Annotated in this window: 44 protein-coding genes, 1 tRNA gene, 1 pseudogene and 1 riboswitch (2 of these 47 cut by a window edge); of the genes and pseudogenes, 31 read left to right on the forward strand and 15 right to left on the reverse strand. The window is 71.1% G+C overall.

What is annotated here, in order from left to right:
* Positions 1 to 262, reverse strand: partial view of a YwqJ-related putative deaminase gene (locus tag OG698_RS27260; RefSeq protein ID WP_399977681.1) — the 5' end (the start) only. The gene continues 311 nt to the left of window position 1, outside the view; 262 of the gene's 573 nt are visible here — the first part of the coding sequence; it begins with the start codon at positions 260 to 262; the stop codon falls past the left edge of the window.
* Between the two features lie 221 nt (positions 263 to 483).
* On the opposite strand from OG698_RS27260, the gene OG698_RS27265 reads away from it, so the two are divergent.
* The 3 genes from OG698_RS27265 to OG698_RS27275 all read left to right on the forward strand — a co-directional run bounded on the left by OG698_RS27265 (position 484) and on the right by OG698_RS27275 (position 5,662).
* On the forward strand, positions 484 to 1,509 hold the full coding sequence (locus tag OG698_RS27265) for an SMI1/KNR4 family protein (protein WP_399977891.1): 1,026 nt from the start codon (positions 484 to 486) through the stop codon (positions 1,507 to 1,509).
* Between the two features lie 7 nt (positions 1,510 to 1,516).
* Complete coding sequence (locus OG698_RS27270; RefSeq protein WP_406106038.1) at positions 1,517 to 4,495, forward strand: SUKH-4 family immunity protein; 2,979 nt, start codon at positions 1,517 to 1,519, stop codon at positions 4,493 to 4,495.
* A 267-nt stretch (positions 4,496 to 4,762) separates the two neighbouring features.
* A complete protein-coding gene (locus OG698_RS27275; RefSeq protein ID WP_406106040.1) occupies positions 4,763 to 5,662 on the forward strand; it encodes a cellulose-binding protein in 900 nt (299 codons plus the stop codon).
* 418 nt (positions 5,663 to 6,080) lie between these two features.
* On the opposite strand, the gene OG698_RS27280 is transcribed toward OG698_RS27275, so the two are convergent.
* The 3 genes and pseudogenes from OG698_RS27280 to OG698_RS27290 form a co-directional block, all read right to left on the reverse strand.
* A complete protein-coding gene (locus OG698_RS27280) occupies positions 6,081 to 7,706 on the reverse strand; it encodes a cation acetate symporter (RefSeq protein WP_406106041.1) in 1,626 nt (541 codons plus the stop codon).
* A pseudogene (locus tag OG698_RS27285) lies at positions 7,703 to 8,143 on the reverse strand (DUF485 domain-containing protein); the annotation flags it as partial. The pseudogene OG698_RS27285 and the gene OG698_RS27280, both read right to left, overlap by 4 nt.
* A 276-nt stretch (positions 8,144 to 8,419) precedes the next feature.
* Positions 8,420 to 10,036: an MFS transporter gene (locus tag OG698_RS27290; RefSeq protein WP_406106043.1), complete on the reverse strand. Its 1,617-nt coding sequence runs from the start codon at positions 10,034 to 10,036 to the stop codon at positions 8,420 to 8,422.
* Between the two features lie 343 nt (positions 10,037 to 10,379).
* Between OG698_RS27290 and OG698_RS27295 the strand changes: the two genes are divergently transcribed.
* The 5 genes from OG698_RS27295 (at position 10,380) to OG698_RS27315 (ending at position 19,280) form a co-directional block, all read left to right on the forward strand.
* Complete coding sequence (locus tag OG698_RS27295) at positions 10,380 to 11,168, forward strand: ABC transporter ATP-binding protein (protein ID WP_406106044.1); 789 nt, start codon at positions 10,380 to 10,382, stop codon at positions 11,166 to 11,168.
* Positions 11,165 to 13,735: an ABC transporter permease gene (locus tag OG698_RS27300; protein ID WP_406106046.1), complete on the forward strand. Its 2,571-nt coding sequence runs from the start codon at positions 11,165 to 11,167 to the stop codon at positions 13,733 to 13,735. Before OG698_RS27295 ends, OG698_RS27300 begins: the two co-directional genes overlap by 4 nt.
* Before the next feature lie 225 nt (positions 13,736 to 13,960).
* Positions 13,961 to 17,491 carry a transcription-repair coupling factor gene (gene mfd / locus OG698_RS27305; protein WP_406106048.1) on the forward strand — a complete coding sequence of 1,177 codons (3,531 nt, stop codon included), beginning with the start codon at positions 13,961 to 13,963 and terminating at the stop codon, positions 17,489 to 17,491.
* Between the two features lie 65 nt (positions 17,492 to 17,556).
* Positions 17,557 to 18,435, forward strand: a complete 879-nt coding sequence (locus OG698_RS27310; RefSeq protein ID WP_406106049.1) for an SCO6745 family protein — start codon at positions 17,557 to 17,559, stop codon at positions 18,433 to 18,435.
* A gap of 131 nt (positions 18,436 to 18,566) precedes the next feature.
* Positions 18,567 to 19,280, forward strand: coding sequence for an HNH endonuclease family protein (locus tag OG698_RS27315; RefSeq protein ID WP_406106050.1), 714 nt, complete (start codon positions 18,567 to 18,569; stop codon positions 19,278 to 19,280).
* 14 nt (positions 19,281 to 19,294) lie between these two features.
* Here OG698_RS27315 and OG698_RS27320 read toward each other — a convergent pair whose 3' ends face one another.
* Positions 19,295 to 20,059: a hypothetical protein gene (locus OG698_RS27320; RefSeq protein WP_406106051.1), complete on the reverse strand. Its 765-nt coding sequence runs from the start codon at positions 20,057 to 20,059 to the stop codon at positions 19,295 to 19,297.
* A 56-nt stretch (positions 20,060 to 20,115) separates the two neighbouring features.
* Positions 20,116 to 20,604, reverse strand: coding sequence for a hypothetical protein (locus OG698_RS27325; protein WP_406106052.1), 489 nt, complete (start codon positions 20,602 to 20,604; stop codon positions 20,116 to 20,118).
* Positions 20,605 to 20,800: 196 nt separating this feature from the next.
* Between OG698_RS27325 and OG698_RS27330 the strand changes: the two genes are divergently transcribed.
* The 5 genes from OG698_RS27330 to OG698_RS27350 all read left to right on the forward strand — a co-directional run bounded on the left by OG698_RS27330 (position 20,801) and on the right by OG698_RS27350 (position 27,082).
* Positions 20,801 to 22,894, forward strand: coding sequence for an N-6 DNA methylase (locus tag OG698_RS27330; RefSeq protein WP_406106054.1), 2,094 nt, complete (start codon positions 20,801 to 20,803; stop codon positions 22,892 to 22,894).
* 113 nt (positions 22,895 to 23,007) lie between these two features.
* The gene (locus OG698_RS27335; RefSeq protein WP_406106055.1) at positions 23,008 to 23,667 is read left to right on the forward strand and encodes a hypothetical protein; all 660 of its coding nucleotides are present in this window, start codon (positions 23,008 to 23,010) and stop codon (positions 23,665 to 23,667) included.
* 50 nt (positions 23,668 to 23,717) lie between these two features.
* Positions 23,718 to 25,202, forward strand: a complete 1,485-nt coding sequence (locus OG698_RS27340; protein WP_406111307.1) for a protein kinase domain-containing protein — start codon at positions 23,718 to 23,720, stop codon at positions 25,200 to 25,202.
* A gap of 147 nt (positions 25,203 to 25,349) precedes the next feature.
* Positions 25,350 to 26,036, forward strand: a complete 687-nt coding sequence (locus OG698_RS27345) for a SurA N-terminal domain-containing protein (protein WP_406106057.1) — start codon at positions 25,350 to 25,352, stop codon at positions 26,034 to 26,036.
* A gap of 47 nt (positions 26,037 to 26,083) precedes the next feature.
* Positions 26,084 to 27,082, forward strand: a complete 999-nt coding sequence (locus tag OG698_RS27350; RefSeq protein ID WP_399977712.1) for a nucleoside triphosphate pyrophosphohydrolase — start codon at positions 26,084 to 26,086, stop codon at positions 27,080 to 27,082.
* On the opposite strand, the gene OG698_RS27355 is transcribed toward OG698_RS27350, so the two are convergent.
* Positions 27,076 to 28,314, reverse strand: coding sequence for a cytochrome P450 (locus OG698_RS27355; RefSeq protein WP_399977714.1), 1,239 nt, complete (start codon positions 28,312 to 28,314; stop codon positions 27,076 to 27,078). The genes OG698_RS27350 and OG698_RS27355 overlap by 7 nt on opposite strands.
* A 276-nt stretch (positions 28,315 to 28,590) precedes the next feature.
* Here OG698_RS27355 and OG698_RS27360 point away from each other — a divergent pair, with 276 nt between their 5' ends.
* The 10 genes from OG698_RS27360 to OG698_RS27405 all read left to right on the forward strand — a co-directional run bounded on the left by OG698_RS27360 (position 28,591) and on the right by OG698_RS27405 (position 39,801).
* Positions 28,591 to 30,105, forward strand: coding sequence for a recombinase family protein (locus OG698_RS27360; RefSeq protein ID WP_406106059.1), 1,515 nt, complete (start codon positions 28,591 to 28,593; stop codon positions 30,103 to 30,105).
* A gap of 34 nt (positions 30,106 to 30,139) precedes the next feature.
* Positions 30,140 to 30,445 carry a transposase gene (locus tag OG698_RS27365; protein ID WP_406111309.1) on the forward strand — a complete coding sequence of 102 codons (306 nt, stop codon included), beginning with the start codon at positions 30,140 to 30,142 and terminating at the stop codon, positions 30,443 to 30,445.
* Between the two features lie 233 nt (positions 30,446 to 30,678).
* A complete protein-coding gene (locus OG698_RS27370; RefSeq protein WP_406106061.1) occupies positions 30,679 to 31,644 on the forward strand; it encodes a transglycosylase family protein in 966 nt (321 codons plus the stop codon).
* A 124-nt stretch (positions 31,645 to 31,768) separates the two neighbouring features.
* A riboswitch (cyclic di-AMP (ydaO/yuaA leader) is annotated at positions 31,769 to 31,985 on the forward strand.
* A gap of 4 nt (positions 31,986 to 31,989) precedes the next feature.
* Entirely contained in the window at positions 31,990 to 32,667 is a 678-nt protein-coding gene (locus tag OG698_RS27375; RefSeq protein ID WP_406106063.1) for a transglycosylase family protein, read from the forward strand.
* Between the two features lie 311 nt (positions 32,668 to 32,978).
* Complete coding sequence (gene eno, locus OG698_RS27380; protein WP_116512577.1) at positions 32,979 to 34,265, forward strand: phosphopyruvate hydratase; 1,287 nt, start codon at positions 32,979 to 32,981, stop codon at positions 34,263 to 34,265.
* Positions 34,266 to 34,361: 96 nt separating this feature from the next.
* The gene (locus OG698_RS27385; RefSeq protein ID WP_406106065.1) at positions 34,362 to 34,850 is read left to right on the forward strand and encodes a septum formation initiator family protein; all 489 of its coding nucleotides are present in this window, start codon (positions 34,362 to 34,364) and stop codon (positions 34,848 to 34,850) included.
* A gap of 112 nt (positions 34,851 to 34,962) precedes the next feature.
* Complete coding sequence (locus OG698_RS27390; RefSeq protein WP_406106067.1) at positions 34,963 to 35,493, forward strand: DUF501 domain-containing protein; 531 nt, start codon at positions 34,963 to 34,965, stop codon at positions 35,491 to 35,493.
* The gene (locus OG698_RS27395; protein WP_399977725.1) at positions 35,490 to 36,434 is read left to right on the forward strand and encodes an exopolyphosphatase; all 945 of its coding nucleotides are present in this window, start codon (positions 35,490 to 35,492) and stop codon (positions 36,432 to 36,434) included. The genes OG698_RS27390 and OG698_RS27395 overlap by 4 nt, the downstream gene beginning before the upstream one ends.
* A 434-nt stretch (positions 36,435 to 36,868) precedes the next feature.
* Entirely contained in the window at positions 36,869 to 38,266 is a 1,398-nt protein-coding gene (locus tag OG698_RS27400; RefSeq protein WP_406106068.1) for an NAD(P)/FAD-dependent oxidoreductase, read from the forward strand.
* A gap of 236 nt (positions 38,267 to 38,502) precedes the next feature.
* Positions 38,503 to 39,801, forward strand: coding sequence for a class I SAM-dependent methyltransferase (locus OG698_RS27405; RefSeq protein WP_406106070.1), 1,299 nt, complete (start codon positions 38,503 to 38,505; stop codon positions 39,799 to 39,801).
* A 62-nt stretch (positions 39,802 to 39,863) separates the two neighbouring features.
* On the opposite strand, the gene OG698_RS27410 is transcribed toward OG698_RS27405, so the two are convergent.
* Together OG698_RS27410 and OG698_RS27415 are read right to left on the reverse strand one after the other, a co-directional pair.
* Entirely contained in the window at positions 39,864 to 42,395 is a 2,532-nt protein-coding gene (locus tag OG698_RS27410) for an ABC transporter permease (protein WP_406106071.1), read from the reverse strand.
* Positions 42,396 to 42,489: 94 nt separating this feature from the next.
* Entirely contained in the window at positions 42,490 to 43,260 is a 771-nt protein-coding gene (locus tag OG698_RS27415) for an ABC transporter ATP-binding protein (RefSeq protein ID WP_399977733.1), read from the reverse strand.
* Positions 43,261 to 43,651: 391 nt separating this feature from the next.
* Between OG698_RS27415 and OG698_RS27420 the strand changes: the two genes are divergently transcribed.
* The 4 genes from OG698_RS27420 to OG698_RS27435 all read left to right on the forward strand — a co-directional run bounded on the left by OG698_RS27420 (position 43,652) and on the right by OG698_RS27435 (position 47,513).
* Positions 43,652 to 43,735: transfer RNA gene (locus tag OG698_RS27420), tRNA-Leu, on the forward strand.
* A gap of 211 nt (positions 43,736 to 43,946) precedes the next feature.
* Positions 43,947 to 45,122, forward strand: coding sequence for a 4-hydroxybenzoate 3-monooxygenase (locus OG698_RS27425; RefSeq protein WP_406106073.1), 1,176 nt, complete (start codon positions 43,947 to 43,949; stop codon positions 45,120 to 45,122).
* Between the two features lie 71 nt (positions 45,123 to 45,193).
* Positions 45,194 to 46,558, forward strand: coding sequence for an MFS transporter (locus tag OG698_RS27430; RefSeq protein WP_406106074.1), 1,365 nt, complete (start codon positions 45,194 to 45,196; stop codon positions 46,556 to 46,558).
* Between the two features lie 67 nt (positions 46,559 to 46,625).
* Positions 46,626 to 47,513 carry a Bax inhibitor-1/YccA family protein gene (locus OG698_RS27435; RefSeq protein ID WP_406106076.1) on the forward strand — a complete coding sequence of 296 codons (888 nt, stop codon included), beginning with the start codon at positions 46,626 to 46,628 and terminating at the stop codon, positions 47,511 to 47,513.
* 113 nt (positions 47,514 to 47,626) lie between these two features.
* Here the strand turns inward: OG698_RS27435 and OG698_RS27440 are convergent, their stop codons facing one another.
* Positions 47,627 to 47,857, reverse strand: coding sequence for a DUF4287 domain-containing protein (locus tag OG698_RS27440; RefSeq protein WP_199842040.1), 231 nt, complete (start codon positions 47,855 to 47,857; stop codon positions 47,627 to 47,629).
* Between the two features lie 102 nt (positions 47,858 to 47,959).
* On the opposite strand from OG698_RS27440, the gene OG698_RS27445 reads away from it, so the two are divergent.
* The gene (locus OG698_RS27445; RefSeq protein ID WP_406106078.1) at positions 47,960 to 48,271 is read left to right on the forward strand and encodes a hypothetical protein; all 312 of its coding nucleotides are present in this window, start codon (positions 47,960 to 47,962) and stop codon (positions 48,269 to 48,271) included.
* A gap of 52 nt (positions 48,272 to 48,323) precedes the next feature.
* Here the strand turns inward: OG698_RS27445 and OG698_RS27450 are convergent, their stop codons facing one another.
* The 3 genes from OG698_RS27450 to OG698_RS27460 all read right to left on the reverse strand — a co-directional run bounded on the left by OG698_RS27450 (position 48,324) and on the right by OG698_RS27460 (position 51,819).
* Positions 48,324 to 49,142: a hypothetical protein gene (locus OG698_RS27450; protein WP_406111311.1), complete on the reverse strand. Its 819-nt coding sequence runs from the start codon at positions 49,140 to 49,142 to the stop codon at positions 48,324 to 48,326.
* A 252-nt stretch (positions 49,143 to 49,394) separates the two neighbouring features.
* A complete protein-coding gene (locus OG698_RS27455; protein ID WP_329573047.1) occupies positions 49,395 to 50,615 on the reverse strand; it encodes an acetyl-CoA C-acetyltransferase in 1,221 nt (406 codons plus the stop codon).
* A gap of 172 nt (positions 50,616 to 50,787) precedes the next feature.
* A complete protein-coding gene (locus OG698_RS27460) occupies positions 50,788 to 51,819 on the reverse strand; it encodes an SGNH/GDSL hydrolase family protein (protein WP_406106080.1) in 1,032 nt (343 codons plus the stop codon).
* A 171-nt stretch (positions 51,820 to 51,990) separates the two neighbouring features.
* Between OG698_RS27460 and OG698_RS27465 the strand changes: the two genes are divergently transcribed.
* Entirely contained in the window at positions 51,991 to 53,388 is a 1,398-nt protein-coding gene (locus OG698_RS27465; protein ID WP_406106082.1) for a cystathionine beta-synthase, read from the forward strand.
* A 292-nt stretch (positions 53,389 to 53,680) separates the two neighbouring features.
* Here OG698_RS27465 and OG698_RS27470 read toward each other — a convergent pair whose 3' ends face one another.
* Together OG698_RS27470 and OG698_RS27475 are read right to left on the reverse strand one after the other, a co-directional pair.
* On the reverse strand, positions 53,681 to 54,514 hold the full coding sequence (locus OG698_RS27470; protein WP_399977750.1) for a MurR/RpiR family transcriptional regulator: 834 nt from the start codon (positions 54,512 to 54,514) through the stop codon (positions 53,681 to 53,683).
* Positions 54,511 to 56,094 carry an aromatic amino acid ammonia-lyase gene (locus OG698_RS27475; protein ID WP_406106084.1) on the reverse strand — a complete coding sequence of 528 codons (1,584 nt, stop codon included), beginning with the start codon at positions 56,092 to 56,094 and terminating at the stop codon, positions 54,511 to 54,513. Before OG698_RS27475 ends, OG698_RS27470 begins: the two co-directional genes overlap by 4 nt.
* Positions 56,095 to 56,248: 154 nt before the next feature.
* Between OG698_RS27475 and OG698_RS27480 the strand changes: the two genes are divergently transcribed.
* On the forward strand, positions 56,249 to 57,385 hold the full coding sequence (locus OG698_RS27480; protein WP_406106086.1) for an ABC transporter ATP-binding protein: 1,137 nt from the start codon (positions 56,249 to 56,251) through the stop codon (positions 57,383 to 57,385).
* Positions 57,382 to 57,671 carry the 5' portion of an ABC transporter permease gene (locus tag OG698_RS27485; RefSeq protein WP_326775404.1) on the forward strand. The gene runs 358 nt beyond the window's last position, so only the first 290 of its 648 coding nucleotides appear in the window; the start codon lies at positions 57,382 to 57,384; its stop codon lies off the right edge, out of view. The genes OG698_RS27480 and OG698_RS27485 overlap by 4 nt, the downstream gene beginning before the upstream one ends.

Below are 57,671 nucleotides of genomic sequence, written 5' to 3' on the forward strand. Positions count from 1 at the left end.
CGAGTGGGTGCAGGGCGGGGGCGTGTTCGCCGCGGGCGGCGGTGCTGGTCAGTGTGGTGCCGCGGACGGAGAGGGCGGCGGCGACGGTGGGCAGGATGCCGTCGCGGCGGTGGCGCAGGGCCGGGGCGGGCGCGTCGTCGGCGCTGCTCCAGCCGACGCGTGGGTCGCCGGAGGTGCCGTCGGCGGTGGCCGGGTGCCCGGTGTCGGGCTCCTGGGCCGGTACGACGGCTGTGTCGGATGACGGTGCGGTGCTGCTCTGCATGTGGTGCTTCCCCTCCTGCAATCCCCCGGGTTGCGTGCACAGACTGCCAAATGCGGCCGGTGGTGCGGAAGCTGGGGCGCGGCGACACGCGGGAGCGTGGGCTCATCGTCACGGTGGGGTGACTGCTGGTCATGGAACCGGAGGGCCGGTGACCGGTGTCGTACAACCGCATAGGCTGTCGCTATCCGCGATCCATAACAGTGCCGCAGGGGGCAACCGCCATGACGACAGGTCGGCTCGGGCAGCAAGCCGCGCCGCCGAACGCGGCCTACGCCGGGCAGGTCGTGCACTTCCCGGACCCGGTCCGTGCTGCGCGCCATCCCAGGGGCGTACGGATCGACGGGAACGGCTATCCGGATTTTTCGGCCTACGCGCGTGCCGCGGCGGAGATCGCCGAGCCCCCGGAGGGGTTCGGGGTCGATGAGCTGCGGTTGACGGACTATGTGTCGGCGAACGCGGCGTTGGCCGCGGCCGGGCATGACTTGTGGGACACGATCGTGCCGGTGGCGACGCCGCACGGCTGGACCTGGCATCACGTGCCGGGCAGTCGTCGCATGGAGTTGGTGCCGGTCGAGGTGAAGGCGCTGTTGCGGCATCACGGTGGTCTCGCGACGGCTGCGGTGGATCACGGCAAGCGGGGGACGCGTCCGTTGCAGGAGACGCGGCCGGCGCATTTCGGGCTGCCGAAGTCGTCGGTGGCGGTGACCGAGCAGCAGGTCCTGGGTGTCGAGGAGGACCTGGGGTACCGGTTGCCGGGTGCGTACCGGGCGTTCTTGAAGGCGGCGGGCGGGTGCGCTCCGGTGGGGGCGGCGCTGGACGCCGAGCTGGGGCTTCTGGTGGACCAGCCGTTCTTCACGGTGCGGGACGAGGCCGCGGTCAACGATCTGGTGTACGTGAACAAGTGCCTGCGTGATCACCTGACCAAGGACTATCTGGGTGTCGGGTTCGTGCAGGGCGGCATTCTCGCCGTGAAGGTCAAGGGTGACCGGGCGGGTTCGGTGTGGTTCTGCGCGTATGACGACGCGCGGGACAGCGGGGACACGGCCGGGTGGTCGGTCGCCGAGCGGGTGGAGCGTCTGCTGCTGCCGTGCGGTGACGACTTCGACGCGTTCCTGGCCCGGCTCGCGGGCAATCCGCCGGAGCTGGAGACGGTGGCGAACCTGATGGTGGACGGCGGTTTCGCGAGTGCGGTCGACGCCTCTGGCGCCGCCGTGCCGGCTGCTTCGGCTGTTCCGGACGAGGGGTGAGTGTCCGATGGTGACGTTCGCGCAGGCGCAGGAGCGCGCCGAAGAGTGGATCAACGGGGATGTGCCCGGCTATCAGCACCGTGAGGTGCGGGTGCGGGAGTTCGAGCTGGGGTTCGTGGTGTGGGCGGAGGACCGCGAGGGTGGTCCGGTGTCCGACGGCGGGCGCCAGCGGCTCGTCATCGCGCGTGACAGCGGGGACGCTTCGCTGTGGCCGGGGCTGCCGGTGGGTGAGGTGATCCGGCGGTACGAGGAGGAGTACGGGCTGCCGGAGGCTTCGCCGGAGCCGTCGGACGCGCCGCCGGAGCGGGTGGATCTGAATCAGACGTCGTTCCTGTTGAGCCCTCCGGAGTGGCTCCAGGAGGCGGCGGACAAGCTGGGTATTCCGGATCGGCGGGGGGATGCGTCTTCGGCCGGCGGGTCCGGCGCGTCTTCCGGGGCTGGTGCTGGTGCTGGTGCTGGTTCGGGTTCGGGTGCCGGTTCCGGTGCCGTGTCCGGTACGGGTTCGGGTGCCGTCTCCGGTACGGGTTCGGGTGCCGTCTCCGGTTCGGGTTCGGGTGCGTCCGTGCCTGGGCCGGCCGCCCCGGCGCCGGTGGCCGCCGACGCGGGCAGTGGCGCGACGCCGTGGCCCGCTTCGCCCGGGGCGCCTTCCGGGGCGACTCCGTGGGCCGGTACGGACACGAACGCGGACGAGGAGGAGGACCGCTCGGTCGCGCCTCCGGCGACGGTGTTCGCGCCGCCGCTGGTGGACGAGGGCGACGTGCCTGCGCCGACCGCCTCTCCTGAAGCCAAGACGGCGCTGATGTCGGGCGGCAGCCGGCTCCCGCGCACGTCGGTGGCCCCGGCGTTCGACGGGCAGGCTCCCGCCGCTCCGGGCACCGCGACGCCGGGCGCTCCTGACGCGTACGGCTACCCGCAGGGTCCCGGCGCGCAGCAGACTCCGCCGCCCGGCGCCCCGCCGAACTACGGCTACCCGCAGGGGCCGGGCACTCCGCCTGCGCCCGACGTGCCGCAGGCGCAAGGGAGTTCGCAGGGCGGGCAGACTCCGCCGCCCACGTACGGCTACCCGCAGGGTCCCGGTGTGCAGCAGACACCGCCGCCCGGCGCCGTGCCGAACTACGGCTACCCGCAGGGGCCGGGCCGGCAGCAGACTCCGCCGCCGGGTGCTCCTGACGCGTACGGCTATCCGCAGGGTCCGGGTGCGCAGCAGACTCCGCCGCCGGCGGCCGGGCAGGACGCGGCCGGGCGGCCGCTCGCGCCCGGGGCCGGCGACATCGCCGACGCCGCGACCAGCAAGGCGCAGGGTCCGCCCCGCGGTGCGCGCGGTGGTGGCGTGACAACTCCGCCGCCGCCGGGTGCCCCGGGCACTCCCGGCGCGCGGCCCTCGGGGCCCGGCGCTCCGGGTACCCCGGCGGGCGGCTACGTTCCGACGCAGCTCGTTTCGCAGCTCGGTCCCGACGGGCCCGAGGCCCCGCCCGCTCCGGGTGGTACGCCGCCCGGCGGTGTGCACCACGCCGCGACGATGCTGGCCGACCCGAGCATGGGTGGCCCCGGCGCGCCCAAGCCGCCCGGCGCGCCCGGCACTCCGGGGGCTCCCAAGCCGCCCGGTCCGCCCGGCGTGCCCGGTGCGGGTGCCCCCAAGCCGCCCGGCGCCCCCGGAACTCCCGGTGTGCCGCAGCCTCCCGGTCCGCCCGGCGCCCCCGGGGGTACGCCGCCCGGTGGTGTGCACCATGCCGCGACCATGCTGGCCCAGCCGGGTCCGGCCGGTCCCGGCACGCCGCCCCCGCCGGCGGCGCCCGGCGTGCCCGGTGCACCTGGTGCGCCCGGGGCTCCCGGTGGCGGTGTTCATCACGCCGCGACGATGCTGGCCGGTCCCGGTCAGGTCGGTCCCGGTATGCCTCCTCCCGCGCCGCCGCAGGCGCCGGGCGGCATGCCGATGCCGCCGCCCGTGCCCGGGCAGCAGGTTCCGGGTGGTCCGCCCCCGGCCTCGTACGGGTATCCGCAGCCCACCGGTCAGCCGACCGTCGGGCCCGGCTACCAGGCCGTGCTGCGCTACCGCGCGCCCGACGGTTCCGAGCAGCAGCTGATCCGCCGCTCGGCGCCCGGTACGCCGCACCCGGAGTGGCAGATCTTCCATGAGCTGCGCGGCATGAACGTCCCGCCGGACCAGGTTCTGGAGCTGCACACGGAGCTGGAGTCCTGCGAGCTGCCGGGCGCGTACTGCGCCCGCATGATCCGTGAGCAGTGGCCGCAGGCCAGGATCACGTCCATCGCCCCGTACGGCAGGGACCACGCGTCGCGCCAGCAGGGCATGCAGCAACTGATCGCGCACCAGGGCGAGTTGCACCAGGTGGCGGACGGTCCGGCGCGGCTCGCGCCGGTGCGTGCGCCGCTGCCGCCCGCGCAGCCGATGCCGCCGGTTCCGCCGGAGGCGGTCGGGCAGGAGCTGGCCGCTGCGTTCGGTCCCGGGGTGTTCCGGTTCGACCAGCGGGCCGTCTCCCGTCAGGGCGTGCCGGACCTCGTGGCGCACACCCTTGTCGTGGCGGGGCTGCCGGCCGACTTCGGGCCGTTCTTCTGGGCGCAGGCTCAGCCGGGCCGTCCGGTGCCGACGCTCGCCGAGCTGGCGCAGGAGCGGGGGGTGCAGCCCGCGGCGGACGCGGGTTCGTACCTCGTGATGGGCAGTGACTTCGGGCGGGCGATCTGCGTCCAGTACGGCACGGCGAACATCGTGGCCGTGCCGGTGGAGGCGGGTCCCGGCGGTGCGCCGGTGCCGCCGCAGTTCGTGAACACGGGCCTGCCCGAGTTCGCGCGCAGTCTCGCGGTGCTCGGCCGGATGTGGCCGCTGCGGTTCGGGCTCAACCAGGAGCAGGCGGGCCGCTGGACCGTCGACTTCCAGGCGCAGCTGGCTGCCGTCGACCCGGCGGCGCTCGCGTCGCCGGAGGGCTGGTGGTCGGTGCTGCTCGAGCAGATGTGGGACGGCCTGCTGTAGCCCGTCGGCAGCAGAGAAGTCGAGGAGAGGCGCGCGACCGTATCGGTCGCGCGCCTCTCCTCTTTCTCTGTGGGCCCTCTTTCTCTGTGCGTCTTCACGGACGGGGCAGGGTGTGAGCTGCCTCGCTCCCCGGGCTCCCGATTCCGACTTTCGGCCATATTTGGCGCATCCTTGTCGAGTGGGTTGGGTGGAGTGTCTTGTTTTGAGCGCTTCGGCTCGATCGAGTGCTGGGTAGGAGAGCCGAAGCGGCTAAGAGGGGAATCAAGGATGAGCAGCGGTACGTCGGTGTCGCCCCATGGCTTCGTCTCGGGACGGGGCCGTGGCTACCGTCCCGGGCCGGTGGACGCGCTGGCCGCCGAGCTGTCCGGGGCCCGCGACGACGCCCGCGAGCGCGCCGCCCTCCTGGCCGCCCAGGTCGAGGAGCTGGAGGCCGAGGCGCAGCGGCTGCGCCTGGCCGTGAGCCAGCTCGCCCCCCAGACGTACGAGTCCCTCGGTGACCGCGCCCGCGAGATCCTCGCCCTCGCCGAGGAGGAGGCGGACGGGGTACGGGCGTCTGCCGCCGATTCCGTCCGGCGGATCACGGCGGACGCCGAGGCCGGTGCGCGGGAGACGCGCGAGGCGGCCCGCGCCGCGGCCGACGTCGTACTGGCCGAGGCCGAGCAGTGGGCCGACGAGCGGCTGAGCGCCGACCGGGCCACGGCCGACGGGGCCCGCGCCGCCGCACGTGACGAGGCGAAGGCGTGGCGCGAGGAAGCGCTCGCGGCGCTGGACGAGGTGCGGGAGCGGACCCGGGCGACCCTCGCCGGTCAGGAGAAGGGCCACGCCGAGCGGCGGGACGAGGCCGAGCGGGAGATCGCCGGGCAGGAGGCCGCGGCGGACGCGCGGGACGCGGAGCGCCTGGCGCGGGCCGAGGGGCGTCTTGCCGAGGCGCGGCGGGCGTTCGCCGAGACGGAGGAGTCGGCCCGGCACGGCCAGGAGGACGCCGAGGCCCGCGCCGCGGAGCTCCTCGCGGAGGCGACCCTGCACGAGGAGGGCGTGGGCCGCGAGACGGAGCGGGTGCTGCGCGAGCACGGCGAGAAGTGGGACGAGGTCCGCGCCCACATGGACCACGTCCGCACCACCCTGGCCTCCCTCACGGGCCGGAACCCGGGCGAAGAGGCGCCGTAAGCGCCGAGGTCACGAGCCGCGGCCACGCCGACGAGGCGTCGTACGCGCTGCGGTCACGGGCCGAAACCTGGGCGACGAGGCGTCGTACGCTCCGCGGTCACGAGCCGCGGCCACGCCGACGAGGCGTCGTGCGCGCAATCGCTCCCGAGCCACGCCCGCCGCGACGGGGACGCCGTGAGCGGGCAGGATCCTTGCCGAAGGGACGTCGTGAGCGGGACGCCGTAAACCGGCCGAGCCTCCGCCGCCACGCCCGCCGCGACGGGACGCCGTGAGCGGGACGCCGTAAAACGGCCAAGCCCCCGCCCGCCGCGACGGGGACACCGTGAGCGGGCCGGATCCTCGCCGACAGGACGCCGTAAACCGGCCGAGCCTCCGCCCACGGGGCGCCGTAGGCGGGCGGCGCGGCCCGTATCGCGCCCTACCTGTCCTCCCCCCGCGGCGCCTGCCGTGTCACGCCCGCCAGGATCCACGCCTCCACCGCCTCGTACTGGCGGCGCTGGTCATCGGCTGTGCGGCGGCCGGAGGCCATCGTGCCGAGCCAGCCGAAGAGGAAGCCGAGCGGGATCGAGACGATGCCTGTCGTGGTGAAGGGGAACCAGTTGAAGTCCTGGCCCGGGAACGCCGAGGTGGGCGAGCCCGACACCAGGTTGGTGCCCGTCATCAGGACGAGGCAGGACGCCGTGCCGCCGAGCAGCGTCCACAGCAGGCCCGTACTCGTGTAGCGGCGCCAGAACAGGCTGTAGACGAGCGCGGGCGCGAGCGCCGAGGCGCCCAGGCAGAACGACAGCGTGATCAGCGGCTGGAGGTTGTAGTGCTGGACGAGCGTGGCCAGGAGGATCGCGGGCACACCGACGGACAGCGCCGAGACCCGGGCCAGCGTCATCTCCCTGCGGGCGGTGAGCGGCGCCTTGCGGTGCGCGAAGACGTCGTGCGCAAGGGAGTTGGCGCAGGCCAGGATCATTCCGGCGACCGAGGCGAGCAGCGTGAGGAAGAGCGCCGTGGTGACCGTGGTGAACACCAGTGTCTCCGCCGTGGAGGCGTCCGCGCCGAACGCGGCCCGCGCCCCGAGCAGATACGCGGTGTTGCCCTGCGGGTCGGCCGCCGCGACGGCCGCCCGGCCGAGGAGCGCCGTCGCGCCGAACCCGACGACCGCGATGATCAGTACGAAGAGACCGACCGCTGACACCGCCCAGGACATCGAGCGGCGCACCTCACGCGCGCTGCGCGCCGTATACATGCGCATCGTGACGTGGGGCAGGCACGCGCCGCCGAGGACGACGGTCAGCTCCGAACTGATCATGTCCAGGCGGGGGTTGGCGGTGCCGGCGAACTGGAGGCCCGAGTGCAGGAAGGCGTCTCCCACGCCGCTGGCCTGCGCGGCCTGTGAGGCGAGCGCGCCCGGGTTCCAGTCGAAGCGGTACAGGATGAGGAGGGCGACGGCGAGGCCGGAGCCGAGGAGCATCACGGTCTTCATGATCTGGATGAGAGCGGTGCCCTTCATGCCGCCGATCGCCGCGTAGCTGATCATCAGGGCGCCGAGCGCGATGACGCAGCCCGTCTTGAACCCCTCGCTGGTGAAACCGAGGACGAACGCCAACAGATCGCCCGCGCCCGCAAGTTGGACGAGCATCAGCGGGAGCAGCGCCGCGAGGGTGGAGGCGCACGCGGTGATGCGTACGGCGCGTCCCGGCAGGCGGCGGGCGATCACGTCGCCCATGGTGAACCGGCCCGCGTTGCGCAGGGGTTCGGCCAGCAGGAACATCAGGAGCATCAGGGACAGGGACGTGCTCAGGGCGAGGACGATCCCGTCGTAGCCGGTGAGCGCGATGATGCCGCCGGTGCCGAGTACGGTCCCCGCGGAGATGTAGTCGCCCGCGATGGCGAGGCCGTTGCGCATCGGGGTGAGGGAGCCGAAGCCGGTGTAGAACTCGTCGAGGTTGTCGCGGTCGGGGCCCGTCATCACGCACAGGAGCAGCGTGATGGTGGCGACCGCGGTGAAGGCGACCAGGGACATGCCCTGGGCCGAGTTGCTGAAGTCCGTCATCGGAAGTTCCCCCCGGCCGTTCCGGGAGCCGGATGCTGGTCCAGCTCCGCTTGTCTGCGCAGCCGGTGGGCGAGCGGGTCGACTCGGCGGCGGGCGGTGTACTCGTACAGCCAGAGCGCGAGCGCGGTCACCGGGAGCTGGCACAGGCCGAGGAAGAGGCCGGTGGAGAAGCCGCCGGGGAGCGTGCCCGTCATGAGGGAGGGCGCGAACGCCGACAGGACGAGGAAGAGGGTGAAGTAGCCGAGGGCGGTGAGCGTGGCGACGCGGCGCTGCCAGCGGTAGGCGCTGCGCAGGAGCCGCAGGTCACTGTGGTGGCCGAGCGCGGGGTGGCGGGGGAGCCGGTGCGTGGGCGCGGGCGGTGGGGGAGGGGGCGCCCAGGGGTAGGTGAGGGCGGGGTCGGGCTGCTGTGGGGGGTGCGGTGGTTGTCGGGGGTACGGCTGCTGGTGTTCGCCCGGGTACTGGTTCCCGTACTGGCTCTGGCTCGGGTTGCCGTACTGGTTCCGGTTCTGGTTCCCGTACTGGCTCCGGCCCGTGGGGAAGGGGCCCTGCGATGGCTCGTTCTGGTGGTCGGAATATGAGCGGTGCGGTGTGTCGGACATCCCGGTTCTCCTTGCGCGGCTTGGGTCCGCCGGGGATTGCGGACGCAGGGAGCGAGAGGGAGCCGGAACGTTACTCGTAGGTAGGCGCTTTCTGCGACGGTTCTGGCGAACTGCTCAGTCGGTTTGTTGTGAGAGGGGTGAGTGCTGCTGATGCGCATCTTGTGAGCCAAGTGAGTTGTCTTCGGCCCCTGATGCCGTCCCGTCCCTCCGCTCGCCGCCTCGCTCGCCGTCCTGGTCGATCACCGGGAAGCGTCGTGGCGCGAGGCACAGCAGGACGACGAGAGCGAGCGCCGCCGCGCAGGCCGCACCCACGTAGACCGAGTCGACGGCCGCCGCGACGGCGCGCCGCAGCCGGTCCGGGTCGGCCACCGAGGCGGGGTCCTCAAGGGCCTTGGCCACCGAGTCGAGGGAGCCGGCGCCGCCGAGGCGCCCGGCGAGCACGGTGTTGGCGACGGCGCCGAACAGCGCGGCGCCGATCGTCTGGCCTATCTGCCGGCAGAACAGGACGGAGGCGGTCGTCGTGCCGCGCTCGGCCCACCCGACGGTCGACTGGACCCCGATGATCAGGGGCAGTTGGAAGAGGCCGAGTGCCGCGCCGAGGAGCAGCATGACCAGCGCGGGCTGCCAGGCGGCCCCGGGGTAGGGGAGCAGCGGGAACGCGAGCAGGATGAGGAGCGCGGCCGCCATGCCGACGACGGCCGTGTTGCGGAAGCCGATCCTGCCGTACACGTGCTGGCTGAGGGCTGCGGAGACGGGCCAGCTCAGCGTCATCACGGAGAGCACGAACCCGGCGGCCATGGGTGCGAGTCCGAGGACGGCCTGCGCGTAGGTGGGCACGAACACGGTGGGAGCGACCATCAGGAGGCCGAGTGCGCCGAGCGCGAGATTGACGGCCGCGATGGTGGGCCGGCGCCAGACCCAGCCGGGGATGATCGGCTCGGCTGCGCGTCGCTCGATGGCGACGACGGCGCCGACCAGCGCAACTCCCGTACCGAACAAGGCGATCGACGGCGCGGAGAGCCAGTGCCAGGCGACGCCGCCCTGGACGAGCGCGGTCAGGAGCACCCCGCCGCACGCGAACACGGCGAGCGCTCCGGCCCAGTCGATGCGGGCGCGCGGCCCCTTCTCCCGTACGGGTTCGTGGAGATGGCGTGCGACGAGCCAGAGGGCGAGCGCGCCGATCGGGATGTTGATGAGGAAGATCCAGCGCCAGCCCGCGTACGAGGCGAGGAGCCCGCCGAGCGCAGGGCCCGCGACGGCCGAGGTCGCCCAGACCGTCGACAGCCGGGCCTGGATGCGGGGGCGCTCCTTGAGCGGGTAGAGGTCGGCGGCGAGGGTCTGGACCGTTCCCTGGATGGCGCCGCCGCCCAGGCCCTGGACGACGCGGAAGGCGATGAGCGCGCCCATGTTCCAGGAGCCCGCGCACAGGACCGAGCCGACGAGGAAGAGGATGCTGCCGCCGATGAGAACGGGCTTGCGGCCGAAGGTGTCCGACAGCTTCCCGTAGACCGGCAGCGTGACCGTGACGGCGAGCAGATAGCCCGAGAAGAGCCAGGAGAAGACGGAGAAGCCGCCGAGGTCGCCGACGATCTGCGGGACCGCCGTCGAGACGATGGTGGAGTCGAGTGCCGCCAGTGCCATGGAGAGCATCAGCGCGGCGACGACCGCGCCCCGGCGCCGGTCCTTCCCCGTGCCCGCCTGCGTGCCCGCCTGCGATGTCGCGCTGCCCACCGGATTCCTTCCCCCTGCATCTATCCCGCCCCCGACACCATCTCACTTGACCCTGCCGCGGCGGGAGGGTGGAGCGTGACTGCGCAGGAAGGTGGAGCGAACCCCTAGAGGCGCTCCACCGTTGGGTGGACTCCCCCTAGGGGGACCTCCGTACTACGGACAGGGGACGGTTCGTCCCCCCGGAGGACGAGGGGAGTGGGGGGTTCTTCCTACCTTCAAGGGGTGGGGTTTTCCCCCGGGAAAGACGGTGACCCGCACCAGGGCGCCGGGCCACCCCTCGCCACCAGACTGAAGTGCGTCGCACACACCTGACATTCCGCATGACCGACATAGGAGACTTACCGTGACAACGGCTGTGACCATTCCCAGGACCGGGGGCACTGGAGGGCAGACGGCCGTCGCCGCACGGGCGCGGCAGGTCGTCAAGGCCTACGGCTCGGGTGAGACCCGCGTCGTCGCGCTCGACCACGTCGATGTGGACATCGCCCGCGGCCAGTTCACCGCGATCATGGGCCCCTCGGGGTCCGGCAAGTCCACGCTGATGCACTGCCTCGCCGGCCTCGACAACGTCACGTCCGGGCAGATCTACCTGGACGAGACCGAGATCACCGGCCTCAAGGACAAGAAGCTCACGCAGCTGCGCCGGGACCGGATCGGCTTCATCTTCCAGGCGTTCAACCTGCTGCCGACGCTGAACGCCCTCGAGAACATCACGCTCCCCATGGACATCGCGGGCCGCAGGGCGGACAAGGAGTGGCTGGACCGCGTCGTGCGGACCGTGGGCCTGGCCGAGCGCCTCAAGCACCGGCCCACCGAGCTCTCCGGCGGCCAGCAGCAGCGCGTCGCCGTGGCCCGCGCGCTCGCCGCCCGGCCGGAGATCATCTTCGGTGACGAGCCGACCGGAAACCTGGACTCCCGCGCCGGCGCCGAAGTGCTCGGCTTCCTGCGGCAGTCCGTCGACGAGCTCGGCCAGACCATCGTGATGGTCACCCACGACCCGGTCGCCGCCTCGTACGCGGACCGGGTGCTCTACCTCGCGGACGGCCGCATCGTCGACGAGATGCTCCGCCCCACCGCGGACGCCGTCCTCGACCGCATGAAGGACTTCGACGCGCGGGGGCGCACGTCATGAGTGCGAACACCGTGATGAAGACCTCCCTGCGCAACTTCTTCGCGCACAAGGGGCGCATGGCCCTGTCGGCCGTGGCGGTCCTGCTGTCGGTGGCGTTCGTGTGCGGCACGCTCGTCTTCACCGACACGATGAACACGACGTTCGACAAGCTGTTCGCGGCGACGTCGTCCGACGTGACGGTCAGCCCGAAGGCCGCCAGGAGCGAGGGCAGCGACACCGGGCGCCCCGAGTCGATGCCGGCCTCCACCCTCACACAGGTCAAGCGGGCCGACGGCGTCAAGTCGGCCGAGGGCGCGGTCAGTTCGATGAACGTGACCGTCGTGAACGCGGACAACAAGAACATGGGCTCCGAGAACGGCGGCCCCACGATCGCGGGCAACTGGACGCGGAACGACCTGCGTTCCATGGACATCACCTCCGGCCACGCCCCGCGCGGGCCCACCGAGGTCATGGTCGACTCCGACACCGCCGACAAGCACCACCTGAAGATGGGCGACGAGCTGCGCACCATCGCCGCCACCGGTGACTTCAGGGCGAAGATCGTCGGCATCGCCTCCTTCAAGGTGACCAACCCGGGCGCGGCCGTCGTCTACTTCGACACGGCCACCGCCCAGCGCGAACTGATCGGCCAGAGCGGCCGGTTCACCCAGATCAACGTCGCCGCCGCCACCGGCGTCAGCGACACCGTGCTCAAGAAGAACGTCGCGGCGTCCCTCGACGGCCCGTACAAGTTCCAGACGCAGAAGGAGACCGCGGACGCCAACCGCAAGGACGTCGGCTCCTTCATGGACGTCATCAAGTACGCCATGCTCGGCTTCGCCGGGATCGCCTTCCTCGTCGGCATCTTCCTGATCATCAACACCTTCTCGATGCTGGTCGCCCAGCGGACCCGCGAGATCGGCCTGATGCGGGCCATCGGGTCGAGCCGCAAGCAGGTCAACCGCTCGGTCCTCGTCGAGGCGCTGCTGCTCGGCGTCTTCGGGTCGATCGTCGGCGTCGGCGCGGGCGTCGGACTCGCCGTCGGCCTGATGAAGATGATGTCCGCGGCGGGCATGGACCTGTCCACCGAAGACCTGACCGTCAAGTGGACGACCCCCGTCGTCGGGCTGCTCCTCGGCATCGTCGTCACCGTCTTCGCCGCGTACGTTCCGGCCCGCCGCGCGGGCAAGGTATCGCCGATGGCGGCCCTCAGGGACGCCGGCACCCCCGCCGACGTCAAGGCGGGCGTGGTCCGCGCCCTGATCGGTCTCGTCCTCACGGGCGGCGGCGGCTTCGCGCTCTACACCGCCACACAGGCCGCCAAGGCGAGCGAGGGCTCCCTGTGGCTCGGCGTCGGCATCGTCGCCACGCTCATCGGGTTCGTCGTCATCGGACCGCTCCTCGCGGGCGGTGTGGTGCGCGTCATCAGCGCCGTACTCCTGCGGATGTTCGGCTCCGTCGGCCGCATGGCCGAGCGCAACGCGCTGCGCAACCCGCGCCGCACCGGCGCCACCGGCGCGGCCCTGATGATCGGCCTCGCGCTCGTCGCCTGTCTGTCCGTCGTCGGCTCCTCGATGGTCGCCTCGGCCACCAGCGAGCTCGACAAGTCCGTCGGCGCCGACTTCATCGTCGAGGGACAGAACGGGCTGAAGCCGCAGGCCGCCGAGGCTCTGAAGAAGGCCCCGTACGTCTCGCACGTCACGGAGGTCAAGTACGTCAAGACGAAGCTGACCACGCCGGGCGGCACGAAGGAGGACGAGGAGCTCGTCGCCGCGACGCCCACGTACGCCCAGGACCTGCGGCGCGAGACGACCGCCGGTGAGCTGTCGGCGGCGTACGGGAAGAACGCGATGTCGGTCGGCTCGGAGTTCGCCAAGAAGAACCACCTCGAGGTCGGCGACACCATGAACGTCGCCTTCGAGCGCGGCCGCACCGCCGACCTGAAGATCGCGGCGATCACCTCGGACGACACGACGTTCGACAAGGGCGCGATGTACATCGGCCTCGCGACCGCGAAGCAGTACGTGCCCGCCGGGCAGCTGCCGCTCAACGGGATGATGTTCGCCAAGGCGGACTCCGGCAAGGCCGACCAGGCGTACAAGGCGCTGAAGGCGTCGGTCGCGTCCGACCCGACGGTCCACGTCAAGGACCAGACCGACTACAAGCAGACCCTGAAGGACCAGATCGGCCAGCTCCTCAACATGATCTACGGGCTCCTGGCCCTCGCGATCATCGTGGCGGTCCTGGGCGTCGTGAACACGCTGGCCCTCTCCGTGGTGGAGCGCACCCGGGAGATCGGCCTGATGCGGGCCATCGGCCTCTCGCGCCGGCAGCTGCGCCGCATGATCCGTCTGGAGTCGGTGGTCATCGCCCTCTTCGGCGCACTCATCGGCCTCGGCCTGGGCATGGGCTGGGGCGCGACCGCCCAGAAGCTCCTCGCCCTGGAGGGCCTGAACGTCCTGGAGATCCCCTGGCCGACGATCATCGGCGTCTTCATCGGCTCGGCCTTCGTGGGCCTGTTCGCCGCCCTGGTCCCGGCGTTCCGGGCGGGCCGGATGAACGTACTGAACGCGATCGCGACGGAGTAGCCGCGCGGGGCGATGCGAACGGGGGAATGTGGGGGAAAGGGGACGGCGGCCCCGGAGTGTCCTTCCCGGACACTCCGGGGCCGCCGTGCGCCCTGGGGACCATGAACGCGATCCGCGAATGATCCGCACGCGGGTGTCGGCGGCACGTCGTAGTCTGGAAGACCCCCGGCCCGTTCGACGTGTCGGGCGGTTCGCGTTGCCCACTCCCCGGGATGGAAGCCCTTCATGAGCCTGCACGGTCTGCTGGACGCCGTAAGTCGAGACCCGGCGCTCGCCGAAGCGGTGAAGGCCGCCACCGACGGGCACCGCCCCCACGTCGACCTCGTCGGCCCGCCCGCCGCGCGGCCCTTCGCGGTGGCTGCTCTCGCCCGGCGGACCGGGCGGACCGTGCTGGCCGTGACCGCCACCGGGCGGGAGGCCGAGGATCTGGCCGCGGCGCTGCGCTCGCTGCTGCCGCCGGACGGCGTCGTCGAGTACCCCTCGTGGGAGACGCTCCCGCACGAGCGGCTCTCGCCGCGCTCCGACACCGTGGGCCGTCGGCTCGCCGTCCTGCGCCGCCTCGCGCACCCCCGCACCGACGACCCCGAGACCGGCCCGGTCTCCGTTGTCGTCGCCCCCGTCAGGTCCGTGCTCCAGCCGCAGGTCAAGGGGCTCGGCGACCTGGAGCCCGTGGCGCTGAGGACCGGCCAGAGCGCCGATCTGAACGCGATCGTCGAGTCGCTCGCCGCGGCCGCCTACGCCCGGGTCGAACTCGTCGAGAAGCGCGGCGAGTTCGCCGTGCGCGGCGGCATCCTCGACGTCTTCCCGCCGACCGAGGAACACCCCCTGCGCGTCGAGTTCTGGGGCGACGACGTCGAGGAGATCCGCTACTTCAAGGTCGCCGACCAGCGCTCCCTCGAAGTCGCCGAGCACGGCCTGTGGGCGCCGCCCTGCCGCGAGCTGCTGCTCACCGACCAGGTGCGCGAGCGGGCCGCCGCCCTCGCCGAGGAACACCCCGAGCTGGGCGAACTCCTCGGCAAGATCGCCGAGGGCATCGCCGTCGAGGGCATGGAGTCCCTCGCCCCGGTCCTCGTCGACGACATGGAGCTGCTGCTCGACGTGCTGCCCGAGGGCTCCATGGCCGTGGTGTGCGACCCGGAGAGGGTGCGCACGCGAGCGGCCGACCTGGTGGCCACGTCGCAGGAGTTCCTCCAGGCGTCGTGGGCGGCCACGGCCGGCGGCGGCGAGGCCCCCATCGACGTGGACGCGGCGTCCCTGCGGTCCATCGCCGACGTCCGCGACCGGGCCCGCGAGCTGGACATGATGTGGTGGTCCGTCTCCCCGTTCGCGGCCGACGAGGAGCTTGGCTCCGACACCCTCAAGCTCGGCATGCACGCCCCCGAGTCGTACCGCGGCGACACCGCGCGGGCGCTCGCCGACACCAAGGGCTGGCTGTCCGACGGCTGGCACACCATCTACGTCACCGAGGCGCACGGCCCCGCAGCCCGCACCGTCGAGGTGCTCGGCGGCGAAGGCGTCCCGGCCCGCCTCGACCAGGACCTCACCGAGCTCACCCCGGCCGTCGTGCAGGTCTCCTGCGGCTCCATCGACTACGGCTTCGTGGACCCGGCCCTGAAGCTGGCGGTCCTCACCGAGACGGACCTGACCGGCCAGAAGGCGGCGGGCAAGGACGGCCAGCGCATGCCGGCCCGCCGCCGCAAGACGATCGACCCGCTCACCCTCGAATCCGGCGACTACATCGTCCACGAGCAGCACGGTGTGGGCCGCTACATCGAGATGGTCCAGCGCACGGTCCAGGGCGCGACCCGCGAGTACCTCGTCGTCGAATACGCCCCCGCCAAGCGCGGCCAGCCCGGCGACCGCCTCTACATCCCCACCGACCAGCTGGAGCAGATCACCAAGTACGTCGGCGGCGAGGCCCCGACGCTCCACCGCCTGGGCGGCGCGGACTGGACGAAGACGAAGGCCCGCGCGAAGAAGGCGGTCAAGGAGATCGCCGCGGACCTGATCAAGCTGTACTCGGCGCGCATGGCGGCGCCCGGCCACTCCTTCGGCCCGGACACGCCCTGGCAGCGCGAGCTGGAGGACGCCTTCCCGTACGTGGAGACCCCCGACCAGCTCACGACCATCGCCGAGGTCAAGGAGGACATGGAGAAGACGGTCCCGATGGACCGCCTGATCTGCGGCGACGTCGGCTACGGCAAAACAGAGATCGCTGTTCGCGCAGCCTTCAAGGCCGTCCAGGACGGCAAGCAGGTCGCGGTCCTCGTGCCCACGACCCTCCTCGTCCAGCAGCATTTCGGGACGTTCTCCGAGCGCTACTCGCAGTTCCCCGTCAACGTACGGGCGCTGTCGCGCTTCCAGACGGAGACCGAGTCGAAGGCCACCCTGGAGGGCCTGCGCGACGGGGCGGTCGACATCGTCATCGGCACGCACCGCCTGTTCTCCTCCGAGACGAAGTTCAAGGACCTCGGCCTCGTCATCGTCGACGAGGAACAGCGCTTCGGCGTCGAGCACAAGGAGCAGCTGAAGAAGCTCCGCGCGAACGTCGACGTCCTCACGATGTCCGCGACCCCCATCCCCCGTACGCTCGAAATGGCCGTCACCGGCATCCGCGAGATGTCGACGATCACCACGCCGCCGGAGGAGCGCCACCCGGTGCTCACCTTCGTGGGCCCGTACGAGGAGAAGCAGATCGGCGCCGCCGTGCGCCGTGAACTGCTGCGCGAGGGCCAGGTCTTCTACATCCACAACCGCGTCGAGTCCATCGACCGCGCGGCGGCCCGCCTGCGCGACATCATCCCCGAGGCGCGCATCGCGACGGCCCACGGCCAGATGTCCGAACAGGCTCTGGAACAGGTGGTCGTGGACTTCTGGGAGAAGAAGTTCGACGTCCTCGTCTCGACGACGATCGTCGAGTCGGGCATCGACATCTCGAACGCGAACACCCTCATCGTCGAGCGCGGCGACAACTTCGGCCTCAGCCAGCTCCACCAGCTGCGCGGCCGCGTCGGCCGAGGCCGCGAGCGCGGTTACGCGTACTTCCTGTACCCGCCGGAGAAGCCGCTCACCGAGACCGCGCACGAGCGTCTCGCCACCATCGCCCAGCACACGGAGATGGGCGCGGGCATGTACGTGGCGATGAAGGACCTGGAGATCCGCGGAGCGGGCAACCTGCTCGGCGGCGAGCAGTCGGGCCACATCGCGGGCGTCGGCTTCGACCTCTACATCCGCATGGTCGGCGAGGCGGTGGCCGACTACCGGGCCGCCGTCGAGGGCGGCGTAGAGGAGGAGCCGCCCCTGGACGTCAAGATCGAGCTCCCGGTCGACGCGCACGTCCCGCACGACTACGCGCCGGGTGAGCGGCTCAGGCTGCAGGCCTACCGCGCCATCGCCTCCGTGAACACGGAAGCGGACGTCAAGGCGGTCCGCGAGGAGCTCACCGACCGTTACGGCAAGCTGCCCGAGCCGGTCGAGAACCTGCTGCTCGTCGCCGGCCTGCGCATGTTCGCGCGGGCGTGCGGCGTCGCCGAGATCGTCCTCCAGGGCAACAACATCCGCTTCGCCCCCGTGGAGCTGAGGGAGTCGCAGGAGCTGCGCCTCAAGCGCCTCTACCCGGGCACGGTCATCAAGGCGGCCGCGCACCAGGTGCTCGTCCCGCGCCCGAAGACCGCGAAGGTGGGCGGCAAGCCGCTCGTCGGACGCGAACTCCTGGGCTGGGTCGGGGAGTTCTTGACGTCGATCCTCGGTTCGTAGAGTCTCGCGGGACGGGCCCGGGGCCTGTCCGGGGCGGGGTGAGTGCGACGAGGGGACGGTCGGTCATGTCCGAGAGCGCTGAGGTCGGGCCCGGCAGGGTGCGCCAGATGTGGCACCTCATCGAACCGCTCCACGCGGTGCTGTACTACGCGCCCGAGGCCTTCGAGGAGGCGGCCGGGCTCGGGTTCCGGACCGATGAGCGGTGGCCGAGCTACTTCGCCTGGCGTGCCGCCCCGCTGGGCACCGCCGGGCCCACGCGGGTGGCCTCGGCGTTCTACAGCTTCAACCCGGACATGGTCGCCGAGCACGTACCGGCGGCGTGGGGGACCGCGGCACCGGACGCGGTCCTCGCGGGACGGCTGCGCTCCGTCGACCGCGCGTACCGCACGCTCTTCGGTGAGCGGCTCGGCGGCCCCGAGTTCGCCGAGGCCGCCGAGCTCGCCCGCCGGGCCGCCGAGGCGGTGAACGCCGAGGGCCGCCCCCTGGCCGCCGCCAACGCCGAACTGCCCTGGCCCCAGGCGCCGCACCTCGTGTTCTGGCAGGCGGCGACGGTCCTGCGCGAGCACCGGGGCGACGGTCATCTCGCCGCACTGCTCGCGGCCGGCCTCGACCCGGTCGAGGCACTCGTGTCGTTCGCGGCGGTGGGCGCCGCTTCCACGCAGACGTTCACCAGCCGGGGCTGGAGCCAGGACCAGTGGGACGCCGCGCGGGAACGGCTCGCCGCACGGGGCCTGTTGGACGGGACGGGCTCCGCCACGGAGGACGGAAAGGCCCTGCGGGCGGAGGTGGAGGAGCGTACGGACGAGCTGGCCGCCGCACCGTGGCGCACGCTCGGGGCGGCGGACACCGCCAGACTCTCCGACCTCCTCGGTCCCCTGTGGGTGGACGTCCTCGGCTCCGGACTGCTGCCGTCGGAAACAACACTCGGCATCGGGAAGGTGTGAGCGGGAAGGCGTGAGCGGGAGGTGCGACCGGGAGGTGTGGCTGCTTCCGCGCGCTTCGGTGCGCCCCGGTAACGCGGGCGTTCACCCGATACGGTGACACCCGAACCGGACTAGCAGGGGGGAGCGTCGTGATGCGAGGCGCTGGGCGAGCCGTCGCCGCCGTACTGGTGACCGTGGCCGTCGCCACGGGCTGCACCGTGGAGCAGCAGGGCGGGTCGGGGTCCGGGCCCGAGTACAAGGCGGGCAGTGCGCTCGACGCCGTGAACTCGCTGACCGTCAAGGGGCGGGCGCCCAAGACCGGTTACGACCGGGGCCGCTTCGGCAGTGCCTGGGCCGACACCGATTCGAACGGCTGCGACACCCGCGACGACATACTCAAGCGGGACCTGACGGGGGTGAAGTTCCGCGACGGGCGCTGCACGGTCGTGTCGGGGACGCTCGCCTCCGACCCGTACACGGGCAAGGAGATCGCCTTCGCGCGCGGCCGCAGCCAGGTCGACATCGACCATCTGGTGGCCCTCTCCGACGCCTGGCAGAAGGGCGCACAGGGGTGGGACCCGAGCAAGCGCATCGCCCTGGCCAACGACCCGCTCAACCTCCTCGCGGTCGACGCGGGCCCCAACCGCAGCAAGGGCGAGGGCGATACGGCGACCTGGCTGCCGCCCCGCAAGGGGTACCGGTGCACGTATGTCGCCGGGCAGGTCGCCGTGAAGAAGAAGTACGGGCTGTGGGTGACGGCCGGTGAGCGGGACGCCATGAAGCGCGTGCTGTCCGGCTGCCCGGACCAGGCGCTGCCCACGGGCGGGAACCCGACGTCGGCGCCGGAGCGCTTCCACGCGCGCTGAGCCTTCAGGCCCGGTCAGCCGTCCATCTTGTCCAGGTCGACGATGTCCTTGTCGGCCGGCGGCGCGGCCTCGACCGGCTTGTCGTAGTCCGAGAACGTGAGCGAGCCCGGCTCCTTGGCGGACTTGGTGACGAGCTTGAGCACGTACGGCTTGCCCTCGGTCGCGACGTAGAGCGTGTACTCGTCCTTGCCGTCGGTCTCGGTGACCGTGAACGCGGGCGTGCCGTCGACCGTCGTCGCCCTGCCCTTGCGGGCGAGGGTGTCATTGCTCTTGAACTCGGCGAGCAGCGAGTCGAGGTCGCAGAACGCCGCCATGTCCTTGGCGTCGGGGCTGTCCGCCTTCGACTTCATCCAGCGCCCCGCGAGCATCTTCACGACGGCGTCGGTGTCCGCCTTGGACTCGCCCTCGCTCTGGGCGCGCAGGAACGCCTCGTCGGACTTGAGATACATGGTCGGGCCCGTCTTGATCAGGTCGACCCTGCCCTGGCCCTTCATGCCCATCGAGCCGGCGCACTCGCCCTTCCTGTCGAGGGCGACGTCGAGGGTGATCTGCCCGCCCTCCCCGTCGGCCGCGTTGCCCTTGATGGTGAGGGACGAGGCGCCGCGGGTGGCCTTCATGGCCTTGTTGGCGATGTCCGGTCCTGACAGGTCGGCGAAGGGGGCCTTGGGCTTGTCGCCCGACCCCGCGGCGTCACCGGGGCCGCCGGGCCCGCACGCGGTGAGCGAGACGGCGGCCGTGACGACGGTGAGGCAGAGAGCGGCAAGTGTGCTGCGGCGCATGGGAGTTCCCCGGGAAGTGGTTGAGGTGGTGGAGGCGGAGCGGTTGTGCAGGGCCGTCAGAAGTTGCCGTTGGTGATGATCTCGCCGTCGGCGTCGTAGACCGTGACCAGGCCGTTCTTGCTGTCCTTCCAGTCCGCGAACGCGGAGGCGATCAGCTTGGAGGGGCCGGAGCCCTCGCCCGTCAGGCCGCCGGTGAAGTCGGTGTAGACGTCGGCGCTGTCGAGGATGTCGTTCTGCTGGTCGGCGCCCTGGACCTTGAGGACGTGGGCGACGGCGTCCTTCTCCTTGGGCGTGCCGTTCTTCGCCACGAAGGCCTTGAACTGCTCGGCCTGCGAGGCCTTCGACGCGCCCTTGTCGCCGGCGTCGGACTTGGCGGCGTCATCGGACTTGCCGGCCTTGTCGCCCGCGTTCTTGTCCGCGGCGGCGGAGGTGCCGCCGCCGTTCCCCCCGTTGCCGTTGTCGCCGTCACCCGAGTTCGCCGATACGACGCCGATCACGACGATTCCGACGACCGCACCCAGCGCGACCTTGGTCTTCATGCCCATGGCTGATCCCCCCACAGAAGGCGGCCCCGATTCCGGCGGCCGCTCGTTTCGATGAGTCAATAAGAGCAGAGCTTGTGAACCGAGTCAACACGCTTCACGAAGTCGAGTGTGTACACGCTCGTGAATGGGGTGCTTACGCGTTCGCGGGTATGCTCGGCGCCACAGTCATGTGGGGGAGCCGAGGGGAGCACGCCGGGTGCAGGACAACGCCACTGAAGTGACCGCGGCCGGGATCGCCCGGCTCGCGGGGGTCGGCCGCGCCGCCGTCAGCAACTGGCGCCGCCGCCACCCCGACTTCCCCAAGCCCGTCGGCGGCACCGAGACCAGCCCCTCCTTCGCCCTCACCGACGTCGAGAACTGGCTGCGCGAGCAAGGGAAGCTCGCCGAGGTCCCGCTGCGTGAACGCGTCTGGCAGCAGCTCGCCGGACACCCCGCGGGCCCCGGCGTCGCGCTCCTGCACACCGGCTGCGCCCTGCTCCTCGTGCACGACCGGCCCACCGACTGGCTCGAACTCGCCGCGGTCTCCGACGAACACCTCGCCCAGCGCCTCCCGGCCGCCCTCGACGACGTCCTGACCCCGCGCTTCGGCCCCCGCGACGAGCGCGCGGTGCGCCTGCCCGACACGGGGCTCCTGCCCTCGGTCCCGCTGCTGCGCGGCGCCGCCGAACTCGCCGCGGAACTGGGCGCCCGTCAGACGTACGAGTTCCTGCTCGGCCGTCATCTCGACGCCAACCCGCGCCAGTACACGCTCACGCCCACGGGTCCCGCCCAGCTCATGGCCGCCCTCGCCGGATCCGCCCGCACCGTCCTCGACCCGGCCTGCGGCACCGGCGCCCTGCTGCGCGCCGTACGCGACCTCGCGCCCGAACCGGACCAGCGCCTCTACGGCCAGGACAGCGCCCCCGACCTGGCCGCCCTCACCGCGCTGCGCCTCGCACTCGGCACCCCCGCCGCCACCGACGGCGCCACCGTGCGCACGGCGGCCGGCGACACCCTGCGCGCCGACGCGTTCCCCGACGTCCGCGCCGACGCCGTCCTCGCCCACCCGCCGTTCAACGAACGCAACTGGGGCCACGACGAACTCGCCTACGACGCCCGCTGGGAGTACGGCTTCCCGGCCCGCACCGAGTCCGAACTCGCCTGGATCCAGCACGCGTTGGCCCGCCTGCGGGACGGCGGCACCGCCGTCCTGCTGATGCCGCCCGCCGCCGCGTCCCGCCGCTCGGGCCGCCGCATCCGCGCCGACCTCCTGCGGCGCGGCGCCCTGCGCGCCGTGATCGCCCTGCCCGCGGGCTCCGTCCCGCCCAACAACATCCCGCTCCACCTGTGGGTACTGCGCCGGCCCGGCGCCGGCGCGCCGCCCGCGCCCGAACTCCTCCTCGTGGAGACGACCGGCGGCGGCCCGGCCGGCTCCGGCGACGGACGCGACAAACTGCCGTGGGAGCAGGTCCAGCAGGCCGTGCTCGACGCCTGGCGCCCCTTCGACCGCGACGGCACCATCGAGGAACTGCCCGGCATCGCCCGCTCCGTGCCCGTGATCGAGCTGCTCGACGACGAGGTCGACCTCGCGCCCGCGCGCCGGCTGCCGCCCCCGGCCGCGGGCGGCGGCGCCGAGGAGCTCGCCGCGGTCCGCACCCGCCTCGGCGACACCCTGCGCCTCACCGCCGACCGCGCCCCCGACACCCCGCCCGCCGCGCAGTCCCCGGCCCGATGGCCCCAGACGACGGTCGGTGAACTCGCCCGTGCGGGCGCCCTGTTGCTCCGGACCACCACGGCGACCGCGGCGGCATCGGGTCCCGCCACCGGCGGCACCGCGCGCGTGCCCGTCCTCACCGACCACGACGTCCTCGCCGGAACCGCACCCTCCGGCTCACCCCAGGGCGGGGACGAGGAGCCCGTACTCGTCGAGGCGGGCGACGTCGTCGTGCCCCTGGCCGGCGGCGCGGTCGTCCGCGTCGTCGACGAGGCCACCGCGGGCGCCGCACTCGGCCGCGGCCTGACCCTGCTGCGCCCCGACCGGGCAGCCCTCGACCCCTGGTTCCTCGCCGGGTTCCTGCGCGGCACCGCCAACAACCGGCAGGCCAGCAGCTACGCGTCCACCGCCACGCGCCTGGACGTGCGCCGCCTCCAACTGCCGCGCCTGCCGCTCGCCGACCAGCACCGCTACGGCGAACGCTTCCGCGCCCTCGCCGAGTTCGAGGACGCCCTGCGCCAGGCCGCGCGCCTCGGTGAACAGCTCGTGCGGGGCCTGCACGACGGACTGACGGACGGCACGCTCGGCCCCGAGTGACACGTTTGACATCCGTACGACAACGGTTCCGTACAACCCGGCGCGGGTTGTCGGAGTCGGCCTATACGCTCGACACACTTAAGGACCCGTCAGCAGGAGCAGCAGGAGAAGCCATGCACGGCCAGGGCTACATGCCACCGCCACAGCGCCCGTCGCATGGCGTGCAGATCGGATTGCGCGTCCTGTTCGTGGCGCTCACGGTGCTGAGCTTCGGCTTCCTCGCGTGGACGGCGCTGCTGCGCCTCGCGCTGACGACGCGCAGCAGGACGGACTGGATCATCTTCGTGTCCGGCGCCGTGCTCCAGGCCGGCACGATCTCGCTGCTCGCCACGGACCCGGGCGTCGACGAGTTCACGACGTGGCGGGGCGACGCGGGCATGACGATCCTCCTGATCACGCTCGCCGGAGTCGTCTCGTACTACCTGGTGGCCGACATCCGCCACGGCCGCAAGGAGCGCCTCGGGTTCTACGGCGGCGGCTACGCGAACGGATACCAGCCGCAGCGGCTGCCGCTCCAGCAGCAGCCGCTCCAGCAACCGCCGCACCAGCGGCCCGCGTACGGATTCCCGCAGCAGCAGCACTACGCGCCGCCCACGCCGCCGTCGACGCAGCCCGTGCACGACCAGCTCACCCAGACCGCGGGCCCGGCCCCCACACCCGTGCCCACCCCCGCACCGCAGCCCCAGGCGCCGCCGCCCCACCGCATCGACCAGGTCCGCGCGGAGCTCGACGAACTCAGCGACTACCTGCGAAAGCAGGAAGGCGGACGGTGACCCACCCCCTGAACGCGTCCGGCGGACAACTCGTCGCCGGGCGCTACGAGCTGTCCACCCTCATCGGCCAGGGCGGTATGGGCCAGGTCTGGACGGCGTACGACCAGCGGCTCGACCGGCGCGTCGCCGTGAAACTGCTGCGCCCCGACCGCGTCGCCGGCCAGGAGGCCGACGAGCTGCGCCGCCGCTTCGTCCGCGAGTGCCGCGTCACGGCCCAGGTCGACCACCCCGGCCTGGTCACCGTCCACGACGCGGGCACCCAGGGCGAGGACCTCTACCTCGTCATGCAGTACGTCGACGGGGCCGACCTCTCCGACCACCTCGCCGAGCACGACCCCTACCCGTGGCAGTGGGCGGTCTCCGTCGCGGCCCAGCTGTGCGCCGTCCTGTGCGCGGTGCACGCCGTGCCGATCGTGCACCGCGACCTCAAGCCGCGGAACGTGATGGTCAAGCAGGACGGCACCGTCACCGTCCTCGACCTCGGCGTCGCCTCCGTGCTCGACACCGACACCACCCGCCTCACCCACACCGGCTCCCCCATCGGCAGCCCCGCCTACATGGCACCCGAACAGGCCATGGGCGGCGCGGTGGGCCCCTACACGGACCTGTACGCGCTCGGGGTGCTGCTGCACGAACTCCTCAGCGGAGACGTCCCGTTCGCGGGCTCCACCGCCCTCGGCGTCCTGCACCGCCACCTCTACGAGCCGCCCCTGCCCGTCCGCCGGCTGCGCCCCGAGGTCCCCGAACCCCTGGAGGCCCTCGTCCTGCGCCTGCTCGCCAAGGACCCGCAGCACCGGCCGGCCTCCGCCCAGGAGACGTACGAGGCCCTGCTCCCGCTGCTGCCCGCGCGCGGCGTACCGAGCGGCGGCCCGCTCGACCCGACCCGCCCCTTCCTTCGCCCGCACGCCCCCTGGCCCGACCGCGCCCGCACCCCCGCCCCGCAGCCCGCAGCGCCCACGCCCCACACCGACAAGCCGGACGTCGCGGGCGCCGTCGACGAGGTCAAGCGCCTCCTCGGCGAGGGCCGCATCACCCAGGCCGTCGACATCCTCGGCGCGATCCTGCCCGCCGCCGCGGCCCAGCACGGCGAGCACTCACCGGTCGTCCGCACGCTGCGCAAGCAGTACGCCGCCACGCTCATGGACGACGGCCAGTACCGCCGCGCCCTGCCCGAGCTGCGCCGCCTCGCCGACGAGCGCGCCACCGAGGCGGGCCAGGCCGACCCGCAGTCCCTCCAGTTCCGCTACGAGGCCGCGCAGTGCCTGGAACAGCTCGGCGAACCGGCCGCCGCGCTCGCCGAATACCGGGCGCTGCTCCCGTACTACGAGAACCAGTACGCGACGACGGACATCACGCTGCCCCTCGAAGTCCGGCGCCGCATCGGCCACTTGCTCCTCGCGCTCGGCGACCGGGCCGCCGCGCACGACACCCTCGTACGCCTCCTGCACGACGCGGAGCGCCTGCACGGGCCGGGACACCCCTTCCCGACCGAAATCCGCCGCACCTTGCAGTGGCTGGGGCAGGTCCGGGGCTGAGCCGGGGCGGGCCGGGCGCGGGGGAGTGCCTCAACTCCTGGCGAATCGTTGGGTCGAATAGGTGGCCGAGAGCACGGCCACTGCCTAACATCGATCACCGCCGGACTTTGTGCACCGACGCACAAACTCGTCGCAGGGAGGCCCACCTTGCACCGCCGCAAGAGCAGCAACAGCCGCCGCACCGCGCTCGTCCTCTCCACCGCCGCCGTAGCCGCGGTCCCGCTCCTCACCGCCTGCGGCAACGACGCGCATCCCGGCGCCGCGGCCGTCGTGGGCAACGGCCGTATCACCGTCTCCCAGCTGGAGAACCGGGTGAACGAGGTGCGCGACGCCCAGCAGGCCGCCACCAAGAACGACCAGCAGTACGAGCAGGCCATCGCCAAGTCCGGCAGCCTCACCCGGAACACGCTGCACTCCATGGTCTTCGACCGCGTCCTGCACCGCGCGGCCGCCGACGCGGGCGTCACGGTGACCCGCAGGCAGGTCCAGGAGCGGGAGGCCGCGATGGCGCAGCAGGCCGGCGGCGTCCGGCAGCTCGAGCTCGCCCTGCTCCAGCAGTACAACATCGCGCCCGAGCGCATCGCGGACAGCGCCCGCACCGACCTCGAGGTGATGGGCCTTGCCCAGAAGGTCGGCGCGAACATGCAGTCCCAGTCCGAGACCGACCAGGCCCCCTTCTGGAAGGCGCTCGCCCAGGCCTCCAAGGAGCTGAACGTCGACCTGAACCCGCGCTACGGCACCTGGGACATCGCCAAGAGCCATGGCCGCGCCGACGCGAAGACGCCCTGGGTGCGCGAGGTCACGTCCCCGAAGACGGACCAGCAGACGGCGTAGGGCCTCTCGCCCGGTGCGCGGCAGGCGGCCTGGGTTACGTTCGAGGCGTGAACGCCGAGAACGCACCCGCCGCCGCCCCGACCGGCCGCATCGTCCTGCTCACCACCAGCCACCGCGTCGCGCCCGGCCTGCTGTCGTGGTCGGCCTGGCAGCTCCTGCACGCCGCCGACGAGGTGCTGTGCGCCGACGCCGCGCACCCGCAGCTGCCGTATCTGCGGGAGGCCGGCATCGAGGTGCGGGAGGCCGCGCCGACTGCCAGTGAGCTCGTCGACGCCTGTGCCGGGGGCCGCACCGTCGTGGTCGTCGCCACCGCCGAGGGCGACCGGCGCCTGACCGACGGCCTCGCCGCGCTCGCCGGGTCGGGCCGCGTCGCGATGCCCGACCTGGAACTGCTCCCGGCCTCCTACGACCTGCCGGGCGCCCGCCTCCTCGACCTGGTCCAGGTCATGGACCGCATCCGCCGCGAGTGCCCGTGGTCCTCGCAGCAGACCCACAAGGGCCTCGCGAAGTACGCGATCGAGGAGGCGTACGAACTCGTCGAGGCGATCGAGGACGGCGACCGGGACGAACTGCGCGAGGAGCTCGGGGACGTGCTCCTCCAGGTCGTCTTCCACGCCCGGATCGCCGAGGAGGCCTCCGGCGAGGAAGGGGACGAGGCGTTCTCCGTGGACGACGTCGCCGGCGGCATCGTCGAGAAGCTCATCCACCGCCACCCGCACGTCTTCGGCGACGACACGGCGCTCACGCCCGAGGACGTGAAGGAGCACTGGCTGCGCACGAAGGCCGTGGAGAAGCAGCGCGAGTCCGTCACGGACGGGGTGCCGGTCGGCCAGCCCGGCCTCGCACTCGCGGCGAAGCTGGGGTCCCGCGTCCGCACGGCCGGCCTCGACGTGCCGGCGCCGGGCGGCGACGGCGTCGGCTACGAACTGCTCGCCCTCGCCCTGCGAGCCGAGTCCGACGGAGTCGACCCGGAAGCAGCGCTGCGGGCGGCGGCCCGGGCGTACCGGGACGCGATCCGCGCGGCGGAGGGGCTGGGGGATCAATGAGCGGTGAACTCCACAGGCAGACTCCGTAGCCCGCGCATGATGAGCCCTCCCCGCCATCGCAGATCGGCAGGATCGCCTGCCAGCTCAAGATCCGGCAGGCGACGCAGCAGCGTTTCGATGGCGGTACAACCCTCGAGGCGGGCCAGCGGTGCCCCGAGGCAGTAATGGATGCCGTGGCCGTAGCCGAGGTGCTGGTTGTCACTGCGGGAGAGGTCGAGGTTGTCGGGGGTGTGGAAGCGCGCCGGGTCCCGGTCGGCAGCGGCCAGTACGACCAGCACGGGGTCGCCGGTGGCGATGGGCTGCCCCCCGATGGTGAGCGGTTCGGTGGCGAAGCGCCATGTGGCCAGCTCCACGGGCCCGTCGTAGCGGAGTAGCTCTTCGATGCCAGTGGTCAGCAACTCTCGCTCGCCGCGACGGAACGACTCCTGGAGGCGGGCCCGCTGCTCAGGGTGGCGCAACAGTGTGTACATGCCGTTGCCGATGAGGTTGATGGTCGTCTCAAACCCTGCGAACAAGAGTACGAAACACATCGCGACGGCCTCGTTCTCGGTGAGGTGCTCACCGTGGTCCGAGGCGCGGATGAGGCCCGAGATGAGGTCATTGCCAAGGTCGTTGCGTTTGCGGTGGATGAGCTCGGCGAGGTAGCCACGGATCTTCTTGACCGAACGGCCGACCCCGCCGCGCGGGCCTCCTCCATGCCGGATCATCATTCCCGCCCAGTCGCGGAAGTCGTTCTGGTCCTCGCTCGGGACGCCGAGCAGGTCGCAGATCGCGTAGATGGGGAGGGGGAAGGCGAAGTCGTGGATGAGGTCCGCCTTGCCCTGCGCCGCGAACTGGTCGATCAGGTCGTCCGTCAACGCCTGTACGCGGGGGGCGAATTCCGCAATACGCCGTGGAGTGAACGCCTTGGAGACGAGACGGCGCAGCCGTGTGTGGTCAGGCGGGTCGATGTTGAGCAGATGGGTCATGAGGTTGGCGCTGCGCTCGCCGGGGATGCCGGTTTTGCTCTTGCCCTGAGCATCCTCGGCATGGTGTTCGGGATTCTTCGACAGTCGGCTGTCCGCGAGGGCTTGGCGGGCGTCGGCATAGCGAGTCACCAGCCATGCTTCGACCCCGCTGGGCAGCTTTGTTCGGTGGACGGGCGCGTGCTCGCGCAGCCACGCATAGGCGGGATACGGGTCGGAGGCGAACTCCCAAGTGAAGAGTTCGGGTGCGGCGTTCGGGGCGTTCACCAGACGACCGTATAGGGAGTCGTTCGGGGCGGCGCGACCGCGAATCCCGGAGCGGCTTTGGCGTAGTAAAGGCTGCTGCGGCAATTATGCGAATTCCAGGATGACTTGGGCGGACAGCGGTTAAATTTGCGGCAACACAAAGGCCCCGAAGCTGGCTAGAGCTCCGGGGCCGCACCAGCCGTGAAGGGGCTGATGTGACCAAACCTACAGCTGCGCCCGCGCCCACGTGCGGATGACGGTCGGCGGCCGCCGGTCCCTGTCGTCCGGGCAGCCTTGATGCTCCGGGTCTCCACGAGGGCACAGGCGACCGCGTACGGACTCGACGCGCAGGAAGAGGCGGGGCGTGCCTACGTCAGCAACAGGCCGGGGTGGACTCTCCCGCCCGATCTGATCTTCCGGGATGAGGGCGTTCCGGGAACAGTCGTCGACCGTCCTGGAATGCGGGAGCTCGAAGAGGCCGCTCGGCGGGGTCGCGTCGATGCGATCGTGGTCCACAACTTCGACCGCGTCGGCCGCACTGGTGAGGCGTTCTGGACGTGGATCTGGGCGATGGAGGACCTCGGCGTCGACTTCGTGTCCGTAACCCAGGACATCGACACATCCACGCCGCTCGGGCGACGGCAGTTGCAGTTCCACGCGATGACGGCTGAGGCCGAATGGAATCTGGTACGTGACCGCACGCAGGCTGGTCGCCAGCAGAAGGCCCTGGCAGGTGGCTGGCCGTGCGGCCCGGCCCCGTGGGGGTACGCCATCGAAGGCCGCGGCCGTCGAAGGTCCGTACTGGTCGTTGACGACGGCGAAGTGAGCGTCGTCCTCAAAGCGGTGAGTCTCATCGTGGACGAGGGCAGGAGCGTCTCGGCCGCAGCCGGAGAGCTGAATCACTTCGGGCTCCTGCCGCGCAGCGGCCGGCCATGGACGGTCGCCAATCTTCATCGGCGCCTCACCAGTCCGTCCTTGCTCAAGGGTGAGGTTGTGTTCCGTAATCCGGCAGGCACGGGCACAAACCGAACCAAGCTGGACGCGGACGGACTTCCTCTTCATGGGGACAGCGTGACGATTTCCGTTCCTCGGATCATTTCAGCCGACCGGGCCAAGGCCCTGAGCGATGCCATGGAGAAGAACGGGCACCGCGTGCATGCGGCCGCTGGGGTCTATCCGCTGAGCGGCCGGATCGTCGGTCGGTGTGGACACCATTACGTCGGCGCCTACCGCAACTCCGATGACACTCGGTACTACCGGTGCGGTGGCGGCAACAACGGCAAGGGCAGGCGCACGGGGTGCCGTGATCCCTACCTGACGGCCCTCGATGTCGAAGAGTCGGTCCGGGCGGAAATCGTGACGTTCCTCGCCGACTTGGAACACGTCGAGAAGGCTGCCGCTGCCTTGATCAAGCCCTCTCCCGGGGACATCGGCAAGCAGCGGGAACGAGTCGCCGGCTTCGAGTCGGCTCTCCAGGAGAAGGAGTGGGCTGTGGCCCACGCCGCGGCTGATCTGGCTCGCCGGCCCTACCTTGACCCGACTGTGTTGGAAGCTGCTATGAGGCAGCTCAAGGAGGACGTGCGGACCGCCGCGATGCTGCTCGCCAAGGGGAGGGAGGTTCTTGCGCGACAGATGGAGATGGAGGCCGACGCCGAGAGGGTCATGGATCTCATCGCGACCGCACGAGGGAACGCGCGAGTTGGCCGAGACGGAGTGGCGGGACGTGGTCGCTCTGCTGAATGTCAGGGTGCGACCGCTCGGGGAAGTGCGGAAGCGGAGCGGGGTCAAGTGCAAGGTGACCGACTGGCATGACCGGACGGGCATCCTCGTGCCCGATGAGGTGCTGGTGGCGAGGTGGCCAGCCGTTGAGGAAGTCATGAGGTCCTTCTTTCCGCGCCCCCAGTTCGCGCGAGGTGCCGTGTGTATCCGGACCCAGTTGAACGGCATTCTCCACCGGCTGCGTACTGGCTGTCTGTGGGACGAACTCCCCGAACGGTACGGCTCGTGGCAACTGGTCAAGGACAGGCAGAACACGTGGTTCAAGAAGGGCTTCTGGCCGGTTCTCGTCGAGCATCTGAACTCTGCCGGGGGAGGTACTCGGGTGCGGAGAGAGGTCCAAGTACCTCCCTTGGACATTACGTGGCATAGCTGACAGTGCCGACGGCGCCGACCTTGTGACTCACCTATTGCGCACACTTCCGGTCGAATTCACGCCGCATCAGGAGGGCCCGGACCGAGCCCTCTGACTGACGGACCGTCAAGACTGTGACTTTCACGTGATCTCTGCTGCATCGACTTGTGACAAGTGTTCGACTCCCGCTACGTTCACCAGTCATCGCGGCACCACCTGCCGCAGCATTCCCCGAGCCACCGAAAGGCGCCTCCATGCTCACCGGGAACGGTCGTCACCGTCGCCCCCGCCAGGCTCCCGCGCTCATCGTCGCCGCGGGAGTGGCCGGCTCCGCCATCGCGATCCCTCTGCTCGGCGCGACCAGCGCGAGCGCCGCGTCGACGGCCACCTGGGACAAGCTCGCCGAGTGTGAGAGCGGCGGCTCCTGGAGCGCCGATCCGGGCAACGGCTACTACGGCGGGCTCCAGTTCTCCCAGGAGACCTGGGAGAACTACGGCGGCCTCGACTTCGCGCCGCGCGCCGACCAGGCCAGCCGCTCGCAGCAGATCGCCGTCGCCGAGAAGGTCCTCGCCGACCAGGGCCCGAGGGCGTGGCCGGTCTGCTCGGTCACCTCGGGACTCACGGCGGACGACGCCGCCGCCGACGTCGACCCCGGGGCGGCCCTGCCGACCCCGTCGGCCGGTGACTCCGGGAGCGACGACGCCGCGAAGGAGGACGCGAGCGGCGAGCCGTCGGACTCCGCTTCCTCGGGCGCGAAGGACGACTCCCGAGAGAAGAATCATGACAAGTCGGGTGATACCGCAGGTAACACCTCGGATGACTCCAAGGGTGACAAGTCCGAGCGGGACGGCTCGACTTCGACTCCCGCGACACCCTCGCCGGAGACCTCCGCCGACTCGGACGCGGCCACCCCGCCCGCCTCCGGCCGACACCGCGGCGACGCCGCCGCGGACGACACCGCAGACTCCTTGCGCGCCGACGACGGCTCGGGCCGCCACGCCTCACGCGGCGATGAAAGCGGACGTAAGCAGGCCAATCAGGACGAAGGCGCCTACACCGTGCGCGCCGGCGACAACCTCTGGGACATCGCCGACACCCATGACGTGGACGGCGGATGGGCCGCTCTGTATGCCGAGAACAAGAAGACGGTGGGTGCCGACCCGGACCTCATCCTTCCTGGTCAGAGTCTGGATCTTGGGCTCGAATCGGGCGAAAAGTAGCGGCAGTTCGGGCTGAATGTCCGCTTTGGTGAGAGTGAGAGATGGGTCTCAAAGGCCCTGATCGTCTTTGAAATTCAGGCGATCCACTGCTTACGGTCATCACCGCTCGCCACAGCGGGCCCCGTCGGATGTCACGCCGAATCCTGCCAATGTCCGTACGGGAACAGTCGTCGCGTAAGCGCCGTAGGCAGGAGCGGGGGACCCAAGGTAAGTGCCGGCCCCGGCCGTTGAGAGACGGCCGAACGACCGGCTTGGGGTTAAGTCGCACGCAGGACGTGCGACCGGGCACTCATCCGGCCCGAACCCGACAGCTCACCTCGTAGGCGTCGGTGAGGGGATCTCTCGATGCTGTTTTCCAGCAAGGGCAAGCACCGCCGCCCGTCCAAGGCCGTTCGCGTCGCCACGCTCGCCGGTGTCGCCGGTGCCGCTGTCGCCGTCCCGCTGATGGGTGCCACCGGCGCCTCCGCCGCCACCGCCTCCGAGTGGGACGCGGTCGCGCAGTGCGAGGCCGGCGGCAACTGGTCGATCAACACGGGCAACGGCTACTACGGCGGCCTCCAGTTCTCCTCGTCCACGTGGGCCGCGTACGGCGGCACCGCGTACGCCTCCACCGCCGACAAGGCCTCCAAGGCGCAGCAGATAGCCGTCGCCGAGAAGGTCCTGGCCAGCCAGGGCAAGGGTGCCTGGCCGAGCTGCGGCGTGGGTCTGTCCGCCGCCTCGACCGGCTCCGCCCCGGCCGCCACCCCGCAGCCGGAGCGCAAGGCCGAGCAGCCGACCACCCGCAGCCAGGAGCGCACGGCGCCTGCCGCGAAGCAGGAGTCGAAGAAGACCGTCGAGACCCCGACCGGCAAGAAGGTCAAGAAGGGTGACGGCGAGTACAAGGTGAAGGCCGGCGACACGCTCAGCACCATCGCCGAGGAGCACGGCACCAAGGGCGGCTGGGCGAAGCTCTTCAAGCTGAACAAGGACATCGTCGAGGACGCCGACCTGATCTACCCGGGCCAGCAGCTCCACCTCAAGTAGGTAATGGAGGCGGCCCCAGGCTGCTCGGGTACCGGCTTTCGGCGGACGGCCGGTACCACGCCAGGTTTCCCCCAAGGACCCCCCGCCCCGGGTGCGCATTCCCCCGTCGCGCCCGGGGCGGGGCTTTGGTGTGTGAGGGGTCCTGGGCTTTCGTCCGTTGTCGGCCGAGACTTTTTGTTCCGTTCGGAAACAATTCGCTCTCGGTTTTGTCCACGGGCCGGTCGGTCGGCAGGGCGATGCCCGGAGCCGGATAGGCTCAGGTGTTGCCGGACCATGCGGCCCGGCGTAGTTGCGTCACATCCCAGAAGGAGATGCTCGTGCCGTCCATCGACGTCGTCGTAGCCCGGGAAATCCTGGACTCCCGAGGCAACCCCACGGTCGAGGTCGAGGTCGGCCTCGACGACGGCAGCACCGGTCGTGCCGCTGTCCCGTCCGGTGCGTCCACCGGCGCGTTCGAGGCCATCGAACTCCGCGACGGTGACCCGAACCGCTACCAGGGCAAGGGTGTCGAGAAGGCCGTCCTCGCCGTCATCGAGCAGATCGGCCCGGAGCTCGTCGGCTACGACGCCACCGAGCAGCGCCTGATCGACCAGGCGATGTTCGACCTGGACGCCACCGACAACAAGGGCTCGCTCGGCGCCAACGCCATTCTCGGCGTCTCCCTCGCCGTCGCGCACGCCGCCTCCGAGGCCAGCGACCTGCCGCTGTTCCGCTACCTCGGTGGCCCGAACGCGCACCTGCTGCCCGTCCCGATGATGAACATCCTCAACGGTGGGTCGCACGCCGACTCCAACGTCGACATCCAGGAGTTCATGATCGCGCCGATCGGCGCGGAGTCCTTCTCCGAGGCCCTTCGCTGGGGCGCCGAGGTCTACCACACCCTCAAGAAGGTGCTGAAGACCAAGGGCCTGTCCACCGGCCTGGGCGACGAGGGCGGCTTCGCCCCGAACCTCGGCTCGAACCGCGAGGCCCTCGACCTCATCGTCGAGGCCATCAAGCAGGCCGGTTACGTCCCCGGCGAGCAGATCGCGCTCGCCCTCGACGTCGCCGCGTCCGAGTTCTACAAGGACGGCAAGTACGAGTTCGAGGGCAAGTCCCGCTCGGCCGCCGAGATGACCGAGTACTACGAGGAGCTCGTCTCCGCGTACCCGCTGGTCTCCATCGAGGACCCGCTGTACGAGGACGACTGGGCCGGCTGGAACGTCATCACCGAGAAGCTGGGCGACAAGGTCCAGATCGTCGGCGACGACCTCTTCGTCACCAACCCCGAGCGCCTCGCCCGCGGCATCGAGGAGGGCTCCGCCAACGCCCTGCTCGTCAAGGTCAACCAGATCGGTTCGCTGACCGAGACCCTGGACGCCGTCGAGATGGCCCAGCGCAACGGCTTCAAGTGCATGATGTCCCACCGCTCCGGCGAGACCGAGGACGTCACCATCGCCGACCTCGCCGTCGCGGTGAACTGCGGCCAGATCAAGACCGGCGCCCCGGCCCGCTCGGACCGCGTCGCCAAGTACAACCAGCTCCTGCGCATCGAGGAGATCCTCGACGACGCCGCGGTCTACGCCGGCCGCAGCGCATTTCCCCGCTTCAAGGGCTGAGCCACACAGGCTTCGGTAGAAGCGTCGTACGTACGTCCCCGCACCCGGTCCCGTACCGTGTGCGGGGACGTACGCACGTAAAGGGGAGGCGCGAAGATGGCCGGGAGAGTCCGGGACAGGGAACGTGACCGGTTCTCCACCGCGACCCGGCTGCGTCTGCTCGGCGAGCAGACCGCCGAGCGCGTCTACCGCTCCCAGACCAGACGCCAGGCCCGCCGCTCCCGCCTCACCGGCCGCGCGGCACTCCTGGCCCTCGTCCTGTGCACCCTGGTCGTCGCGCTCGCCTACCCCATAAGGCAGTACGTCTCCCAGCGCGGGGAGATCGCCGACCTCCAGCGCCAGCAGCAGGAGGCCCAGAGAAGGGTCGACAGGCTGCGCGACGAGAAGGCACGCTGGCAGGACGACTCGTACGCGGAGCAGCGGATCCGCGACCGGCTCCACCTGGTGATGCCGGGCGAGACCGGCTACATCGCGCGCGACCCCGACGCGGCGAAGCGCACCCGCTCCGAGCACGGCGCGGCGGGCCGGCCCTGGTACTCGAACGTCTGGGACGGCGTCGACAAGGCCGACCGCCCCGACAACTGACCTGTCTCACCAACGCCCGAAGCCGAAGCCGAAGCCGAAGCCCCAAGCCCCAAGTCCCAAGCCCGAACCCGTAGTACCTCCACCGAAGTTCACTGAAGGAAAGCCCCCAGGCATGGACACGCCCCCGCCCCAGACCGAGCCGACCACGCCCACGGACGCCGACATCCAGGCGTTCAAGGAGCAGCTCGGCCGCCCGCCGCGCGGCCTGCGGGCCATCGCGCACCGCTGCCCGTGCGGCAACCCGGACGTGGTCGAGACGGCCCCGCGCCTCGAGGACGGCACGCCCTTCCCGACGACGTACTACCTCACGTGCCCGCGCGCCGCGTCCGCGATCGGCACCCTGGAGGCGAACGGCGTCATGAAGGAGATGACGGAGCGCCTTCAGACGGACCCCGAGCTCGCGGACGCGTACCGCAAGGCGCACGAGGACTACCTCGCGCGCCGCGACGCCATCGAGATCCTCGAGGGCTTCCCGAGCGCGGGCGGCATGCCGGACCGGGTGAAGTGCCTGCACGTCCTGGTCGGTCACTCCCTGGCCGCGGGCCCGGGCGTGAACCCGCTCGGCGACGAGGCCATCGCGATGCTGCCCGAGTGGTGGGCGAAGGGCCCGTGCGTGTCGGCCGCGCCCGAGGAGGGCGAGTGACCCGCGTCGCCGCCGTCGACTGCGGCACGAACTCGATCCGCCTGCTCGTCGCCGACGCCGACCCCGTGACGGGCGAACTCGTCGACCTGGACCGCCGCATGACGATCGTGCGGCTCGGGCAGGGCGTGGACCGCACGGGACGGCTCGCGCCCGAGGCGCTGGAGCGCACCTTCGCGGCCTGCCGCGAGTACGCCGAGGTCATCAAGGCGCACGGCGCCGAGAAGATCCGGTTCGTGGCCACGTCCGCGTCCCGCGACGCCGAGAACCGGGACGACTTCGTGCGCGGGGTCATGGACATCCTGGGCGTCGAGCCCGAGGTCATCACCGGTGATCAGGAGGCCGAGTTCTCCTTCACCGGCGCGACGAAGGAGCTGACGGGCCGGGCCGACCTCGACAAGCCCTACCTGGTCGTGGACATCGGCGGCGGCTCGACGGAGTTCGTCGTCGGCGAGGACACGGTCGTGGCCGCGCGCTCCGTCGACATCGGCTGCGTCCGTATGACGGAGCGCCACCTCGTGGGGGCGGACGGCACGGTCACCGACCCGCCGACGCCCGCGCAGATCGAGGAGATCCGCGAGGACATCGTCGCGGCCCTCGACCTCGTGACACAGACCGTCCCGCTGACCGCGGCCCGCACGCTCGTCGGCCTCGCCGGCTCCGTGACGACGGTCGCCGCCCTCGCGCTCGGCCTGAACGAGTACGACTCGGTGGCCATCCACCACTCCCGTATCTCCTACGAGCGGGTCGCCGAGCTCACGGACTGGCTGCTGACGTCCACGCACGACCAGCGCTCCCTGAACCCGGTCATCCACCCGGGCCGTGTCGACGTCATCGCCTCCGGCGCACTGGTGCTGCGCCTGATCATGGAGTGGATCGGCGCCAAGGAGGTCGTGGTGAGCGAGCACGACATCCTCGACGGCATCGCCTGGTCGATCGCCTAGCCCTTCCAAGGCACCAGCCCTTCCAAGGCGCCCACCCCCTCCAAGACCCCTCGCCCGGCCTCTTCCTGGAGGGGGCGACACGCTCCGGCGACACCCCGTCGGGAAAGTTCGTGAAGTTCTTCACAAGGAATTCGGCCCCGTTGGGCGAGGTTCCGGGTCAGATGGCCCGCGGAAGGGGGTCCTGGGGCCCTGGCGGTCGACGCGGGGGGTGTTCCAGGCTTGTTACGGACAGATGAACCGGGCGAGTGGTCCACCCCCGCCAAATGCCCGGAGCGGCAGCTCAACAGGGGTGTGGAACGACCGGCGTTACACCGTGGTTCCCCGCTGGGGCCATGACGTCCGTCACGTGGGCGGCGAAGTGTAGCAGAGGCCCTCTCCATGCTTGTGAAGGGGCGCACGAGCGACCCCCTCCGGACAGGTGGATACTCGATGGCATGAGCACCACGGAGCGTCCCAGGATCCTCGTAGTAGGCGGTGGGTACGTAGGCCTGTACGCAGCACGACGCATTCTCAAGAAGATGCGTTATGCGGAAGCGACCGTCACGGTCGTGGACCCGCGCTCGTACATGACTTACCAGCCCTTCCTCCCCGAAACCGCCGCCGGCAGCATCTCGCCGCGCAACGTCGTCGTCCCGCTGCGACGCGCTGTGCCCGGAGCCGAGATTCTCACCGGCCGGGTCACCACCATCGACCAGGACCGCAAGGTCGCCACGGTCGCCCCGCTCGTCGGCGAGGCGTACGAGGTTCCCTTCGACTACCTGGTGATCGCGCTCGGCGCGGTCTCCCGCACCTTCCCGACGCCGGGCCTCGCCGAGGTCGGCATCGGTATGAAGGGCGTCGAGGAGGCCATCGGCCTGCGCAACCACGTGCTCGAGCAGCTCGACAAGGCCGAGTCCACGACCGACGAGGAGATCCGCCGCAAGGCGCTCACGTTCGTGTTCGTCGGCGGTGGCTTCGCGGGCGCCGAGACGATCGGTGAGGTCGAGGACCTGGCGCGCGACGCGGCCAAGTTCTACAAGAACGTGAAGCGCGAGGACATGCGTTTCGTGCTCGTCGACGCCGCCGACAAGGTGCTGCCCGAGGTGGGCCCCGAGCTCGGCACGTACGGCAGGAAGCACCTGGAGTCCCGCGGTATCGAGGTCTACCTGAAGACCACGATGCCGTCCTGCGTCGACGGTCACGTCGTGCTCAGCAACGGCCTCGAGGTCGACTCCAACACCGTCGTGTGGACCGCCGGCGTCAAGCCGAACCCGGCCCTCGCGCGCTTCGGTCTCCCGCTCGGCCCCCGCGGCCACGTGGACACCCAGGCCACCCTCCAGGTGCAGGGCAGCGACTACATCTGGGCCGCGGGCGACAACGCCCAGGTCCCGGACCTGGTCGCCGTCAAGAACGGCACGCCGCCCGAGCGCGCCTGGTGCCCGCCGAACGCCCAGCACGCCATGCGCCAGGCCAAGGTCCTCGGCGACAACGTGGTCTCCGGCATGCGGGGCTTCCCGCAGAAGGAGTACAGCCACGGCAACAAGGGCGCGGTGGCGGGTCTCGGCCTGCACAAGGGCGTCGCGATGATCGTCATGGGCAAGATGAAGATCAAGCTCAAGGGCCGTCTCGCCTGGTACATGCACCGTGGCTACCACGGGCTCGCCATGCCGACCTGGAACCGCAAGACCCGTGTGATCGCCGAGTGGACGCTCAACATGTTCCAGAAGCGCGACATCACCGCGCTCGGTGCCCTCGAGTCTCCCCGCGAGGAGTTCTACGAGGCCGCCAAGCCGGCGCCGGCCCCGGCCGTCGCCGAGGCTCCGAAGGTCGAGGAGAAGGCCAAGGCCTCCTGACCTCGGTCCAGTAATACCCCTGAAGGGGCGCTCGCCATCCGTGGTGCGAGCGCCCCTTCGGCGTTCCCGGAGCCGCCCGGGGGCACCCGGAAACCGACCCGGCACGCCGATATGCGTGGCAGCTACATGTATTTTGCCGATCCGTAACGCAGTAACGGGACTGCGAGAGCGCCCCGTTGGTGTTTACGTGGTGTTGGACGATTCCGGGATCGTCTCCCATCACGGAGGTGTGCGCCATGCAGGACGCCGCACAGCGGCTGAAGAACCTCGCCGAACAGCTACTCGGAGTACCGCTCCCCGTCAGGCTTCGCGCCTGGGACGGTTCGGAGGCCGGGCCGCCCGCCGGACCCACTCTCGTCGTACGCAACCGCCGCGCCCTGCGCCGCCTGTTGTGGAAGCCGGGAGAACTCGGCCTGGCCCGCGCCTGGGTGGCCGGTGACCTGGATGTGGAGGGCGATCTGTACGACGCCCTCGGCCGGATGGCCGGACTCATCTGGGAGCGCCCCGAGGACGACAGCAGGAGCCTCGTCGAGGCACTGAAGGAGCCCAGGGTCAGGGCCGCCGTCGCCGAGCTGGTCAAGCTCGCCGGCCCCTTCCTGCCGCCCGCCCCGCCCGGTGAGGAGATGCGCAGGCACGGCCGCCTGCATCTGCACACCAAGCGCAGCGACCGACGGGCCATCAGCCACCACTACGACGTCGGCAACGACTTCTACGAGCTGGTGCTCGGCCCCTCGATGGTCTACTCGTGCGCGTACTGGGACTCGCCGGACGGCACCCTCGAGGACGCCCAGCGCGACAAGCTCGAACTCATCTCCCGCAAGCTCGGCCTGGCGCCCGGTCAGCGCCTGCTCGACGTCGGCTGCGGCTGGGGCTCCATGGCCATCCACGCCGCCCGCGAGTACGACGTCAGCGTCGTCGGCGTGACGCTGTCGCAGGAGCAGGCCGCGTACGCCCGTAAGCGGGTCGCCGAGGAGGGGCTCACCGACCGGGTGGAGATCCGGGTCCAGGACTACCGCGACGTGCGCGACGGGCCCTTCGACGCGATCTCGTCCATCGGCATGGCCGAACACGTCGGCTCCGAGCGGTACCTGGAGTACGCCGAGGCGCTCTACGCCCTCCTCAAGCCGGGCGGCAGGCTCCTCAACCACCAGATCGGCCGACGCCCCCGGAAGGACGAGTCGACGTACGAGGTCGACGAGTTCATCGACGCCTATGTCTTCCCGGACGGGGAGCTCGCGCCGGTCGGCACGACCACCGGGCTCCTGGAGCGGGCCGGCTTCGAGGTCAGGGACCTGGAGGCGATCCGGGAGCACTACGCGCTCACGCTGCGCCGCTGGGTGGCCAACCTGGAGGCCGCCTGGCCCGCGGCCGTGAAGTTCACGAGCCCCGGCCGGGCCCGCATCTGGCGCCTGTACATGGCCGCGTGCGCGCTGAGCTTCGAGCGCAACAAGATCGGGGTGAACCAGATCCTCGCCGTGAAGACGCCCCTGTCGGGCGACCCGGGTATGCCCCTGCGGGCGCGTACCTGGAACTGACGGCCCGGACACACGGATGGGGCGCACCGGCACTCGGCCGGTGCGCCCCATCCGCCGTATCGCTACTCCGACTTGATGGCCGCGAGCATGTTCAGCCGCGCCGCGCGGCGGGCCGGCCACAGGGCCGCCAGGATGCCGACGAGGGCGGCCAGCGCGAGGAAGATCCCGATCCGGCCCCAGGGCAGGACCAGCTCGTACGTCGTCAGGGACGTCGCCATCAGCTTGCCCGCGGCCCAGCCGAAGAACACGCCGAGGCCGACGCCGAGGACGCCGCCGAACAGCGAGATCACCAGGGACTCCAGGCGCACCATGCGCTTGATGCCCTTGCGGTCGAGGCCGATCGCGCGCAGCATGCCGATCTCCTGCGAGCGCTCGAAGACGGACATGGCGAGGGTGTTGATGACGCCGAGGACGGCGACGATGACCGCCATGGCGAGCAGGCCGTAGAGCATGTTCAGCATCAGCGTGAACATCTTCGAGATCGCGTTGGAGATGTCCTGCTTGTCCTGGACGAGGATCGCCGGGTTGTCGCCGAGCGCCTTCTCGATGCGGTCCTTGGCGGCCGCGGACGTGCCGCCGTCGGTCTTCACCATGACCTGCATGTCGGACGGGTCCGTGACGTGCGGGGTCAGGACGGCGGAGTCCAGCATGATGCCGCGCATCATGTCGTTGCCCTCGTAGACCCCGGCGACGGTCAGCTGCTGCTTCTTGCCGTCCTCGAAGTTCGTGGTGAACGTCGAGCCGGTGCGCCAGCCGTGGTCCTTCGCGGTCTTGTCGTCCACGACGACGTCACGGCCGCCGATCCGGAAGGTGCCGCTGTCGACCTTGAGGTCGGTCAGCGAGCCGATGGTCGCGCCGTTGACGCCGGTCAGGAACTCGGTCTGTCCGTCGATGCGCGAGGGCGAGTTGCTCAGGCCGCTGGTCTCGGTGACGCCGTCGACCTTGGCGAGCTTGCCGGCGACCTCGGGGGACAGGGAGTTCATGTTCGCCATGGAGACGACGTAGTCGGCCTTGAGGGCGGACGACGCCATCTTGTCGATGGCCTGCTGGGCGCTGCCCGCGATGACCGTCATGCCGGTGATCAGCGTGAGGCCGATCATCAGGGCGGAGGCGGTCGCGGCGGTGCGGCGCGGGTTGCGGACGGCGTTCTGGCGGGCCAGCTTCCCGGAGATCCCGAAGACGCGCAGGACCGGCCCCGCGGCCGCGATCAGCGGGCGCGAGAGCAGCGGGGTGAGGACGAAGACGCCGATCACGAGGAGGCCCGCGCCGAGGCCCAGGGGGGCCTGCGCCGACGTGCCGTCGCTCATCGTCGTGGCGTAGAGGGACGAGGCGATGCCGGCCGCCGCGAACAGCGCGCCGATCGTGTTCCGTACGACGAGGGAGCGGGTGGTCGCCGTGGCGTGCACGCTGCTCATCGCCGCGACCGGCGGGATCTTCGCGGCGCGGCGGCCGGGCAGCCACGCGGCCAGCATCGTGATGACGACGCCGACGACGAGGGACGTGGCGATCGTGCCGGGCGAGATCACGAGCGGCCCGTCGGGGATCTGCGCGTCGGTCGCGCCCATCAGGGAGCGCATCCCGGCGCCGATGCCGATGCCCGCCACCAGACCGGTGACGGCCGCGACCGCGCCGACGACGAACGCCTCCGCGAGGACGGAGCGCGTGACCTGCTTGCGCGAGGCGCCGACGGCCCGCATGAGCGCGAGTTCCTTGGTGCGCTGGGCGACGAGCATCGTGAACGTGTTGGCGATGATGAAGACGCCGACGAAGAGCGCGATCCCGGCGAAGACCAGCAGGCTCGACTTCATCGAGCTCATGCTGGAGGAGATCTGCTCGGCCTGGTCGTCGGCGAGCTGCTTGCCGGTCGTGGTCTTGGCCTGGCCCTTCGGCAGGGCCTTGTCGAGCGCGCTCCGCAGGGCGGCCTGGCTGGTGCCGGCGGCGGCCTTGACGTCGATCTCGTCGTACGAGCCCGGCTTGTGCAGGAGCTGCTGTGCGGTCGCCGTGTCGAACAGGGCGAGGCTGCCGCCGGCCGCGACGTTGCCGTCCTCGGTGGTGAAGATGCCGGTGACGGTGGGCGTCAGGACGGGCCCGTCGATGGACATCCGTACGGTGTCGCCGACCTTGTAGCCCGCGCGCTTCGCGGTCTGCGAGTCGAGCGCGACCTCGCCCTTGCCACTGGGCGCCCTGCCGCTCTTGAGCGGGTAGCGCGGGTCGTTGTCACCCCAGTAGTTGGCACCCTGGGTGGAGAAGCCGTTGCCGACGAGCTTGCCGTCCTTGTCGGCGACGGCCGCGAAGCCGCTGACGACGCCGATGGCGGACGCGGCGCCCGGCGTCTTCGCGGCCCGGTCGAGGGTGGCCTGCGTGAGCTTCGGGTCCTTGGCGACCTTGTCGCCCTTCGACTCGGCGATCTCGGGCGTGACGGCGACGTCGACCTGGTCGAAGCCCTTGGCGGAGCTCTTCTGGAAGGCGTCGGAGATGGTGTTGGTGAAGACCAGGGTGCCGGAGACGAAGGCGACGCCGAGCATGACGGCGAGCACGGTCATCAGGAGCCTGGCCTTGTGCGCGAACACATTGCGCAAGGCGGTACGGAACATGGGTTTCTCAGTCCAGGGGTACGGCGACGAGGCGTCGGGGCGGCGTCGGGGCGGCGTCGGGGCGGCGGCTGTGCGGCGGCTGTGCGGGCGGGCGTCAGCTGGTGCGGCCCTTGGCGTCGAACTGCTTCATCCGGTCCAGGACCGAGTCGGCCGTCGGGGCGTACACCTCGTCGACGACGCGGCCGTCGGCGAGGAAGATCACGCGGTCCGCGTAGGCGGCGGCGACCGGGTCGTGGGTGACCATGACGACGGTCTGGCCCAGCTCGCGTACGGAGTTGCGCAGGAAGCCGAGGACCTCGGCGCCGGAGCGCGAGTCCAGGTTTCCGGTCGGCTCGTCACCGAAGATGATCTCGGGCCGGGAGGCCAGCGCGCGGGCCACGGCCACGCGCTGCTGCTGGCCGCCGGAGAGCTCCGAGGGCCGGTGGCCGAGCCGGTCGGACAGGCCCACCATCGCGATCACGTTCTCCAGCCACTGCTTGTCGGCCTTGCGGCCCGCGATGTCCATGGGGAGCGTGATGTTCTCCAGGGCCGTCAGGGTGGGCAGCAGGTTGAACGCCTGGAAGATGAAGCCGATCTTGTCCCGGCGGAGCTTGGTGAGCTGCTTGTCCTTGAGGGAACCCAGCTCGGTGTCGCCGATACGCACGGAGCCCGACGAGAAGTTGTCGAGGCCGGCGACGCAGTGCATCAGGGTCGACTTGCCGGACCCGGAGGGGCCCATGATCGCGGTGAACTCGGCCTGGCGGAAGTCGACGGAGACCCGGTCGAGGGCGACCACCTGGGTCTCGCCCTGTCCGTAGACCTTGGACAGATCCGTGGCGCGCGCGGCCACTGCGGTGGCCTTGCCGGCGATGGGGGTGGTGGTCACGGAAGGGTGCTCCTGTCGGACGACGGGTGGGGACGGGGTCCCGTTGGAGGGACCTCTCCATCGTCGTGGCCGTCGAGGGCCGTGAAGTCAGCCGCTGTTCCGGTTCCTGGGGGCGACTTCGGGGGGACCGGAGCCGCCCGGGTCATACCTGGGGATGACCCACGACCCTGAGAGCGAAGATCACCGCGGGAGGTGAAATCCCGTCAATCCACGGTGACGGGGGCGAGGGCGCCAAGGGCCGTGGAAGGGCCTGCGGCATGTGCTGATGGCGGCTACCGTGGTCTGATGCACCCTCAGACGTCAATAAAATAAGACAACATCGAGCGGACGTTCCGCTGTTCGGGGGATCTGTCCCGATAGGCTCGGAACCTCGTTGCGGAGCCCACGACCTGCCCGGATGGTGGAATGCAGACACGGCGAGCTTAAACCTCGCTGCCCCTTCGCGGGCGTACCGGTTCAAGTCCGGTTCCGGGCACCTCCCACTTCCCCCTGCCGCTCCCGGCCGAGCCGTTTCCTGTCGCCGCGTGCTGATCGAATCCGATCGCCGCGGCTTTTTCTGTGCCCCGGTGCCGTTTTCTGCGGCCCGGAACCGTTGACAGCACATCGAGCCGGGCGGAGACTCCGCTGAGCACATTATGAACGAAAGTTCACCACGCGAACAAGGCTGAACGAAAAAGAAGGTACCCATGCGCACCACCGTCGGCATCATCGGAGCGGGCCCCGCCGGACTGCTCCTTGCCCGGCTCCTGCACAACGCCGGAATCGACTCCGTCGTTCTGGAGAGCCGCGACCGCGCGTACGTCGAACAGCGCCAGCGCGCCGGGATCCTGGAGCAGGGCACCGTCGACGTGCTGCGCGCGGCGGGCGCGGCGGAGCGCATGGACCGCGAGGGCCTCCCGCACGACGGCATCGAGCTGCGCTTCGACCGGCGCCGCCACCGCGTCGACTTCCCCGCCCTGACAGGCGGCAGGTCCGTGCTGGTCTACGCCCAGACCGAGGTGTGCAAGGACCTCATCGCCCTCCAGCTCGCCGAGGGAGGCCCGCTGCTCTTCGAGGCGGAGGCGGTGGCCGTCGAGGGCGCAGAGACCGACCGCCCGAGCGTCCGCTTCCGCCACGAGGGCCGCGAGGACGTCCTCGACTGCGACTACGTCGTCGCCTGCGACGGCTCGTGGGGCGTGGGCCGCAAGGCCGTACCCGCCGACGTCTCCCAGGTCTTCGAGCGCACGTACCCCTTCGGCTGGCTCGGCATCCTCGCCGATGTCGCCCCGTCCCACGACGAGTTGGTCTACGCCCGCCACGACCGCGGCTTCGCCCTCCTGTCCATGCGCTCCCCGTCCGTGACCCGCGCCTACCTCCAGGTCCCCGAGGCGACGAACGCCCACGACTGGAGCGACGAGGAGATCTGGGACGAGCTCGACCGCCGCCTGGAGACCGCCGACGGCTGGAAGCTGGAGCGCGGCGCCATCACCTCCAAGTCCGTCACCCCGATGAGGAGTTACGTCCACGAGCCGATGCGCCACGGACGGCTCTTCCTCGCCGGGGACGCCGCCCACATCGTCCCGCCGACCGGCGCCAAGGGCCTCAACCTCGCCGTCGGCGACGTCGTCACCTTCGCCCGCGCCCTGACCCACCGCCAGAAGACCGGCTCCACCGAGCTCCTCGACGCCTACTCACAGACCTGCCTGCGCCGCGTCTGGCAGGCCGAGCGGTTCTCGTACGCGATGACGACGATGCTGCACCGCGCCCCCGACGCGACGCCCTTCGACGACCGCATCCAGCGCGCCCACCTCGACCGGATCACGGCCTCGCCCGCCGCCGGGACCGACCTGGCCGAGGGCTACACGGGCTTCCCCCTCGACTGAGCCCGCACCACCGCACCGTCCACGAACCGCCGCACACCCGTCCCCGCGTACCCACGACGAAGTGAGTGCTCATGTCCCCCGACACCTCCCACGGCACCGCCATATCCTCCCCGCCCCGCACCTTCAGGGCCGTCGCCCCCGTCATCGCCCTGTGCTGGCTCGTCGTCTTCTTCGACGGCATGGACGTCAACATCTACGGCGCCGTCATGCCGCACCTTCTCGACGACAAGGGCTTCGGCTTCACCGCCTCCACCGCCGGCACGATCGGCTCCTGGACCACGTTCGGCATGCTGATCGGCGCGCTCGGCTGCGGCACGCTGACCGACTGGCTCGGCCGCAAGCCGATGGTCACCGGATCCGTCGTCCTCTTCTCCGCAGGCTCCGCCGTGTGCGCGCTCGCCCCGAGCGCCGCCGTGTTCGGCGGGGGCCGCTTCCTCGCCGGGCTCGGCCTCGGCGGCCTGATGCCGATCGGGCTCGCGATCGTCGCCGAGTTCGCCCCGCCCCGCAGGGCCGCCCTCGCCACCGGCCTGATGATGACCTCGTACCACGCGGGCGGCATGGCCGCGACGGGCCTCGGCCTCGCGCTCGGCCCCGACCACGGCTGGCGCGTCGTCTTCTGGGCCGGCGTCATCCCGGCCGTCATCGCCGTCCCCCTCGTCCTGAAGTGGCTGCCCGAGTCCCCGGCCGTCCTGTTCGCCAAGGGGCGTACCGCCGACGCGAACGCCGTCGCCGCCCGCTACGGGCTGCCCGAGCCGACCCGCGCCGAGGCCCCCGCCGCCGGCGCCAAGGGCCGCTTCGCCGCCGTCGCCTCGCTCTTCGCACCCGGCACCCGTGCCGCGACCCCGCTCCTGTGGGTCGCCTCCTTCGCCGGCCTGCTCCTCGTCTACGGCGTCTCCACCTGGCTCCCCGAGCTGATGCGAGCCTCCGGCTACTCGCTCTCCTCGTCCGTCACCTTCCTCATGGTGATCAACGCGGGCGGAATCGTCGGCATGCTCGTCGCGGGCCGCGCAGCCGACCGGTTCGGCGCGGCCAAGGTGTCCGCGCTCTGGTTCGTCCTGACAGCCTGCGGCGCCTTCCTGCTCCGCGCCCACCTGCCGCTCGGCGTCGCGTACGCCCTGGTCTTCGTCACCGGCGTCTGGCTGTTCTCCGCCCAGGTCATGGTCTACGCGGCCGCCCCTTCCGTATACACGCCCGGCCAGCGCGCCACCGGCCTCGGCTGGATCACCGGCGTGGGCCGCACCGGAGCCGTCGTCGGCCCCTGGCTGGGCGGCGCGGTCGTCGCCGGAGGCAACGCGGGCCTCGGCTTCACCACCTTCGCCGCGGCCGCGGTCCTCGGCGCCGTCGCCATCTCCCTGGTGCCACTCGTTCGGCGGAACACCGGGCATGCCCCGGACGTTGCGGGTAACAGGATGGGAAAGATCCTCCCTGAGCACTAGGCTGGGATCTTTGCCTGCCTATTACCCTTGAGCGCAAGGCCGCGCAGGGTGGCCATGGAGGAGTGAGATGAGGAGCAGTAACCCGGTCTTCTCGCGACGGGGGTTCAGCCGCGACAACGGCTACGCGGGCTTCAACGCGCAGCCGCAGGCCGGGGGACCCGCAGTCGGCACACAGGGGAACCCCTACGCCGGCAACAACCCGTACGCGCAGAATCCCTACGCACAGCAGGACCTGCAGTACGGCGCTCCGCCGCAGGCCCCGGCCACCACCGGCCGTATGACGATGGACGACGTCGTCATGCGCACCGCCACCACCCTCGGCGTCCTCGTCCTGACGGCCGCGCTCGCCTGGGCGCTGCTGCCGGTCGACACGGCGAACATCAACAAGTCGTACGGCATCGCGATCGGCGCGGGCCTCATCGCGATGGTGCTGGGCTTCGTCCAGGCCTTCAAGCGCAAGGCGTCGCCGCCGCTCATCCTGGCGTACGCGGCGCTCGAGGGTGTCTTCCTCGGCGTCCTGTCGAGCATCGTCGACAACTACATCGCGAGCGGTGCGGCCATGCAGGCCGTGCTCGGCACGATGGCGGTCTTCGTGGCCGTCCTCGTCGCGTACAAGGCCGGCTGGATCCGCGTCAACCGCCGCTTCTACGGCTTCGTGATGGCCGCGGCCATGGGCTTCATCCTGCTCATGGCGGTGAACCTGCTGTTCGCCGTCTTCGGCGGCGGTGACGGCCTCGGCTTCCGCAGCGGCGGCCTCGGCATCGTCTTCGGCATCATCGGCGTGCTGCTCGGCGCGTGCTTCCTCGCTCTCGACTTCAAGCAGGTCGAGGACGGCATCGCGTACGGCGCCCCGCGCGAGGAGGCCTGGCTCGCGGCCTTCGGCCTCACGATGACGCTGGTCTGGATCTACCTCGAGTTCCTGCGCCTCATCGCGATCCTGCAGGGCAACGACTGATCAGCCGGCAGTAGTACCTGAAAGGGCCCGCGCACCTACGGTGTGCGGGCCCTTTCATGGGTGCGGTGACGGGTGCGGCTGTCGTGGGGACGGTCGGGTCGGGGGTGGAACGCTCAGCCCAGGCGGCGGGCGGCCCGCCGCAGGTCGTACTCGTGGATGATCGCCTTGGCGTGGCCGTACGCGAGGTCGTGCTCCCCGCGCAGCCAGCTGACCTTGTCTTCGAAGCGGAGGAAGCACGGGCCTTCCTCGACGGTGCGCAGCCAGTCGGAGATCTCACGACCGGTGCAGTGGGGGATGCGAGCCAGCAGATTCTGGTGGGTCTCCTGCGAGAACACTTGGGACATCGGCGCCTCCGGACGCATTGCGATGTAGCCGGTCCTTCAGGCCACCGTGCCTGAGCGTTCGGTTGTTGGCAACAGTCCGGGGAAGGCGCATAGGGTCGCGGCATGCTCGATACGACGCCGTTGACGGACGCAGTGGACCGATTCGCCGACCGGCTGCGCGCCGCGCCGCAGAGCCGGCTCCAGCGGGGGGCCGCCGCCGAGGCGCTCGCCCTCGCCAGGGAACTGTCCGCCTGGGCACAGCGACTGGAGGACCCGGAGGGACCCGTACGGGAGATGCCGGACGCCGGGATGTTCGCCGGGTCCGACCAGATCACCGTCGCCGCACGCGATCTGTCCGTCGTCCTGGAGGACACCGCCCAGCTGACCCAGGCGCTCGCGCTCGTCGAGGAGGCACAAAAACGCGCCGGGGTGTGAGCCGACCCGGCGCGTTCTTCGATGTGTGGAGGTGGAAGCGGAGCGGGGACGCTCAGACGGACGCTATGACCCGGTCGGCCAGGATGTAGACGTTCTCGCGGCCGCAGGCGAACGTGAGCGCGTACGCGCCAGAGACACCCGAGCCGCCCAGCAGCACGGGGGACTCGCCCTCGCGCAGCGCCGCGGCCAGCTGCTCCGCGGTCTCGCGGTGGCCGGGGGTCATGCAGAGCGTCGTGCCGTCCACGAAGACGTACACGTCGAGCGTGCCGAGCGGGCCCGGGCGCACATCGGCGAGCGCGGTGCGGGCGTCGGCCAGCTCCTCCAGACACGCCACCGTCCGCTCGTGGTCGCTGCTCCCGCCCGAGACGGGCGACTGCACCGGCACGAAGTCGGGGTGCGAGGGGTGACGGCGACGGGCGGCCGCGAGCTCCGCGGATTCCCCCGCGAACTCGTCCGCGCCCGCGTCGGCCGGCTCCACCACGGGCTCCAGGCCCGCCGCGAGACCCGGCTCGAGGCCCGCGAAATCCGCCTGGCGCGGCATGAACAGATCGTCACCGAGTCCCAGCGCGCCACCGAGCATGGACGGTGCGTCGGAGGCGTCCCGCGCCTCCTGCGCGGCCCAGAAGGCACGCGCCTCGGCGAGCTCGCGCTCCCGCTCCTCGGCGAGGGCGTCGGACACAGCCGCGCGTATCTCCTCGGTGTCGGGCGTGGTGCGCGCGGCGGGCACGCCACGACCGGCGCCGATGGCGCGGTCATGGGCGAGCTCGTCCCGCAGTTCGGTGATCTGCCTGCGCAGTCCGTGGACGGTGTGCAGGGCAGCGGCGCCCACGGCCGTGGCGGCGGCCGTGGCGATGAGCAAAGCAAGAGGCATGGCGCTCACTGACGTACTCCCGGTTTCAAGTCGACCCCCGACTTCCTACATCAGCTTGAAGCCTGGACCATCCCGCTGTCAGTGCATTACGTCACGAAATGGACAGCTCTTTTGGTCGGGTGTTTAGGGGTGTTATGCCCTGGGAGCCCTGCTGACCTGCAAAAACCGTCTCCCCCAGGAGATACGTCACATCCTGGGGGAGATTGGATCACGATTCAGCAGAGACGCAACCCCGCCCTCGGGTCACCAGGTTCAGCTGAGGCGCTCGATGACCATCGCCATGCCCTGGCCGCCGCCGACGCACATGGTCTCCAGGCCGAACTGCTTGTCGTGGAACTGGAGGCTGTTGATCAGGGTGCCGGTGATGCGGGCGCCCGTCATGCCGAAGGGGTGGCCCACGGCGATCGCGCCACCGTTGATGTTCAGCTTGTCCTCGTCGATGCCGAGGTCACGCGCCGACGGAATGACCTGCGCGGCGAACGCCTCGTTGATCTCGACCAGGTCGATGTCGCCGATGCCGAGCCCGGCGCGCTTCAGCGCCTGCTTCGACGCCTCTACCGGGCCGAGGCCCATGATCTCGGGGGACAGGCCCGAGACGCCGGTGGAGACGATGCGGGCGAGCGGCGTCAGGCCGAGCTCGCGGGCCTTCGTGTCGGACATGATCACAAGGGCCGCGGCGCCGTCGTTGAGCGGGCAGCAGTTCGCCGCCGTGACCATGCCGTCGGGGCGGAACACCGGCTTCAGGCCCGAGACGCCCTCCAGGGTGACACCCGCGCGCGGACCGTCGTCCTGCGAGACGACCGTGCCGTCGGGGGTGGTGACCGGGGTGATCTCCCGCTCCCAGAAGCCGTTCTTGATGGCCTGCTCGGCCAGGTTCTGCGAACGCACACCGAAGGCGTCCATGTCCGCGCGCGTGACGCCCTTCGTCCGCGCCAGGTTCTCGGCGGTCTGGCCCATCGCGATGTACGCGTCCGGGACGAGGCCGTCCTCACGCGGGTCGTGCCACGAGGCGCCCTCGGACTCCGCGACGGCGGCCGTACGGGCCTCCGCCTCGGCGAACAGCGGGTTGTGCGTGTCCGGCAGCGAGTCCGAGTTGCCCTTCACGAAGCGCGACACCATCTCGACACCGGCCGAGATGAAGACGTCGCCCTCGCCGGCCTTGATCGCGTGCAGCGCCATGCGGCTGGTCTGCAGCGACGACGAGCAGTAGCGGGTGACCGTACATCCCGGCAGGTGGTCCATGCCCATCTGCACGGCCACGATGCGGCCCAGGTTGTTGCCCTGCTCGCCGCCGGGCAGACCGCAGCCGAGCATCAGGTCGTCGATGTCCCGCGGGTCGAGCTCGGGGACCTTGGCCAACGCGGCCTGGATGATCGTGGCGGTCAGATCGTCCGGGCGCAGGTCCTTGAGGGACCCCTTGAAGGCGCGGCCTATGGGAGAGCGGGCGGTCGAGACGATCACGGCTTCGGGCATCACGGCTCCAAGGGGTCTACGCGTACGAGCTATTCGCCTACCAGCTGGGAAGTTACCTTTACGTACTGTCCGGGTCACCGGTGTGCGCGTGTGACTCCCACCGCATTTTTCTAAGCGCTTGCTCAGGGCTCCGCCGGGGTAGGAGGAGCCCGGCGCGGGGTGCCACAGGGCCCTAGATGTTCAGCGGTGTCGGGTCCTGCGTCGTCAGACGCCGGCGCCTACGACGCTTCAGCAAAGCCCACGGCCCCCTCGGACCCGTCGGCATCGCCGCCGTCACCTCCGTGCCGCCCTCTCCCGCCGCCTGGGCCGCCGCCCTGGCCACCGGCAGGAAACCCTCGCGCCGCGACACGTCCGGACGCTCCTCCTCCGGCCACAGCCCCAGCGACGCGCACAGCGTCGGCAGCACCGCCATCGCCGCCGTCGCGTACCCCTCCGCCGACGGGTGGAAGTTGTCGGGACCGAACAGCTCCCGCGGGTTCGCCTGGAACTCCGGGCCGAGCAGGTCGCCCAGCGACACCGTGCGGCCGCCCTGCTCCACCGTGCCGATCGTCTGCGCCGCCGCCAGCTGCCGCGAGGCCCGCCGGGCCAGATACCGCAGCGGCTGATTCACCGGCTCGATCGTGCCCAGATCCGGGCACGTCCCCACGACCACCTCCGCACCCGCCGTACGCAGCCTGCGCACCGCCGCCGACAGATGGCGCACCGAGCGGGTCGCCGGCATCCGGTGTGTCACGTCGTTCGCGCCGATCATCACGACGCACACGTCGGGCACCCAGTCCGGATCCGAGAGGATCACCGCGACCTGACGGTCCAGATCGTCGGACCTGGCGCCCGGCAGCGCCACGTTGCGCAGCTCCACCGGCCGCTCGGCCACCGCCGCGAGCCCCGAGGCGAGCAGCGCGCCCGGGGTCTGCCGGGCCCGGTGCACGCCCTGCCCCGCCGCCGTCGAGTCACCCAGCATCGCGAACCGCAACGGCTCCGTCTCCGCCAGCTCCGCGGCCGGGCGCTCGGCGAAGCCCCTCCCGTAGAGACCGTTCGCGGACGGGACCTGCACGCCTCCCCTGTTGTGGTTGCCCACCTGCCGCTTCGCCAGTTGGACCTCCGCGATCACCAGACCGACCGCGGCCGCGCCGACCAGACCGATACCGCCGCCGCCGTACGCCGCGCCCGCGGCGATCCGCCGTGCCACCCTCGCCCTCGACATACGTCGCAGCCACCTGCCTCTGCGTAGTCCTTTTCAGCCGTACATCCAGTCATTGCCCCGTAAGCACGGTCGGCCAATCGCAACAGGCGATGATGGGGCGGCACTCGGCTTACGCTGACCGCACATCACATCGCGGATCCCTCACAGATCCATCGCAGCCCGGAGACAACGGTGCAATTCCACGACTCGATGATCAGCCTCGTCGGCAACACCCCGCTCGTGAGGCTCAACAGCGTGACCGAAGGCATTCAGGCAACCGTCCTGGCCAAGGTCGAGTACTTCAACCCCGGCGGTTCGGTGAAGGACCGCATCGCCCTGCGAATGATCGAGGCGGCGGAGGAGAGCGGCGCGCTCGAGCCCGGCGGCACGATCGTGGAGCCGACCAGCGGCAACACGGGCGTCGGCCTGGCCATCGTGGCCCAGCAGAAGGGGTACAAGTGCATCTTCGTGTGCCCCGACAAGGTCTCCACGGACAAGATCAACGTGCTGCGGGCGTACGGCGCGGAGGTCGTCGTCTGCCCGACGGCCGTGGACCCGGAGCACCCGGACTCGTACTACAACGTCTCCGACCGGCTCGTGCGTGAGACGCCCGGCGCCTGGAAGCCGGACCAGTACAGCAACCCCAACAACCCCCTCTCGCACTATCACTCCACCGGCCCCGAGCTGTGGGAGCAGACGGAGGGCAGGATCACGCACTTCGTGGCGGGCGTCGGCACGGGCGGCACGATCTCCGGCACCGGCCGCTATCTGAAGGACGCGAGCGAGGGCCGCGTACAGGTCATCGGCGCCGACCCGGAGGGCTCGGTGTACTCCGGCGGCTCCGGCCGCCCGTACCTCGTGGAGGGCGTGGGCGAGGACTTCTGGCCGACGGCGTACGACCGCACGGTCGCGGACGAGATCGTTGCGGTCTCCGACAAGGACTCCTTCCAGATGACCCGCCGCCTCGCCAAGGAGGAGGGCCTCCTCGTGGGCGGCTCCTGCGGCATGGCCGTAGTGGCGGCCCTCCGCGTAGCGGAACGCCTCGGCCCGGAGGACGTGGTGGTGGTCCTCCTCCCGGACAGCGGCCGCGGCTACCTCAGCAAGATTTTCAATGACGAGTGGATGGCCGACTACGGCTTCCTCGCCGACACGGGCACGAGCGCGCGCGTGGGCGACGTGCTCCAGGACAAGGAGGGCGGCGCGCTGCCGTCGCTCGTCCACATGCACCCGGAGGAGACCGTCGGCGAGGCCATCGAGGTGCTGCGCGAGTACGGCGTCTCGCAGATGCCCATCGTGAAGCCGGGCGCCGGCCACCCGGACGTGATGGCGGCCGAGGTCATCGGGTCCGTCGTCGAACGGGAGCTGCTCGACGCCCTGTTCACGCAGCGCGCCTCGCTCGGCGACCCGCTGGAGAAGCACATGTCGGCCCCGCTGCCGCAGGTCGGCTCGGGCGAGCCGGTGGAGGACCTGATGTCGGTGCTCGGCTCCGCGGACGCCGCGATCGTCCTGGTGGAGGGCAAGCCCAAGGGTGTGGTCAGCCGCCAGGACCTGCTGTCCTTCCTCGCGAAGAGCGCGAGCAGCGGGAAGTAACGGGAGCGGGTTCGTGCAATCGGTACGAGCGCGACACGTGCGCGCAGCACCCGCTTAACACGGGTCCGGCACATTGGTGGGTGTCGGCAGGGGTGGGAGCGGCTCCCCGCCCAGGCCGGCACCGTAGCGGCGTCAAGGACCTCCGGAGCGGCTCCCGGACCTCCACGGACGCCTGCGGACGCGGTGACCCGGTCCTGACCCGGTTCCGTGTCCTTCGCGGGGACCGCCGTCGTCCCGCCCCCCGTTCACGGGGGTGCGGCGGTCCCCGCGCATCACTCTTCCGAGCATTCCTCTATTCGACGAACAGGCCCCGTTCCGCGGCGCGCACGTCGAATTCCTCCAGGCGGGCCTGCGCCTCGGGCAGGTTGTCGCACATCGCTTCCAGGAGTACGCGGCCGAGCAGCATCGGTGAGCACGCCGTGTCGAAGGCGAGGCCCTCGCCGACCGCGGCGGGCAGGAGCAGGTCCGAGTGCTTGGCGACGGGGGCGAAGGCCGAGTCGGCGACGGTGATCACGGTGAGGCCGGCCGACTTGGCGTAGGCGAGCGCGTCGACGACTTCCTTGGGGTGGCGGGGGAGCGCGAAGCAGAGGAGCGCGGTGGCTCCGGCGCGGACCGCGGCGTCGACGCGGTCCGCGAGCATCGTGCCGCCCTCGTCGAGGAGCCGTACGTCGGGGTGGACCTTCGCCGCGAAGTACGAGAACCCGTAGGCCTGGGAGGCGGCGGCGCGCAGGCCGAGGACGAGGAGCGGGCGGGAGGCGGCGAGGAGGCGGCCCGCGCGTTCGATCGGGGCGGGGTCGGCGAGGAGCTGGGCGAGGTGGCGCAGGTTCTCGATCTCGGCCTCGACGGCCTGCTGGTACTCGTTGGCCGAGGCGGGGGTGGCGGGTTCGGCGGGGGCGACCTCGCGCAGGTGTTTGCGCAGGGCGGGGTAGCCGTCGAAGCCGAGTGCCACGGCGAAGCGGGTGACGGAGGGCTGGCTGACTCCCGCGAGTTCGGCGAGTTCCACGGAGGACAGGAACGGGACGTCGGCGGCGCGGCGCACCATGCAGTGCGCGATGCGGCGCTGAGTGGGTGTCAGGCGGTGGACCTCGAAGAGCTGTTGCAGTCGTGCGGCAGGGCTGTCGTTCATTCCGTCCCCCCAGGGCGGTCTGATCCGGCTGTGGTGGATGTGGCGGCCGGTCCGTCTGTTCCGTCGGCGATGCGGGTGAAGCTGTCGAGGAGTCCCGCCGCGGCCCGGGTGACATCTTCCGTCAGGGGGCGGTCGGTGGCGTCCTGGTCGAGGACCGTATCCGCGAGGGCGAAGGCGCGGCCGACCGGGAGTTCGGGGTCGGGGCGCATGTCGCGCTGGCGCAACGCCCGTACGGCGGCGACGAGTTCGCAGCCGACGACGAGGCGGTAGGCCTCACAGATGCGCAGGGTCTGGCGGGCGGCGAGGGATGCGAAGCTGGCCTGTTCCTCGACGCCGCGGGAGAGGACCGCGTGACCGAGTGACGCGGGGGCGGCGAAGGCGCGCAGGTCGCCGAGGGCCGCTCCGGCCGCGTATTCGAGGATCATCACGCCCGAGGAGGCGGGTTCGCCGTCGGCGAGGAAGGGGCGCAGGCGGGTGTAGGCCGGTTCGTTGAGGGTGGACAGGCGTGAGGTGGAGAGCCGGGCGACCTGGGCGACGGCGAGCCTGAAGTGGTCGAGCGCCAGGGCGAGTTGGGCCATGTAGAAGCCGCCGTGGTGGTAGGCGGCCATGTCCTGGGGGGAGATGAGGGGGTTCTCGGCGGCGGCGTTGATCTCGACGGTGAGTACGTCTTCGAGGGCGTCGGCGGCATCCTGGGCGGGGCCGTGGATCTGGGGGACACAGCGGAAGCCGTACGGGTCCTGGATGCGGCCCAGCGGCGGGGTCGGGCGTTCGGGGGCCCCGAGGATCGCGCGCATGCGGGCGGCGACGGCGTACGAGCCGCGGTGGTGGCGGGCCTCGTGGACGGGCAGGGCGTACGCCTCGTAGGAGCCGTCGACGGCCAGCAGGGAGAGTGCGGCGACGAGCTGGGTGGCGGAGATCAGGTCGCGCAGTTCGTGGAGTGCGAGGGCTGACTGGCCGAGGGTGAGGGCGTTGCTGCTGATGAGGGCGAGGGCGTCGTTGTTGTCGAGGGGCTGGGCGTCGGGGGCGTCGTCGCCGCGCCAGGGGTGTTCGCCGGCGAGGGCGAGGCCCATCTGGGCGAGGGCGGCGATGTCGCCGGTGCCGACGGAGCCGAACTCGTTGACGACGGGGTAGGCGCCGGTCTCCAGGGCTTCGCAGAGCGCGGTGACGACGGTGGGGCGCAGCCCCGCGCCGCCGGCGAGGAGCTGGTTGGCGCGGACGGCTAGCATGGCGCGGACCTGCCGTGCGGGCAGCTCGTCGCCGATGGCGCCGGCGTGGCTGCGGAGCAGGCGCAGGCCGTGGTCGGCGGCGGCCTCGGTGGGCACGTCCTCGTTCCGGTTCGCGCCGACGCCGGTGGAGCGGCCGTAGACGCGGCCCCAGGCGGCGATCTCGCGGGCGGCGTTCCAGGACTCCTCGACGCGCTTCATGGCGTCGGTGCCGGGCACGGGCCTGGCGGTGGAGTCGGCCAGGCGTACGACGTCGGGCACGGGGAGACCGTGTCCGTCGAGCACGACGACGGGCGTGGGGCCCGGGGTGGCCATCATTCGGGGCTTACCCGCAGTGTCCGCGATGTGAGACGACATAGTGCGCCAAACCCTCCTCAACCGGACGTCTTGTCTCGTTCCTCGGCCGCATTAACCAGCGATTTACCTGGCGATGTGCGCCGGGGCATTGACAACTTATTCAGATACAGAGAACTCTGCATGACGATATGCAGCCCGGGCAAGGGGACTCCACATGATCCAGTTCGATACGGTCCACAAACGCTTCCCGAACGGCACGACGGCAGTGCACGACCTGACGCTCGACATGCCGGAAGGGGGCGTGACCGTCTTCGTCGGGTCCTCCGGTTGCGGCAAGACGACCAGTCTGCGGATGATCAACCGGATGGTCGACCCGACCTCCGGCACCATCCGCGTCGGCGGCCGTGACGTCCTTGAGCAGGACGCGGCCGAGCTGCGCCGCTCCATCGGGTACGTCATCCAGCAGTCCGGCCTCTTCCCGCACCGCACCGTCCTCGACAACATCGCGACGGTGCCGCTCCTCCTCGGCTGGGGCCGGCGCAAGGCGCGGGCGCGGGCGGCCGAGCTCCTGGAGACCGTCGGCCTCACCGCCGAGGCCGGCAAGCGCTACCCGCACCAGCTCTCCGGCGGCCAGCAGCAGCGCGTCGGCGTGGCCCGCGCGCTCGCCGCCGACCCGCCGGTGCTGCTCATGGACGAGCCGTTCGGCGCGGTCGACCCCGTCGTACGCACCCAGCTCCAGGACGAACTCCTGCGCCTCCAGCAGGAGTTGAACAAGACCATCGTCTTCGTCACGCACGACATCGACGAGGCCGTACGGCTCGGCGACCGGATAGCCGTCTTCCGCACGGGCGGTCACCTCGTCCAGTGCGCGCCGCCCGCCGAGCTGCTGGCCCGCCCCGCGGACGACTTCGTCGCCGACTTCCTGGGCGCCGAGCGCGGCCTGAAGCTGCTGTCCCTGACCACGCTCGCGGACGTCGGCCAGGGGCCGGCCCCGGAGGGCACCGGCTGGGAACTGGTCCTCGACGCGGCCCGCAAGCCGCTGCTGTGGCGCGACGAGGGCACCTCCGCCGAGGTGCCGGTGCGCCCGCTGCGGGACACGGACTCGCTCCTGTCGGCGCTGAACGAGTCGCTCGCGGCGCCCGGCGGCCTCGTGGCCCGGGTCGACGCGGACGGCGTCCTGACCGGCGTCACGTCCCGCGACGAGATCCACGACCGCGCGGGCCTCGCCCACATAGCCGCCGGCACCCGCGTGGACGCGCCCGAGGCCGCCGACGACGCGGGCGGCACCAGCGACGCCGCCGTCCACAAGGACGACACGGACGTCCAGAAGGACTCGGACGTGGCCTCATGACCATCGACTGGTCCTGGATATCGGAGCACACCTCCGACCTCACCACGCTCACGCTCTCGCACCTCCAGGCAGCGCTCTCCGCCGTCCTGCTCGGCCTGGTCATCTCGCTGCCACTGGCCGTCGTCGCCCATCGCGTCAAGCCGCTGCGCGGCTTCCTGCTCGGGTTCTCGAACGTCCTGTTCACGATCCCGTCGATCGCGGTGTTCGTCCTGCTGCTCCCGGTCTCCGGCCTCACCCGCACCACCACGGTCATCGGCCTGACGATCTACACGCTCGTGGTGCTCCT

The organism is Streptomyces sp. NBC_01003 (genome assembly GCF_045162695.1).
Lineage (GTDB): Bacteria > Actinomycetota > Actinomycetes > Streptomycetales > Streptomycetaceae > Streptomyces.

What these genes read in the sequence shown, in the direction of transcription:
- mfd (WP_406106048.1), top strand. Translation starts at nt 13,961, where the DNA reads ATGAGCCTGCACGGTCTGCTGGACGCCGTAAGTCGAGACCCGGCGCTC.
- OG698_RS27430 (WP_406106074.1), top strand. Translation starts at nt 45,194, where the DNA reads ATGTCCCCCGACACCTCCCACGGCACCGCCATATCCTCCCCGCCCCGC.
- OG698_RS27440 (WP_199842040.1), bottom strand. Translation starts at nt 47,857, where the DNA reads ATGTCCCAAGTGTTCTCGCAGGAGACCCACCAGAATCTGCTGGCTCGC.
- OG698_RS27320 (WP_406106051.1), bottom strand. Translation starts at nt 20,059, where the DNA reads ATGCGCCGCAGCACACTTGCCGCTCTCTGCCTCACCGTCGTCACGGCC.
- OG698_RS27475 (WP_406106084.1), bottom strand. Translation starts at nt 56,094, where the DNA reads ATGTCGTCTCACATCGCGGACACTGCGGGTAAGCCCCGAATGATGGCC.
- OG698_RS27385 (WP_406106065.1), top strand. Translation starts at nt 34,362, where the DNA reads ATGGCCGGGAGAGTCCGGGACAGGGAACGTGACCGGTTCTCCACCGCG.
- OG698_RS27280 (WP_406106041.1), bottom strand. Translation starts at nt 7,706, where the DNA reads ATGACGGACTTCAGCAACTCGGCCCAGGGCATGTCCCTGGTCGCCTTC.
- OG698_RS27390 (WP_406106067.1), top strand. Translation starts at nt 34,963, where the DNA reads ATGGACACGCCCCCGCCCCAGACCGAGCCGACCACGCCCACGGACGCC.
- OG698_RS27435 (WP_406106076.1), top strand. Translation starts at nt 46,626, where the DNA reads ATGAGGAGCAGTAACCCGGTCTTCTCGCGACGGGGGTTCAGCCGCGAC.
- OG698_RS27315 (WP_406106050.1), top strand. Translation starts at nt 18,567, where the DNA reads ATGCGAGGCGCTGGGCGAGCCGTCGCCGCCGTACTGGTGACCGTGGCC.
- OG698_RS27400 (WP_406106068.1), top strand. Translation starts at nt 36,869, where the DNA reads ATGAGCACCACGGAGCGTCCCAGGATCCTCGTAGTAGGCGGTGGGTAC.
- OG698_RS27410 (WP_406106071.1), bottom strand. Translation starts at nt 42,395, where the DNA reads ATGTTCCGTACCGCCTTGCGCAATGTGTTCGCGCACAAGGCCAGGCTC.
- OG698_RS27310 (WP_406106049.1), top strand. Translation starts at nt 17,557, where the DNA reads ATGTCCGAGAGCGCTGAGGTCGGGCCCGGCAGGGTGCGCCAGATGTGG.
- OG698_RS27270 (WP_406106038.1), top strand. Translation starts at nt 1,517, where the DNA reads ATGGTGACGTTCGCGCAGGCGCAGGAGCGCGCCGAAGAGTGGATCAAC.
- OG698_RS27450 (WP_406111311.1), bottom strand. Translation starts at nt 49,142, where the DNA reads ATGCCTCTTGCTTTGCTCATCGCCACGGCCGCCGCCACGGCCGTGGGC.
- eno (WP_116512577.1), top strand. Translation starts at nt 32,979, where the DNA reads ATGCTCGTGCCGTCCATCGACGTCGTCGTAGCCCGGGAAATCCTGGAC.
- OG698_RS27405 (WP_406106070.1), top strand. Translation starts at nt 38,503, where the DNA reads ATGCAGGACGCCGCACAGCGGCTGAAGAACCTCGCCGAACAGCTACTC.
- OG698_RS27275 (WP_406106040.1), top strand. Translation starts at nt 4,763, where the DNA reads ATGAGCAGCGGTACGTCGGTGTCGCCCCATGGCTTCGTCTCGGGACGG.
- OG698_RS27375 (WP_406106063.1), top strand. Translation starts at nt 31,990, where the DNA reads ATGCTGTTTTCCAGCAAGGGCAAGCACCGCCGCCCGTCCAAGGCCGTT.
- OG698_RS27370 (WP_406106061.1), top strand. Translation starts at nt 30,679, where the DNA reads ATGCTCACCGGGAACGGTCGTCACCGTCGCCCCCGCCAGGCTCCCGCG.
- OG698_RS27445 (WP_406106078.1), top strand. Translation starts at nt 47,960, where the DNA reads ATGCTCGATACGACGCCGTTGACGGACGCAGTGGACCGATTCGCCGAC.
- OG698_RS27325 (WP_406106052.1), bottom strand. Translation starts at nt 20,604, where the DNA reads ATGGGCATGAAGACCAAGGTCGCGCTGGGTGCGGTCGTCGGAATCGTC.
- OG698_RS27425 (WP_406106073.1), top strand. Translation starts at nt 43,947, where the DNA reads ATGCGCACCACCGTCGGCATCATCGGAGCGGGCCCCGCCGGACTGCTC.
- OG698_RS27480 (WP_406106086.1), top strand. Translation starts at nt 56,249, where the DNA reads ATGATCCAGTTCGATACGGTCCACAAACGCTTCCCGAACGGCACGACG.
- OG698_RS27470 (WP_399977750.1), bottom strand. Translation starts at nt 54,514, where the DNA reads ATGAACGACAGCCCTGCCGCACGACTGCAACAGCTCTTCGAGGTCCAC.
- OG698_RS27460 (WP_406106080.1), bottom strand. Translation starts at nt 51,819, where the DNA reads ATGTCGAGGGCGAGGGTGGCACGGCGGATCGCCGCGGGCGCGGCGTAC.
- OG698_RS27300 (WP_406106046.1), top strand. Translation starts at nt 11,165, where the DNA reads ATGAGTGCGAACACCGTGATGAAGACCTCCCTGCGCAACTTCTTCGCG.
- OG698_RS27455 (WP_329573047.1), bottom strand. Translation starts at nt 50,615, where the DNA reads ATGCCCGAAGCCGTGATCGTCTCGACCGCCCGCTCTCCCATAGGCCGC.
- OG698_RS27265 (WP_399977891.1), top strand. Translation starts at nt 484, where the DNA reads ATGACGACAGGTCGGCTCGGGCAGCAAGCCGCGCCGCCGAACGCGGCC.
- OG698_RS27360 (WP_406106059.1), top strand. Translation starts at nt 28,591, where the DNA reads ATGCTCCGGGTCTCCACGAGGGCACAGGCGACCGCGTACGGACTCGAC.
- OG698_RS27335 (WP_406106055.1), top strand. Translation starts at nt 23,008, where the DNA reads ATGCACGGCCAGGGCTACATGCCACCGCCACAGCGCCCGTCGCATGGC.